This window comes from Nocardia sp. (assembly GCF_025465275.1).
In the GTDB taxonomy this organism is placed as follows: domain Bacteria; phylum Actinomycetota; class Actinomycetes; order Mycobacteriales; family Mycobacteriaceae; genus Nocardia.
The window spans coordinates 1-42,233 of sequence record NZ_JAODNK010000156.1; the positions used below are offsets into that span (position 1 = coordinate 1).

Genomic DNA, 42,233 nt, shown 5'->3' on the forward strand with positions numbered 1-42,233 from the left:
TCCATGGCGCGGGTGAGCTTGGTGCGGCGCTCGGCCATGGTGACCTCGAAGTCCTGCTGCGCGGCCTTGCGCTTGGCCTCGGACTCCTTGGTGAGGCGATCGGCTTCGGCGTTGGCGGCCTCGACGATCTTATTGGCCTCGGAGCGGGCGTTCGCGAGGGTCTGCTCGAACTCGATCTCGAGCGCCTCGCGCTTCTCCTTGGTCTCGGAGAGGAGCGACTCGTACTTACCGCGCATCTCGGTCGCCTGCTGCTCGGCGATCGAAATCATCTCGGCGGCCTCGGCCTGGGCCTGCGCGCGCACCTCGGACGCCTCGTCGGAAGCCAGGCGCAGCATGCGAGAGATGCGGTCCGACATGCCTTCCGCGGTGGTCGGCGGCACCGAGAGGCGGTCGACCTCCTTGCGGAGCTCGTCGATCTCGTCGCGGGCGTCCTCCAGCTGGGCCGCCAGGTTGCGGGCCTGGGCTGCGGCGGCATCGCGATCGGTGGCGGTGACCCTTAGCTCGGCGTCGAAACGGTCGAAGTAGTTACGCACCTCATCACGGTCATAGCCCTTCCGCACGACGGTAAAGGGCAATGCGACGAAGCGATTACGATCGGGCTCAGTGGACGACATGGCACACAAACTACAGCCTGGCGACCACTGATGGTGACCCGACCGCGAATGTTGTTACAGCGTCTTTAGGGTCGCTGATCTCGGTACTAGTGGGTAGTTTTCGCGGCCGGTTCGACGAGTTCGACCAGCACACCGCCAGCATCCTTCGGGTGGATGAAGTTGATGCGGGAATCGGCTGTGCCAGGGCGCGGAGCCTCGTACAGCAAACGCAAGCCCCGTGAACGCAGATACGTGGAGACAGCCTCGATATCGGTGACTCGGTAGGCGAGCTGCTGCAGGCCAGGACCGTTTCGGTCGATGAATTTGGCGATGGTGGAGTCCTCGTTGAGCGGTGCCAGCAACTGCAGGGCAACGGACCCCGCCGGTGCGGCCGCATAGGACAGCATCGCCTCGTGCACGCCCTGCGCGGCATTGATCTCGCGATGTGTCTCCACCATGCCGAGATTGTCCCGATACCAGGCGACAGCCGTATCGAGATCGGGCACCGCGATGCCGACATGATCGACGGCGGTGATGTATTCGGCGGGGACGAATTCGGTGTTCTCGGTGCTACTCACACCTCGAACGGTAGCGCGCACCTGGGGAAGGCCGCCCGGGTCGGTCAGGTTACCTTTGAGTAGGGCTCCGATGGTTGGCGGAGCCACCACATCCGACGTAAGCGAGGCACATCGTGACCACCACCGTCATCGTCTCCGGCGCACGCACCCCGATGGGGAAGCTGCTCGGTTCGCTGAAGGATTTCAGCGGCTCCGATCTCGGCGGTATCGCCATCAAGGCGGCCCTGGAGAAGGGTGGGGTCGCTCCTGAACAGGTCGATTACGTGATCATGGGCCAGGTGCTGACCGCGGGTGCCGGCCAGATCCCGGCTCGGCAGGCCGCCGCGGCCGCCGGGATTCCGATGGATGTCCCCGCGCTCACCGTCAACAAGGTGTGCTTGTCCGGTATCAATGCAATTGCCCTGGCGGATCAGCTGATTCGCGCCGGTGAGCACGAGATCGTGGTGGCCGGCGGCCAGGAATCGATGACTCGCGCGCCGCACATGCTGGAGAAGAGCCGCGAGGGCTTCAAGTACGGCGACGTCACCCTGCGCGACCATATGGCGTACGACGGCCTGCACGACGTTTTCACCGACCAGGCCATGGGTCTGCTCACCGAGCAGCAGAACGATACCGAAACCGTCACTCGGGCAGAGCAGGACGCCTTTGCGGCCGCCTCGCATCAGCGTGCCGCCGCCGCGTGGAAGAACGGCCTCTTCGATGACGAGGTGGTGCCCGTCGCCATCCCACAGCGCAAGGGTGACCCGATCCAGTTCGCCACCGATGAGGGCATCCGCGCCGACACCACCGCGGAGTCGCTGAGCAAGCTGCGCCCCGCCTTCCGCAAGGACGGCACCATCACCGCCGGTTCCGCCTCGCCCATCTCCGACGGTGCGGCCGCCGTGGTCGTCATGAGCAAGGAGAAGGCGCAGCAGCTCGGCCTGAGCTGGATCGCCGAGATCGGTGCGGCCGGCGTGGTCGCCGGTCCGGACTCCACCCTGCAGGACCAGCCCGCCAATGCCATCGCGAAGGCCTGTGCGCGCGAAGGCATTTCGCCTGCAGACCTCGACCTCGTCGAAATCAACGAGGCCTTCGCCGCGGTCGGCGTCGCCTCCACCCGCAAGCTCGGCATCGACCCGGAGAAGGTCAATGTCAACGGCGGCGCCATCGCCATCGGCCACCCGCTCGGCATGTCCGGCGCCCGCATCGTCCTGCACCTGGCCCTGGAGCTGAAGCGCCGCGGCGGCGGCGTCGGCGCGGCTGCCCTCTGCGGTGGCGGCGGCCAGGGCGACGCCCTCATCATCCGCGTGCCCTGAGCATCGACGGCCGTATTCGGTCGTGGAAGGGGTGTGGGGGCTTCCCCCATACCCCCTTGACTTGGGGGTCTGCGGGGGAACCCCCGCAATTCCTCCCTTCACGCCCGGAGGGCGTGTGTGACCCATCTCCACTACGGGCGGTCGTAGTCATCCGGCACAATGGGTGCCGTGGATATCTTCGATCTGAGCACCCTCGCGAAGCGGGTTCGATTCCTCGGCATTCTGGAGGCCTTTACCTGGGTCCTGCTGCTGACCGGTTCGGTCCTGAAGCGACTGCCGGAGCCGATCACCTGGCCCGTGATGGTTTTCGGCATGCTGCACGGCATCGTGTTCATCCTGTACGCCATTCACTGCCTGCTCGCCTCGCGTGAGTTCGAGTGGCCGGGCAAGACCACCGGTCTGGCGCTGCTGTCCGCGGTGGTTCCGTTCTCCAGCTACTTCTTCGAGCGGTGGGCCATCCGCACCGGTCAACTCGGCGAATTGAGTGAGGCTGCGGCTCCCGCCGCCGCCCGTTCGTGACAGACTGGATGCCGTGACTCGACCCGCACGACGCCCCTCTGCCGCCGCTGCCGCAATGTCCGGCGCGGTGGACCTGTCCAGCCTGAAGCAGCCGCCGGTGACCGACGCGCCCGCAGGCGGCCATGCTGTCTCCGAGGCCGATTTCGAGGCCAAGGTGCTGCGCCGCTCCGCTGAGGTTCCGGTGGTGGTGGCGCTGTATTCGCAGCGCAGCCCAGGCAGTATCGAATTGGTGAGCCTGCTCGAGCAGATGGTCGGCGAGTCCGACGACTGGGAGCTGGCCACCATCGAGGCCGAGTCGAATATGCGTATCGCACAGGCCTTCGGCGTGCAGGGCATTCCGACGGTGATCGCGGTCGCCGCAGGTCAGCCGCTCGCCGACTTCACCGGTAATCAGCCGGAGGAGCAGGTTCGCCAGTGGCTGTCGGCGGTCATCGAGGCGGTGCGCGGCAAGCTGCCCGGTGTCGGTGAGGGCGAAGCCGAGCCCGAGGTGCCCGAGGATCCGCGTTTCGTGGCGGCCGAAGAGGCTTTGGAGCGCGGCGATTTCGATACCGCCGAGGCCGCGTACAAGGCGATTCTCAATGCCGAACCGGCCAATGGTGAGGCCAAGGCCGCGCTGCGTCAGGTCCAGTTCATCTCTCGCGTCCAGAATCTCGATCCCGCGGGCATCGCCAAGGCGGATGCCGATCCGACTGATCTGGACGCCGCTCTCGCGGCCGCCGATCTCGAAATGTTCAATCAGGAGCCGGAAGCCGCGTTCGACCGCCTCATCGGTCAGATCAAGCGCACCGCCGGCGATGACCGCACCCGTATCCGCACGCACCTGCTGGAGCTCTTCGAACTCTTCGATCCGGCCGAGCCGATCGTGATGGCGTTCCGCCGCAAGCTGGCTGCCGCCCTGTACTGAGTCCGCCCACAGATCCACCGACAACTGCGCCCCTTCCGCAATGCGGAAGGGGCGCAGTCGTTTTCGAATAGCTCGAGTTCCCCGCAGTCGGGGTACGGGGAACCGGTGCCACTACTTCGCGGGGGTGCCCGCGCTGCCGGTGGTCAGCAGCTTCACCAGGTCGGTGATGGCCGAGGACGAGCCGGTGCCGGACGGATCCGGCTCACCGACCGCGACAACCGGCTGCGCGGAGACGTGCGAATCAGCGGTGGCCAGACCTGCCCCACCGCCGATGATTCCGGCTACTGCGGCGCTGATGAATATGGCGGTACCGAGCTTCTTCATGCAGTTTCATTCCTATTCACAGAGATTGGTTTGCGATGCGGCCGCCACTCGAGTCGACTACAGCACAACAGCTTTCGGCAGACGCAACTGTTCGGGGCCGTGAGACTGGGGGCCCGAATATCCGTAACGAAAGCACCTGGCGGAACCGATATAAAATTAGTAAGCTCGTGCGTATGATCTCATCAACATACACCGAACTTCTCGCAGCGGGACCCGAACTGGTTTCCCTCGACGCACGGGCGGTGCGCACCAGCATCGACGTGGTGTCCCGGCTGACCGCCGCGGACCTCGACGCTCCGACCCCCTGCGCCGGCTGGGCGCTGCGGGACCTCCTGGAGCACATGATTGTTCAGCACTATGGTTTCGCGGCGGCCTCGCGCGGTGAGGCTGAAATCGCGCTGTGGAAGCCGCAGCCGCTGGGCGTCGACCCGATTTCCGAGTACCGCGCCGCAGCCGAGCACGTTGTGGCCGCCTTCACTGCCGACGGGGTGCTGGAGCAGGGCTTCCCGCTCCCGGAGGTCCGGGACGGTGTGGTGCTGCCCGCGCCGCTCTCGATCAGCTTCCACTTCGTGGACTACGTCGTGCATTCCTGGGATGTGGCCCGGACGCTGGGCATACCGGTCGAGTTCGACGAGGATCTGCTGGCGGCGGCTCTCGTAGTGGCGCAAGGGGTTCCGGACGGCGATGTCCGGCTCGCGCCGAATTCGCCGTTCGCCCCGATCGTGCCGCTCGCGGACGGCTCAGGGCTCGATCAGGTGCTCGCGCTCCTGGGTCGCTCGCCGCACTGGCCGAACTGATTCGGCGGGCGTGTCCGCGGGGACGAGCCACAGCGCGCTGCTCGGCGGCAGCGTGACCAGCGCGGAGGCCGGGCGACCGTGCCACGGTTCGGCGGTCGCGGCGACCGCGCCCAGATTGCCGATTCCATTGCCGCCGTACGCGATTGCGTCGGTATTGAGCACCTCCAGCCACTGCCCGGCGGCGGGCAGCCCGACGCGGTAGTCGCGGTGTTCGGCGCCGGAGAAGTTGTAGACGCAGGCCAGCATCGCGCCGTCCGCGCCGTAGCGCAGGAACGACAGCACATTGTTGTCGCGGTCGTCGGCATCGAGCCAGGAGTAGCCGCCGGGCGAGGTGTCCTGGCTCCATAGCGCGGGCGTTGCGCGATACAGCGTGTTGAGATCGCGGACCAGGGCGTGAATGCCTTGGTGCAGTGGGTTTTCCAGCTCGTGCCAGTCCAATCCGCGATCGTGGTTCCATTCGCGGAACTGCCCGAATTCCTGTCCCATGAACAGCAGCTGCTTGCCCGGATGCGCCCACATGTAGGAGAGCAGCGCCCGCACCCCGCTGGCTTTGGTGAAGTCGTCGCCGGGCATGCGGGTCCACAGTGTGCCCTTGCCGTGCACGACCTCGTCGTGGCTGATGGGCAGCACATAGTTCTCGCTCCAGGCGTAGGTGAGTGAGAAGGTGATCTCATTATGGTGCCAGGTGCGATGCACCGGATCGTGCTGCAGATATCCGAGGGTGTCGTGCATCCACCCCATATTCCATTTCATGGTGAAACCGAGTCCGCCGACCTCGGTGGGGTGGGTGACGCCGGGCCATGTGGTGGACTCCTCGGCAATGGTGACCACGCCCGGATGATGTTTGTGCACAGTGGCATTCATTGCCTGCAGGAATGTCACGGCTTCCAGATTCTCGCGGCCGCCGTGGATATTCGGCTCCCAATCGGGGCGCGAGTAGTCGAGGTAGAGCATGGAGGCGACGGCATCGACCCGCAGCCCGTCGATATGGAATTCCTCGATCCAGTACCGGGCATTGGCGACCAGGAAATTGCGGACCTCGTGCCGGCCGAAGTCGAAAACGTAGGTGCCCCAGTCGAGTTGCTCACCGCGGCGCGGGTCGGGGTGCTCGTAGAGGGCGGTGCCGTCGAAACGCGCGAGCGCCCATTCGTCGCGCGGGAAGTGCGCGGGCACCCAGTCCAGCAGTACGCCGATGCCCTTGCGGTGCAGGTGATCGGTGAACCAGCGGAAGTCGTCGGGCGTGCCGAATCGCGAGGTGGGCGCGTAGTACGAGGTGACCTGATAACCCCAGGAGCCGCCGAAGGGGTGTTCGGCGATCGGCAGCAGCTCGATATGCGTGAACCCCTGGGCCGCAACATATTCGGCGAGTTGTTCGGCGAGTTCGCGATAGCCGAGTCCGGGCCGCCAGGAACCCAGGTGCACCTCGTAGATACTCATGGGCGCGCGCGTCGGATCACCGGTGTCGCGGGCGCGCAGCCACTGCTCGTCGCCCCAGCTGTAATGGCTCTCGGTCACGACAGACGCGGTGGCAGGCGGTAATTCGGCCGCGAAGGCGAGGGGATCGGCGTGATCGACGGTGCGCCCGTCCGACCCGTGCACCCGGTACTTGTACTTGGTTCCCGCCTCGATGCCGGGCAGGAACACCTCCCACACCCCGGACCCGCCGAGTCGCCGCATGGGCGCGGTATTGCCGCTCCACCCGTCGAAATCGCCGATGACGGCCACACCGCGGGCATTCGGAGCCCACACCGCGAACGAGGTGCCGGTCACCTCCCCGTCGAGGGTCGGGTAGCGCCGCGGGTGCGCGCCGAGGACATCCCACAGCCGCTCGTGCCGTCCCTCCCCGAGTAGATGCAGGTCGAGTTCCCCGAGCGTGGGCAGGAATCGGTAGCCGTCGGCGTCGATGACGGTGCGGCCGCCCGGATACGAGGTGACGATCCGGTAGTCCCAGAGCTCGGACAGCGGCGTGACGCCTTCGAAGACACCGTGCCCGACATGCTCGAGGGGCTGATCGAGCTCGCCGATGCGCGCGAGCACTGTCTCGGCATGCGGCCGCAGCACCCGGATGATGGTGCCGTCCGGATGCGGGTGCGCGCCGAGCACGGTGTGCGGATCGGGATGCGTGCCCGCGGCGAGCAGCAGCAGATCGCGCCGGTGCATCAGAAGGATCTTCGATAGGAGAGTTCGGCGCGGGCGGCGGCGGGCACCGGTGGCAGGACGAGAATGTGCGCGACCGCCCGCGCCGGGTCCAGCCGCACGTAATTGCTTTGGCCCCAGTGGTATTCCTCGCCGCTGATCTCGTCGAACACGACCGGCTGCTCATGCCATTCGCGGCCGATGGCGGGCAGATCCAGTGACACATGCCCGTGTTCGGGGCCGAACGGGTTGAGGTTCACCACGATCAGCATCGCGTCGCCGGTGGTGGGGTCGAATTTCGAAAAGGCCAGCAGCGCATCACTGTCGGTGTGATGGAAGTGGATGCAGCGCAGCTGCTGCAGCGCCGGATGCGCGCGCCGGATCTCATTGAGCCGGGTGATCAACGGCTCCAATGATTCTCCGCGTGCGGCGGCCGCGGTGAAGTGGCGCGGGCGCAGCTCGTACTTCTCGGAGTTCAGGTACTCCTCGCTGCCCGGCTGCACCGCCTGATGTTCGTAGAGCTCGAATCCGGAGTACACGCCCCAGGTCGGGCCGAGGGTGGCCGCCAGTACGGCGCGTATGGCGAACATGCCGGGCCCGCCGTGCTGCAGGCTCTCGTGCAGGATGTCCGGCGTATTCACGAACAGATTGGGCCGGGCCTCATCGGCCTTGGCCGCCAATTCCAGGCCGAATTCGGCGATTTCGTGCTTGTGCGTGCGCCAGGTGAAATACGTGTACGACTGCGTGAAGCCGCGGCGCGCCAGCCCGTACAGCCGTGCGGGCCGGGTGAACGCCTCGGACAGGAAGATGATGTCCGGATGCTTCCGGCGCACCTGTGCGATCAGCCACTCCCAGAAGTCGGCGGGCTTGGTGTGCGGGTTGTCGACGCGGAAGATGGTGACACCCAATCCGATCCAATGCCGCACTACCCGCAGCACCTCGGCGTACAGCCCGTCCGGATCATTGTCGAAGTTGACCGGATAGATGTCCTGGTACTTCTTGGGCGGGTTCTCGGCGAAGGCGATGGTGCCGTCCGGCAGGGTGGTGAACCATTCCGGATGTGTCGTTACCCAGGGATGGTCGGGCGCGCATTGCAGCGCCAGATCGATCGCTACTTCCAGGCCCAATTCCCGTGCGGCTTCGACGAATTCGGTGAAGTCCGCAGTGGTGCCGAGTGCCGGGTGAATGGCATCGTGCCCGCCCTCGTCGGAGCCGATGGCCCACGGTGAGCCCACATCCTCAGGCCCGGCGGTCAGAGAGTTATTGGGCCCCTTGCGATTCACGGTGCCGATCGGATGGATCGGCGGCAGATACACCACGTCGAATCCCATGGCGGCAATGCGCGGCAGGTCCTTGGTGGCGGTGGCGAAGGTGCCGTGCACGGGCTTACCGGCGGCGTCCCAGCCGCCGGTCGAACGCGGAAAGAATTCGTACCAGGCGCCGTACAGCGACCGCTGCCGATCCACCTGTACGGAGTACTGCGGCCCCTGCGTAACCAGTTCGCGCAGTGGGGTTTCGCGCAGGATCTCGCTCACCTCACCGCTGAAGGCGGGCGCGACCCGGGTGGGCAATTGCGCCTCGCTGCGCAGCGCGGCGGCGGCGGCGCGCAGTGTCTCCCACTGCTTCCGGGGCACCGCCTGTGCGGCCCGATCCAGCAGGCGCGCACCGATTTCCAGATCATTGGCCAGATCGATCGCGCTCTGCCCGACCGCGAGTTTCGCCTCCACCGCGGCCCGCCAGCTGGTGAGCGGATCACTCCAGCCCTCGATGCGATAGGTCCACAGTCCGGGCTTGCCCGGCGTGAAGGTGGCATTGAAGACATCGGGCTGATATTCGGGCGCCATGCGAATACGCTGGGTGCGCGTGGATCCCGGCGCCCGCACCACGAGGGTGGCGGCGACGGCGTCGTGCCCTTCTCGCCACACCACGGCCCGGACCGGGAACACCTCACCGACGACGGCCTTCGCCGGCCGGCCGCCGGGTATCGCGGGGGCGGTGTCATCGATGGCGATGCGGCCGGTCACCCGTTCGAACTTACCGGGTGCGGCCCCGCCTCGACGTCGCGACCTGCTACTGCTGGCCCGGCTTCAGCATGAGGAACAGGCCGTGCGCCTCCGCGCAGAGCCGTTCGCCGTCGTGCAGGGTGGCGCGGACGAAGACCTTGCGGCCCTCCACGCGCTCCACCCAGCCGTGCCACTGCAACTCGGTGTTCAGCGGTGTGATGGACCGGTAGTCGACATGCAGGAAGGCGGTACGGGTGACCGCGCGGGTGTTCACGGCCGCGGTCATACCCAGCAGATCGTCGAAGCCGAGCGCGACGTGCCCGCCGTGCGCCGCGCCATTGCCACCGAGATGGAAGGTGCGGAAGGTGATTCGCGCGTGCACGCCGTCGCGGCTGACCTCGTCCACCAGATACGGCGGCAGCGTAATGTTGCCGCGCGAGGGCAGGTCGGTGCGGTGCCAGCTGGGCGCCGACCACTCGTCACCCATGACCGCGTCGAGCCGCTGATTGAGGTCCTTCAGCTCCGCGATGGCCGCGAGGGCGATCTCATCGGTCGGATCGGCCAGCCGCACCCGGTCCATCAGCTCGCGCACCTGCTCGATGAGCTCACCGTAGTGCGGCCCGCCCTTGGTGTTGTCGCGGCCGAGTTCCGCGATCGGCCGGAACCCACCCTCGTGATGCTCCTGGGAGGGAAGTGCCTCGACCTGCTGCTCGCTCATACAAGCACGTTAACGGTTGCCGCCGGGATGCTCCTGCCGGGGCTGTGTTTATTTTGCCCTCCGCTTCGCTCCGGGCGGGGCGCGGCCCCTGGTCCCGGTTCTTCCCTCCCTCCGCGCTCCTCCGCTTCGCTCCTCCGCGCTCCACTCAGTCCAGAACCGGGACGGCCGCGCCCCTGGGGCGGATGCCCGGGCCCGGTGTCAGGCGGTGTGCGCCACGAGGCGTGGCATCTGCCTCAGGGACACCGGCCTTCCAGACACCCGCCCCAAGTTCGCGGCCCGTCTCGTTCTGGACTGAGTGGAGCGGGGGAGCGAAGCGGAGGAGCGGAGGGAGGGAAGAACGAGACAAAGGGGGCCGCGAACCCGCCGGAGCGAAGCGGAGGCAAAATAGACACAGTGAAGGCACTGCGTCGTTTCACCGTCCGCGCTCATCTGCCTGAGCGGTTGTCTGCTCTGACCGAGCTGGCGACAAATTTGCGCTGGTCCTGGGATGCGCCGACCCAGGATGTGTTCGCGGAGCTGGACCATGCGCTGTGGGTCGAGGTCGGGCGGGATCCGGTGCGCATGCTGGGGGAGGTGCCGGCCGAGCGGCTGGACGAGCTCGCCGGTGACGAGGCGTATACCCGGCGGGTCGATGCCGCCGCCGCTGATCTGCGTGACTATCTGGCCCGCCCGCGCTGGTTCCAGCGGCAGGAGCAGGGGCCGAAGGGGATCGCGTACTTCTCCATGGAGTTCGGGGTCACCGAGGTGCTGCCGAACTATTCGGGTGGGCTCGGGATTCTGGCGGGCGACCATCTCAAGGCCGCCTCCGATCTCGGGCTGCCGCTCATCGGTGTCGGATTGCTGTACCGCTCCGGCTATTTCCGGCAGTCGCTGACCGCCGACGGCTGGCAGGCCGAGCACTATCCAGCGCTCGATCCGCAGGGACTGCCGCTGCGGCTGCTCACCGACGGCGGGGTGCCGGTGCTGCTGCACGTGGCGATGCCCGAGGGCCGGGTGCTGCGGGCGCGCGTCTGGATCGCACAGGTGGGCCGGATCCCGCTGCTGCTCTTGGATTCCGATATCGCCGAGAACGATCCGGAGCTGCGCGCGGTCACCGACCGGCTGTACGGCGGCGATCAGGATCACCGCATCAAACAGGAGATTCTCGCCGGTATCGGCGGGGTGCGGGCGGTGCGCGCCTACACCCGTGCGCACGGCCTGCCCGATCCCGATGTGTTCCATATGAACGAGGGCCACGCGGGCTTCCTCGGCATCGAGCGAATTCGCGAATTCATGGTCACCGGAATGGATTTCGATGCCGCGCTGACCGCGGTGCGCGCCGGAACCGTCTTCACCACGCACACTCCCGTCCCGGCGGGCATCGACCGCTTCGCCAGCGCACTGGTGCGCCGGTACTTCGGCGGCGCACACGGCGAACGGGAATCCCCTGTGCTGCCGGGTGTTTCGGTGGATCGCATTCTCGCCATCGGCCGTGAGGCCGACCCGTCGGTGTTCAATATGGCGCACCTCGGATTGCGACTTGCTCAGCGCGCCAATGGCGTATCCAAACTGCACGGTGAGGTCAGCCGCGCCATGTTCGCGCCGCTGTGGCCCGGCTTCGACACCTCGGAGGTGCCGATCGGCTCGGTCACCAATGGTGTGCACGCCCCCACCTGGGCCGCGCGCGAATGGATCGACAAGGGCCGCGAGCTCATCGGCGACGAGCTGGTGGAGGAGGCGCGCGGCTGGGAGCGGCTCAGCGATGTGGATCTGCGTGAACTGTGGTCGACCCGGAACGACTTGCGCGGCATCCTCGTCGACGAGGTGCGCCGCCGGGTGCACGCCTCCTGGCTGGAGCGCGGCGCGGCCCCGGCCGAACTCGGCTGGATCGACCAGGTCTTCGACCCGAAGGTGCTGACGGTCGGCTTCGCCCGCCGCGTGCCCACCTACAAGCGGCTCACCCTCATGCTGCGCGATCCGGAGCGGCTGCGGGCGCTGCTGCTGGACCCGGAACGCCCGGTGCAGCTGGTGGTCGCGGGCAAATCCCATCCGGCCGACGACGGCGGCAAGGCGCTCATCCAGCAGGTGGTGCGCTTCGCCGACGATCCGGAGGTGCGCCATCGCATCGTCTTCCTGCCCAACTACGACATGTCCATGGCCCGTTACCTCTACTGGGGTTGTGATGTGTGGCTGAACAATCCGCTGCGGCCCCTGGAAGCCTGCGGTACGTCAGGTATGAAGTCGGCACTCAACGGCGGCCTCAATCTCTCCATCCGCGACGGCTGGTGGGACGAGATGTACGACGGTGAGAACGGCTGGGCCATCCCCACCGCCGACGGCGTGCGCGACGATCACCGACGCGACGATCTGGAAGCCTCCGCGCTGTACGAACTGCTGGAACGCGCTGTGCTGCCGCGCTTCTACGACCGTGACCACGATGATCTGCCCGTGCGCTGGATGGAGATGGTCCGGCACACCTTGCAGACGCTCGGTCCCCAGGTGCTGGCCTCCCGCATGGTCCGCGATTACGCCGTCGGCTACTACGCGCCCGCCGCCTCGGCGTATGCGGCGGTGTCGCAGGACGATTTCAAGGGCGCCCGGGAACTCGCCGAGTATCGCCGCCGTATCGAATCCGCTTGGCCGACAGTAAGAGTCGTGCAGGTGGACAGCTCGGGCCTGCCGGATATCCCGGTCATCGGCGCGAACCTCGCGCTGCGCGCCCGCATCGACCTGGGTGGTCTGTCTTCGTCGGACGTCACCGTTCAGGCGGTACTGGGACGGGTCTCACCCACCGACGATCTCACCGATATCCACAACATCCCCATGGTCTACGCCGGAACGGACTCCGGCACAGAACTTTTCACCGTCGAGGCCCCCGTTCCCCTCTCCGGTGCGGTCGGCTACACCATCCGCATCCTGCCCAGCCACCCGCTGCTGGCCTCCGAAGCGGAGTTCGGCCTGGTGGCGACGCCCAGCCCCTAGGTCGCCTGTCCCAGTGTGCGTTTCAGGATCTTGCCCGTGGCATTACGGGGCAGCGCATCCAGGAATGTCACATCGCGGGGCACGGAGAACCGGCTCACCCGGTGCCGGATGTAATTACGCACCATCTCGGAGTCGAGTCCGGAACCGGGCCGCTTGACCACGAAAGCCGCCAGGCGCTGGCCGAATTCGTGATCGGGCACCCCGACCACGGCGACCTCGCTCACCTGCGGCAGATGCGAGAGCGCCTCCTCGACCGAACGCGGGAAGACGTTCTCGCCGCCGGAGATGATCATCTCGTCGTCCCGGCCTGCCAGGAACAGCTTCCCGTCGGCGTCCAGGTAGCCGACGTCCCCGGTGTCCAGCATGCCGTTCGACTCCTCCGGCGGGGTGGCATCGGTATACCCGTCGAACAGCATGTGATTGCCGACGAAGACGCGCCCGGTCGCGCCGACCGGCAGAATGCGCCGATCCTGGCCCAGCACAGCGATTCTCGTGCCCAGCGGCGGACGGCCCGCGGTGGTGGGGGACATGCGCAGATCCGCCGGATCGGCAATGCTGGCCCACGACACCTCGGTGGACCCGTACACGTTGTAGAGGATGTCGCCGAAGGTATCCAGGAACTGCAGTACGGTCGCCCCGGCCAGCGGCGCACCGCAGCTGGCGACGATCTTCAGGCTGGACAGGTCGTACCGTGCCCGCACGTGCACGGGCAGGTCGAGAATGCGGTTCACCATCACGGGCACCACGATCAGCGCGGTCACCCTGTGCTCGGCGATCCGCCGCAGACAGTCCTCTGCGTCGAACCGATCGCCCAGCACGATGGTCGCGCGAATGGCGGTGGAGATCTGCAGCGCCGCCAGCCCCCAGGTGTGGAACAGCGGCGACGGAATCAGCAGGGTCTCGTTGACGCCGAACGGGATTCGCGACAGCAGCGCCGCCACCGTCCCGAAGCCCTTGGGATGCGGCCGCCGCGCACCCTTGGGCGTGCCGCTGGTCCCGGAGGTGAGCACGATCAACTGCCCGGGCCGCGACGGTTTCTTCGTCGCCAGCTCCTGCATGGCGATGAGATCCTCGATGGTGGTGCGCCCGGGTACGGGCGGGCGCTCGTCGGTGGTGAAGCGCGGCAGATCGGCCGGCAGATACCGGACCAGATCCTCGAATTCGCTGTCCACGAACAGCGCCGACAGCCCGTGCCGCTGCACGATCTCCTCGATCTGCCGTGCGGGCAGACCGGTATTGAGCAGCACCGCGTCCGCGCCCGCCTTACCGGCGGCCACCATGGCTTCGACCATGCCGGTGTGATTGCGGCACAGCAGTCCGATCGAAGCCCGGTTACCGAACCCGAGCATGGTCATGGCGCCCGCCAATGCGTTACTGCGCGAGTGCAATTGGTCGAAGGTGGTGCAGTAGCGGTCGTCGATGACGGCCGCCCGCTGCGGTGAGTGCGCCGCCGCCGTGGCATATCCGCCGGCCAGGCTGAACCCCCATTTGGCCAGGCTGCCCAGCTGTTTGAGCCCGACGTCGGGCCGGAAGGTACGCACCACGCCGGAGGTCACCATCTGCCGGGCGACGCTCGCCTGCAGCTTCATCGGCGAGTCTTCGCCATTGATGATCGTCGCGGTCGGCGCGCCCGCCACCAGTTCGGCGACCCGTTTGAGCCCGGCCTGCGTCCAGGCCACCGCCGCCGAGTTGGGCAGTTGCGCGACCAGCGGATGTATCAGTGCGGCTTTGAAAAACGTGACCGAGACCCGGGTGTTCGGGCCGACCTCGCGCAGTCGCACCGCGGCGAAGCTGCCGGAGTCGGGGCAGTGCAGTTCCAGATTCTCGTATTCGCGGCCGATGCGCACCTGCACCTGCAGCGTGCGGATATCGATTCCGGCGCCGCCCACCCGCATCGTCAGGGTGGGGTGTACGTCGGCGGCATCGCGTTGTTCGCACGCACCGATACCGCGGAAGAGCCGAGGGTAGGACTGTGGCTCTACGAGCACATCCCAGATCGCTTTGCGACTGATCGCGAACTCGGCGATCGCATCGATGACATCGGTAACCACACGTTTGCAATTCTCATCTGCCGGTACTTGCCGTCCGCCCCCGGATTACGTATTTGTAACGTCTCAGACAGTATGCCGCAAGGTTTTCGAAATACCGGTGGGTAATAAGTTTAATTGCCCAGCAATTGCGCTGGTAGCACTGGAAAAACAAGCATGAGGCAGGTGCGATTGCTCACGATTCGCCGGGCCGAGTGAAGTTCCGGCGAACGAGACAAGTACGGTGCCCACGGCACCCTTCTGACCTCCCGCCGACTGGAGACAACACACCCATGAGCACCGTCCTCACGCGCACCAAGGGGCGCGTCGACGAGTACTTCGGCATCAGCAATCACGGGTCGACCGTCAAGCGTGAGCTCATGGCCGGAACGATCACGTTCCTCGCCATGTCCTATGTGCTGGCCGTCAATCCGGCGATCCTCGGCGACCACGGTGTACTGGGCGACAAGGGCATGCCGACACAGGCGGTCTTCACCGCGACCGCCGTCGCCGCGGTGGTCGGCACGCTGGTGATGGGCATCTGGGCCAAGTACCCGGTGGCGCTCGCGCCCGGTATGGGGCTCAATGCCTTCTTCGCGTACACGGTCATCCTCAATATGGGCATCCCGTGGCAGGAAGCGCTGTCCGGCACCTTGCTCTCCGGCCTCATCTTCTTCGTCCTGGCCATCACCAAGGTGCGCGAGAAGATCATCGACGCCATCCCCATGCAGATGAAACTGGCGGTCGGCGCCGGCATCGGCATGTTCGTGGCGTTCCTCGGCCTGAAGAACGCGGGCATCGTGGTCGCCAGCGACGCGACCCTGGTGCATCTGGGCAACTTCCACAGGGGCACCACGCTGCTGGCGCTGTTCGGCCTGCTGGTGACGGTCGTCTTCCTGGTGCTCGGCTGGCACGGCGCGGTGCTGTACGGCATCCTCTCCACCGCCATCCTCGGCATTGTCACCGGGCTGGTGCACCTGCCGGACTCGGTCGCCGAGTTGCCGCACGGCCTCGACAAGACCTTCGGCCAGGCCGTGATTCACCTCCCCGACGCCTTCACCGGGCAGATGATCATCGTGGTGCTCACCATGCTGTTCGTCGACTTCTTCGATGCCTCCGGCACCTTGATCGGCGTCGCCCATCAGGCCGGGCTGCTCACCGAGGAGGGCAAGCTGGAGCGCGCCGGACAGGCACTGGCGGCCGATTCGATCGGCACTGCCGCGGGCGCGATCATCGGCACCTCCACCACCACCGCGTATGTCGAATCCACGGCGGGTGTTTCGGCGGGCGGGCGCACCGGTCTGACCGCGGTCTCCACGGCCGGCTGGTTCCTGCTGGCCGTGTTCTTCTTCCCGCTCTTCGCGGTGGTCGCGGATGTGCCCGCGGTGACCGCACCGGCGCTCATCGTGGTCGGCGTGCTCATGTCCCGCGCGCTCGGCGATATCGACTGGAGCCGTTTGGAATACGCGGTCCCGGCCTTCATCACCGTGATCATGATGCCGCTGACCTACTCCATCGCGAACGGCATTGCCATGGGTCTGCTGTTCTACCCGATCGTCATGGTCGCCAAGCGTCGCGGACGCGAGGTGCACCCCGTGATGTGGGTGCTGATGGTCGTATTCGTCTCGTACTTCTGGTTCCTCGCGAAGTAACCCAGGTCACAGCTTTTCTCGCCGGGCGGCGGAATGGGTTGCCGCCCGGCCCGGTTGAGCCTTACTGTGCAGCTATGCGGACTACGGTCCGCTTAATGGATTTGCACGGACCGGCCGACGAGGAATGGGAAAGCAATGACGACTGTCGACGAAAATGCCGCCGGTACTCGCACTTCCGGTGTGGCCACACTGAAGAGCTTGGACGCCGGTGCCTCCGATATCGGCCTGCTGGTGGCGCGGGTGGGCTTCGGCGCCCTGCTCGTGGTGCACGGCACCCAGAAGCTGTTCGGCTGGTTCAACGGTTACGGCCTGGACGCCACCGCCGGCGCGTTCGTGGGCATGGGCTACGACCCGGGCAAGTTCTTCGCCACGCTGGCAGGTCTGAGTGAGGTGACCGGCGGCGTGCTGCTCGCGCTGGGTCTGCTGACGCCGCTGGCGGCCGCAATTGTGCTGGGCACCATGCTGAATGCGGTCAATGCGACCTGGCACGGCGGGTTCGCCGCCTACGAGTCGGCGCTGCTGTACGCGGTCGCGGCGCTGGCGCTGGCCTTCACCGGCCCGGGCCGGTTCGCGCTGGATGCCGAGCGGCCTTGGGCGCGTAAGGGATTCGGCTGGGCTGCGGGTGCGGTGCTGCTGGCCGTGGTCGCCGCGCTCATCACGCTGATCGCGAAGTAAGCATTGCAATAAGAAGTTTATGGTCCCCGCGCCGCGTGCAGGGCTTGGCGCGGGGACACCGATACTTCCGATGTGGGAATTGGGGGTACACCGGGGTATCGCAGGCCAATTTACTTCTATTCGGAAGTACAGACCACTCGTGTGATCGTTTTCACACGGGTGTTTTGTTTAGCTCAGGGGTTTTGGTAAGTCGCTCCAAAGCCTTTGTCACCACTTGCGGATCGGACGTTTCCCAATACGGCGGCAACGACGCACGAAGATATCCGCCGTAGCGCGCAGTCGCGAGGCGCGAATCCAGAATAGCGATTACACCGCGATCGTCCACACTGCGCAGCAGTCGGCCCGTGCCCTGCGCGAGTAGGAGCGCCGCATGATTGGCCGCGATCGACAGAAAACCGTTGCCGCCCCGTGATTCCACCGCGCGCTGCCGGGCCACCAGTAGCGGATCATCCGGGCGCGGGAACGGAATCCGGTCCAGGATCACCAGACTCAGTGACGGGCCCGGCACATCCACGCCCTGCCACAGCGAAAGTGTGCCGAAGAGTGAGGTTTCCGGGTCCTCGGCGAATTTCTTGACCAGCGCGCCGGTGGCGTCGTCGCCCTGGCACAGCACCGGGGTATCCAGGCGCTCGCGCAGAATCTCGGTGGCGGCCTTGGCCGCTCGCATGGAGGAGAACAAACCGAGGGTGCGGCCGCCGGCCGCGGTGATGAGGCGCTCGATCTCGTCCAGGTACGCGGTCGGCAGCCCGTCCCGGCCCGGCGCGGGAAGATGCTTGGCCACGTAGAGGATTCCAGATTTGGCATGGTCGAAAGGGGAACCCACGTCGACCGAATTCCAGTGCAGCGCAGCGGCATCGGAGGGGGCCTCGACGCCGCTGGCCAGTGCCGGATCCACCTTGGCGGCGGATTTGGGCGGCAGGCCCCAGGTGACGGCCAGATTGTCGAAGGAGCCGCCGATCTGCAGCGTGGCCGAGGTGAGAACCACTGTGGCAGTACCGAACAGGCGACTGCGCAGCAGACCGCCCACCGAGAGCGGAGCCATGTGCAGGGTGCGGCGCGGGACGCCGCGCACCTCATCGCTGGCCAGCCAGATGACATCGCGATGTGCGGACGGATCCGGCTCCTCGTAGGTGGTGAGCACTCGCACCGCGGCGTCGTGGATCTCCTCGATCGCGGCGAGGGCCTGATTGCGGGCCGCCGCGGATTCGGGATCGGCCTGCGGATTGGTGGAACCCGTTGGCGCGAGCGCGGTGCGGGCATTCCAGGCGGCATCGCGAATGAGCGCCAGCACCGAGGCGGCGCCGTCGGGCATGCGATCCCAGCGGCCGGGATTCAGCTCGTCCAGGAGGGTGTGCCAGGCCTCGGCCGCACCCTCGAGACGATCCACCTCTTGCTCGTCGATGAGTTTGGTGCAGCGTTTGGCGGCCGCGCTGATGGATCCCGTGGACAGCTCCGCGGTGGCCACCCCGGTCACCCGGTCGACCAGTTCGTGCGCCTCGTCGATCACCACCACATCGTGTTCGGGCAGCACCTGGATACCGCTGATGGCGTCGATGGCCAGCAGCGCATGATTGGTGACGACCACATCGGCCGTGCCCGACTCCGCGCGCGCCTTCTCGGCGAAGCAGTCCTGGCCGAACTGGCACCGCGACTTGCCCAGGCACTCACGCGAACTCACGCTCACCTGCCGCCAGGCCCGGTCGCTCACGCCCGGCGTGAGCTCGTCCCGATCGCCGGTCTCGGTATTGGACACCCACTCGTGCAGCCGCTGCACCTCGCGCCCCAGCCGCGAGATGGCGAACGCGTCGAACAGCTCCGCCTCGCCCGGCTCGTCCGGAATCGCACTATTGATCTTGTTCAAGCACAGATAGTTATTGCGCCCCTTGAGAATCGCGAACTGCGCCACCCGCCCCAGCTGCTCCGCCAGCGCCGCACTCAACCGCGGCAGATCCCGATCCACCAACTGCCGCTGCAACGCAATGGTCGCGGTCGACACCACGACCGTCCGCCCAGTCCGCACCGCATGCCGCAAACTCGGCACCAGATAAGCCAGCGACTTCCCCGTCCCGGTCCCCGCCTGCACCGCCAGATGCTCCCCGGTATCGATGGCATGCGCCACCGCCGCGGACATGGTCTGCTGCCCCTTGCGCTCCTTACCCCCGAGCGCCTGGACAGCGGTGGCCAATAGCTTCGGGACGGGAGGGAGTTCGGGCACGACGGCCAGGTTACTGCGCCGGGCCGACAAGCTGTATTTTTGCCTCCGCTTCGCTGCGGCGGGTTCGGTGTTTAATTTGCCTCCGCTTCGCTACGGCGGTTCGCGGCCCTGTTACCCCGTTCTTCCCTCCCTCCGCTCCTCCGCTTCGCTCCCCCGCTCCACTCAGTCCAGAACGGGGCGGGCCGCGAACTTGGGCGCGGGTGTGTCAGTTTTCGAGTGTGCCGGCGAGTTCGACGCCGGCGGTGCGGAGTTTGTCGAGGGCGGTTTGCAGCGTGGCGGGGGAGACTGCGGCCGTGAGGCCGAGGAGGACTCGGGTGGTGAAGCCCTCGGCCCGGGCATCCAGGGCGGTGGCGCGGACGCAGTGGTCGGTGGCTATGCCGCAGACGTCGACGGCGTCGATGGAACGGTCGCGCAGCCAGTCCGAGAGGGTGGTGGAACCGTCGGAGGCGGTGCCCTCGAAGCCGGAGTAGGCGGCTGTGTACGCGCCCTTGGAGAAGATCTCTTCGACGGGAGCGGTGTCGAGCGCCGGGTGGAAGTCCGCGCCGGGTGTGCCGACCCGGCAGTGCGGTGGCCAGGAGTCGACGTAGTCGGGCTGGTCGGAGAAGTGCGCGCCCGGATCGATGTGGAAGTCGCGGGTGGCCACCACCGCGGCGTAGTCGGAAACGCCGAGGTATTCGGTAATCCGCTCGGCCACCGCCGCTCCGCCCGCGACGGCCAGGGACCCGCCTTCGCAGAAGTCGTTCTGTACGTCCACGACGATCAGTGCTCGGCTCATAGCGACCTCCCGGGGGCCTGGGCGAACCGCGACGGTTCCTTACCTCGTGCATTGTGCCGCGCAGCGGGACCGCGCGGCTATTCGAGGAGGGCGCCTAGCTGACGAAGGTCGTCGGAATCGCCGGTTCCCCGTCCGACAGCTTCAAGCCCTCCCACGGCAGGCTGATCAGGCCCCGCGCCACCAGTTCGCGGCTGTCCTGCAGCGTCGGCAGCTCCGCGAGCACCTCACCCTTGCGCACCAGCGGCGTCTGCAGATCGCGGACCTCGTAGCCATTGGGTTCGGGCCGCTGCCCGGAAGCGGGGTAGACAATTTCCTCGACCAGCGTCCCGGTGCGCCGCACCAGCCGCACCGCCTTCTTGGTGCCGCCGCGAGATTCCTTGTGCGAGCTGCGTTTCGCGACCGGAACGCCGTCGACCTCGACCAGTTTGTAGACCATTCCCGCGGTGGGCGCACCGGATCCGGTGACGAGCGCGGTCCCGACGCCGTACACATCCACCGGTTCGGCGCGCAGCGAGGCGATCGCGTATTCGTCCAGATCCCCGGACACCACGATCTTGGTGCGCACCGCGCCGAGGGTGTCCAACTGCTCGCGCACCTGGCGGGCCATCACCCCGAGGTCGCCGGAATCGATACGCACGCCGCCCAATTCGGGCCCCGCCACCTCGATGGCGGTGGCTACCCCGCGCGCGATGTCGAAGGTGTCCACCAGCAGCGTGGTGCCGATGCCGAGCGTCGCGATCTGGCTGCGGAAGGCGTCGGCCTCGTGCTCACCGTCGGATCCGCTGTGCAGCAAGGTGAATGCGTGCGCACTGGTGCCCGAACCCGGTACGCCGAAGCTGCGCACCGCCTCCAGATTGGAGGTGGCGTCGAGCCCGGCCAGGTACGCCGCCCTCGAGGCGGCCGGTGCGGCCAGCTCATGCGTTCGGCGGGAACCCATTTCGATCATGCGGCGCCCCCCGGCGGCGCTCACCATGCGGGCGGCGGCCGCGGCGATGGCGCTGTCGTGGTTGTAGATCGACAGGGCCAGCGTCTCCAGCAGCACACATTCGGCGAACGTGCCGCGCACGGTGAGGATGGGGGAGCCCGGGAAGTAGAGCTCGCCCTCGCGGTAGCCATCGATATCGCCGCTGAAGCGATAGTCGCGCAGCCAATCCACCGTCGCCTGGTCCAAGAATTTCGCCACGATCGCGAGTTCCGGCTCACCGAAACGGAATTCGGCCAGCGCCGCGAGCAAGCGCCCGGTGCCCGCGACCACGCCGTAGCGGCGGCCGTGCGGCAAGCGCCGCGCGAACACCTCGAACGTGCAGCGCCGGTGCGCGGATCCGTCGGCCAGTGCCGCGGCGAGCATGGTCAGCTCGTACTGGTCGGTCAGCAACGCGGTGCTGGTACTCCCGTCAGCGATCTTCACGACCACCACTGTAAAGCGCCGCAGCTTCACTCCAGTGCTGCGCAGCGCCGACTCCGTCAAGGTTCGCGGCCGTCTCGGTCTGGACTGCGGCTCCGTAGACCTGCGCCTTGGAGCGGGGGAGCGAAGCGGAGGAGCGGAGGGAGGGAAGACCGAGACTTCGGGGTCGCGAACCCCGCCCGGAGCGAAGCGGAGGGCGCGATTGGCACAGGTGTTGTTTCTCTGCACTCGAGTCGTACCCTGGACGTTATGGGTCTGTGCACAGAAGACGCTGTCCGGATTGCCGCCGGTCCGGCAGGCGCGAACAGGGCAGTGTCGTCGGCACCGGTGACCGCGTCGCCGCCGCACGTGATTGCCGGAGCCTCGCAGGCCATGCCCGAGGCGGTCGAATACACCGAAATCCTGGAGGCCGAGGATCGGCCGTGGGTCACCGTGGTCTGGGACGATCCGGTCAACCTCATGCACTACGTGGCCTACATCTTCCAGAAGCTCTTCGGTTACAGCAAAGGCAAGGCAAACGAGCTCATGCTCCAGGTGCACAACGAGGGCAAGGCCGCGGTCTCCTCGGGCTCGCGCGACAAGATGGAGCACGACGTGCAACGCCTGCATGCCGCCGGACTATGGGCGACCATGCAGCGGGATCAGTGATCCGGGCGGCTACGGTAGCCACGTGCGGAAGTGGAGCAGGAAGAACTCCCTGAGCGGGTTGAAACTCCGTTCGGAAATGGACGCCCACGAGGCGGAGGTACTGCGCTCGCTGGTGGGCGCGGTGAGCGGTCTGCTGACCGACCGAGCCAGTTCGGCGCCCGAGGACGAGTTGGCCGCGCTGACCGGGTTACAGCTGGGCAACACCACCCCGCCGGACGATCCGCGCCTGGCCCGGCTGCTGCCCGACTTCCATCGCAGTGAACCGGGTTCGCCCGATGCCGAGCGCGCCGGTCTCAATTCCGCGCTGCGCAGCCTGCACGAACCGGACATCATCGAGACCAAGGTCGCTGCCGGACTGGTGATCCTGGAAACCCTCCCGCCGCAGGGCGGCAAGATCATCCTCACCCCCGAGCAGGCCGACTGCTGGCTCAATGCGCTCAATGACGTCCGCCTGGCGCTGGGCACCGCGCTCGATATCGACGCCGACACGCCCGAACATCTGGACCAGGATGATCCGCGCGCCCCCAGCCTCGACGTCTACCACTGGCTGACCTGGATGCAGGATTCGCTGCTGCAAGCGCTCATGCCCTAGCCGCCCGGCTCGGGACACCGTCGGCTCGGAGGTGAAGTCCGTGAACAGTGCTGCGGGACCACAGAATTCGATTACCGATGTGACGGGTGTACTGGTGGGACACCAGCACTCGATCGACCCGAACGCGACCCTCGGATCCGGCGCGGCCACCGGCTGCACGGTGCTGCGCGTCCCGGGCGGCGCCACCGCCTCGGTGGATGTGCGCGGCGGCGGGCCGGGCACCCGCGAAACCGATCTGCTCGACCCCGGCAATACCGTGCGCCAGGTGAATGCCGTGCTGCTCACCGGCGGCAGCGCCTACGGCCTGGCCGCGGCCGACGGTGTGATGCGCTGGCTGGAGGAGCATGGCGAGGGGATCCCGATGGACCCCGCCGATCCGTCCCGCGTGGTGCCCATCGTGCCGGGCGCGGTGATCTTCGATCTTCCGGTGGGGGACTGGCATATTCGGCCGGGCGCCGACTTCGGATTCCTGGCGGCGGACTCGGCCCAGACGGAATTCGCGCGCGGTTCGGTCGGTGCGGGCGTAGGTGCGCGCGCCGGATCCATCAAGGGCGGGGTGGGCACCGCGAGTGTGCGCTTCACCGACGGTCCGGCCGCCGGAATCACGGTGGGCGCGTTGATCGTCGCCAATCCGGTCGGCTCGGTTTTCGACCCGCGCACCGGATTGCCCTGGGGCGCAGGCACGGACGGACCCGAGCATTTCGGCCTGCGGCCCGTCACCGCCGACCGCCTGACCGCCGCGAACGCGCTCCCGGTGAAGGGCACCGTCCTCAACACCACCATCGGCGCGGTCGCCACCGATGCGGCGCTGGACCCCTCGGCCTGCCGCCGGCTGGCCACCACCGCGCACGACGGCATCGCCCGTGCCATCCGGCCCGCGCATTCGCCGCTCGACGGGGACACGCTCTTCGCGCTGGCCACCGGTACCGCCGTGCCCGGCCCCGGCTTCCCGCTGCCGCCGGCCTTCCCCGCCGACCTGCTCATCCTCGATCAGTTGTGTACCGCTGCCGCCGTCTGTGTGGAGCGCGCCATAGTCGACGCCATTCTCTCCGCGACCTCGGTCGCTGGAATTCCTTCTTACACAGACCTCTTCGGCAATGCGTGACACCGACCGGTCGGTGTGGCCGGGGGCGTCCGCGCCCGCCGGGGAATAGCCGAATATTCTGACCTGTTGACGACAGCGATTCGTCTGCCCCGGGGCAGACGTGCGTCGGACGGTGAACGGAAGGATTCGACAGTGCTGGTGATCAGGGCCGAGCTCGTGAAGGCAATGGTCGCGCATGCGCGCGCCGATCACCCCGACGAGGCGTGCGGCGTCATCGCCGGTCCCGAGGGCGCGGACCGTCCCGAGCGCTTCGTTCCCATGGTCAATGCCGAGCGCTCGCCCACCTTCTACCGCTTCGATTCCGGTGAACAGCTGCGCGTCTGGCGCGCGATGGACGATGCCGACGAGGAAGCTGTGGTCATCTACCACTCGCACACCGCGACCGAGGCGTATCCGAGCCGCACCGATATCTCCTACGCGTCCGAGCCGAACGCCCACTACGTGTTGATCTCCACCCGCGATCCCGAGCAGCACGAGTTGCGCAGCTACCGCATCCTCGACGGTGTCGTCACCGAGGAACCGGTCGAGATCACCACCGCCTGAACACTTTCCGCCGGATACAGCAAGGAGCCCACAATGCCGGTCACCGTCTCCATCCCGACCATCATGCGCACCCTCACCGGAGGTGAGAAGCGCGTCCAGGCCGAAGGCACGACCCTCGCCGCGCTCATCGACAACCTCGACACCAACCACACCGGCCTCAAGGACCGGCTGCTCAAGGACGGCAAGCTCAACCGCTACGTCAATATCTACGTCGACGACGAGGACGTGCGTTTCACGGGCGGTCTGGAGGCCGAGGTCCCCGAGAACGGCACCGTCACCATCCTCCCGGCGGTCGCCGGCGGCGCACGCTAACCGTGGCGCGCTACGAGTCGCTGATCGCGACGCTCGGCAATACCCCACTGGTGGGTCTGCGCACTCTGTCCCCGCAATGGGACGGCGACAACCACGTGCGGCTCTGGGCCAAACTCGAGGACCGCAACCCCACCGGGTCGATCAAGGACCGCCCCGCCCTGCGCATGATCGAGCAGGCCGAGGCCGACGGACTGCTGACACCCGGCTGCACCATCCTGGAACCGACCAGCGGCAATACCGGTATCTCCCTGGCCATGGCCGCCAAACTCAAGGGCTACAAGCTGGTCTGCGTCATGCCGGAGAACACCTCGATCGAACGCCGCCAGCTGCTGACCATGTTCGGCGCGCGCATCATCGACTCGCCCGCCGCCGGTGGCTCCAATCAGGCTGTCGCCCTGGCCAAACAGATCGCCGCGGAAAACCCTGAATGGGTAATGCTGTACCAGTACGGCAATCCGGCGAACGCGCTCGCCCATTACGAGACCACCGGCCCGGAGATCCTCGCCGACCTCCCCGAGATCACGCACTTCGTAGCGGGCCTAGGCACCACCGGCACCTTGATGGGCACCGGCCGCTTCCTCCGGGAAAAGGTCCCCGGCATCGACATAGTCGCCGCCGAACCCCGCTACGGCGAACTCGTCTACGGCCTCCGCAATATCGACGAAGGCTTCATCCCCGAGCTCTACGACGAATCCGTCCTCACCTCCCGCTTCTCGGTAGGCCCCTACGACGCCGTCCGCCGCACCCGCGAATTGGTCCTGGAAGAAGGCATTTTCGCCGGCATCTCCACCGGCGCCATCCTGCACGCGGCCCTAGGCGTAGCAAAAAAGGTCCAAAAAGCAGGCAAATCCGCCGACATCGCCTTCATAGTGGCCGACGGCGGCTGGAAATACCTCTCCACCGGCGCCTACGACGGCACCCTCGAAGAAGCCGAAGACCGCCTCGACGGCCAACTCTGGGCCTAGTGCTCACTTCGGCTCGCAGTCCACAGAAGGGGCGGAAAAGAAGCCGTGCTGGGCACGCCGCCTGCCGTACCCGGCTTGGGCTCCCGACTCAGGCGGATTCTCACGTTCCTGACGGGGGCCCGGCCCTGGTCACCTTCCAAGACGAAACCCCAAGGACAAGACCGCGCGCGCACCCGGTTCAGCCATCGAGTGGGCTCTGCCGGTCGGTAGGCGGGAGCGAGGGGCTTGCGTCGCCGGTACGCTCGGGGCAGAGCAGGGCCTAGGAGGTGCTGGCGATGACCAGTGGTGTCGGAGCGTCGTTCGATCCGGAGCGGATCGGGCGGATGCAGAAGCAGTTGACCGATCCAGGCTCCGAGCCGCGTTCGCCCGGTGCATTGAAACTGCTGTGGCAGCGAGCCATTGCGATCACCCTCGGATTCACCGCACTGCTGTACGGAATCGAAGGCGTCGACGCCGCGACCGGGCAGGAATTCGATCAGGCCGGGGTCAAGCCACGCACGGCGGACGGCCTCGAGGGCATCGTCTTCGGCCCTGTGCTGCATGCCAATTGGGAACATCTGATCGGAAACACCGTCCCGGTACTGGTGCTGGGTCTGCTGACCCTGCTCACCGGAATCGGCCGCGGCCTGGCCGCCACCGCCATCGTCTGGGTGATCGGCGAGGGCGGCACCTGGTTGATCGGCCCGTCGAACACGGTGCACATCGGCGCCTCGGTCCTGGTGTTCGGCTGGCTCACATATTTGATCTCGCGCGGCATCTTCGCGCGCAATGTGGTGCAGATCGCCATTGGCCTGGTGGTGGGGTTGCTGTATGGCTCGATCCTGTGGGGTGTGCTGCCCGGAGACCCCGGAATCTCTTGGCAAGGACATCTTTTCGGGGCGGTGGGTGGACTGGTTGCCGGATGGGTACTCTCATCGGATGAACGTCGTCATCGTCGCGGGGCTAACGCCGGCCGTATCGCGTCGTCGGGGTGACGGTGGACCCGGCCGGCGATTTGGGGGATCCCTCCTTGAGTGAGACAGCAGCGTGGCAGCATGGGGGAATGCGCCTCACCGTGATCGGGTGCTCGGGCAGCGTGTCCGGCCCGGATTCCCCGGCATCGGGATACCTGCTCACCGGCCCGGATATGACTCCCACTGTTATCGATTTCGGCCCGGGCGTATTGGGTGCGCTGCAGCGCTACCTCGATCCCGGTGAAGTCGATATCTTCCTGACTCATCTGCATGCCGACCATTGCCTGGATTTGCCGGGCCTGCTGGTGTGGCGGCGCTACCATCCGAATCCGCCGACCGGGAAGGCCATTGTCTACGGCCCTTCCGACACGTCGCTGCGCATCGGTAATGCGTCCGCGGAGATCGGCGGCGATACCGACGACTGGTCCGATGTGATCGATATGCGGCTGTGGACGGTGGGCGAACCGATTCCTTTCGGTAAGGGCCATACGGTCGAGGCCCGTCGCATGTTTCATCCGCCGGAGTCCTACGGGCTGCGTATCGAAACCGCTCCCGACCGCACCTTCGTATACACCGGCGACACCGCGTTCTGCCCGGAGGTCATCGAGTTGGCGCGCGGCGCCGATGTGCTGCTCGCCGAGGCCTCCTGGACCCACGACCCGGCGAATCGTCCGCCCGGTATTCACCTTTCGGGGCATGAGGCGGGCCTGGTCGCCGCCGAGGCCGGTGTCGGTGAACTGCTGCTCACCCACATTCCACCGTGGACCTCCCGCGAGGACGTCATCGCCGAGGCGAAGGCGGTCTTCAGCGGCCCGGTACACGCGGTTTCTCCCGGCGAAGTCTTCGAAATCTGACCGTCTAGGCTGTGGCTCGTGTCTACACGAGCCGATGGCAGGGCGGATGACGAACTCCGCGAGGTAAAGATCACCCGGGGCTTCACCGCGCATCCGGCAGGTTCGGTGCTGGTGGAATTCGGTGGAACGCGGGTCATGTGCACCGCGAGCGTCACCGACGGGGTGCCGCCGTGGCGTCGCGATTCCGGATTGGGCTGGCTGACGGCCGAATACGCCATGCTGCCCGCCGCCACCCATACCCGTTCCGGCCGCGAGTCGGTGAAGGGCCGGGTCGGCGGTCGCACCCAGGAGATCTCCCGTCTCATCGGCCGCTCGCTGCGCGCCTGCATCGACCTGGCCGCCATCGGTGAGAACACCATCGCCCTCGACTGCGATGTGCTGCAGGCCGACGGCGGCACCCGCACCGCCGCCATCACCGGTGCGTACGTGGCGCTTTCGGATGCCGTCACCTATCTGGCCGCGGCCGGCAAGCTGACCGACCCGCAGCCCATCTCCTGCGGCATCGCCGCGGTGAGTGTCGGCGTGGTAGACGGCCGGGTGCGCCTGGACCTTCCGTACGAGGAGGATTCGCGCGCCGAGGTCGACATGAATGTGGTGGCCACCGACACCGGCACCCTGGTTGAGATCCAGGGCACCGGCGAGGGCGCCACCTTCCCGCGCTCCACCCTCGACAAGCTGCTCGACTCCGCGCTCGCCGGTTGTGAGCAGCTGTTCGTGGTGCAGAAGGAAGCTCTTGCGCTGCCGTACCCGGGCGTGCTCCCGGAGCCGTCCGAGGCGAAGAAGAAGTCCTGATGTCGCGCCGCGTCCTGGTCGCCAGCCGTAATGCCAAGAAGCTGAACGAGTTACGCCGCATTCTCGACGAGGCCGGTATCGCCGGCATCGAAATCGTCGGCCTGAACGATGTGCCGCCGTACGACGAGGCTCCGGAAACCGGTGCGACCTTCGAGGAGAACGCGCTCGCCAAGGCTCGCGACGGCTTTGCCGCCACCGGAATGCCCTGTGTCGCAGACGATTCCGGTATCGCGGTGGATGCCCTCAACGGTATGCCCGGTGTGTTGTCGGCCCGCTGGTCCGGTACGCACGGCAATGACGAGGCCAACAACACACTGCTGCTGGCCCAGCTCGGAGATGTCCCCGACGAGCGGCGCGGCGGGGGCTTCGTCTCCGCCTGCGCCCTGGTCGCCGACGGCGTCGAAGAGGTCGTGCGTGGTGAATGGCCCGGCGTCATTGCCCGAAAGCCGGTGGGCGACGGCGGTTTCGGTTACGACCCGCTGTTCGTTCCCGAGGGTGGCACGGTCTCCGCGGCCCAGCTCACCCCGGCCGAGAAGGATGCGGCGTCACACCGCGGCCGCGCACTGCGCCAATTGCTTCCGGCGCTGAAGGCGTTGGCAGCCAACTGATTACAGCAAGGATGAGTCGATAAAAGAACGCGCTCCCGTCCGAGGACGGGAGCGCGTTTTCGTTTCGGTCAGGAGCTCAGAGCCCGAAGGCGGCCTTCACTTCTTTGGTCCGCATGTGCTCGAACACGAAGGACAGGAACGGAATCGTGCCGGCCAGGCAGGTCAGCGCCGTGGTGACCGGCTTCCAGCGCGCCTTGATGCCCAGGTCGATGGTGAAGACCAGGTACAGCATGTAGAAGATGCCGTGGATCTGCCCGACATAGAACAGCCAGTGCGGCGCGGTGTGGCTGTCGGCCAGGATCAGGTACTTGTAGATCACTTCGCCGGTGAGGACCAGCAACCAGATACCGGTGATCCAGGCGAGGGTGCGGTAGCGCAGGAGCGCGCCGCGGATCTTCTCGGGCGCGGCTGCGCCGAGCGGGCGGGGCGCGAGGGTGGTTTCACCGGTCGCGACGGGGGCCTCGGAGTTGTCGCGCGCGGTCACCCGGCGCTCCTTTCGGGATGGTTGCGCAGCCCGGCGTCCGTGATCTGCTGATCGAGGTCGCTGGCGTGCAGTTCGGCCAGGTATTTGTTGTATTCGGCGACCTGGGGATCGTCATTCGTCGCCGACTTCGGTCGCTCCGGCAGCAATCCGGCCGGAATCTCGCGCGCCACAACCGGTTTCGGCTTTCTGGCGCGCGGCGCGACGACGGTTTCGGCAGTGCCCGCAGCGGAATCGCCGGCGGCCGGTGCGGAATCATCCGCCGACCGCGCCACGCTGTCCTCCCGGGCTTCCTGCTCCAGTCGCACGAACCGGAAGTACGCCCACACCACGAACCCCGCGAAAAGCGGCCACTGCAGCGCATAGCCCAGGTTCTGCCCGGTGCCACTGCCCGATTCGAAGCGCCCCCACTGCCACCACCCGAGTCCCAGGCAGGCCGCGAACGCCACGATCACGAAGATGATCAGAGCCGGGCGGCGGTGGGGAGCGGACACGACCACCAAGGTACCCGCCTACTACGTCTTGCGTAGTAGGCGGGTTGTTCCGCCTCCTGACGCACGGCTGCCGGTAGATCATTGCCCTCGAACCCGACGACTTATCTCGTGCGGGCCGGGTAACTCGTCGGGTACCCCCGAAATAGTTTCGGCTCCCAACCGCACTACGCGTCCTCGACGGTCTACGGCTCCCACGCTGTGCGCTAAAGGTTCGGGGAGGCGGGGGAGCTCAGAACTTGTAGGTGACTCCGGTCAGGCGCTCGGACTCTTCCCACAGTCGCCGCCACAGCTCCTGATCCTGCGAGAGCTTGCTGGACGGGGCCGCCTCGACCGGGCCCTTGGTGCCGCCCAGGCGGGCGGGGCCCCAGTAGACGGTGGGGTCGGCGTCCGGGACGGTCGCCGCGAACAGTGAGGAGTACGCGGCGTGCGCGGGAGACTGGCCGATGAGCCGGACGAAGGGCTTGGAGATCTTGTCCAGTGGGGTTTCGGTGCGGGCGAACAGGTCGGTGGCCGAGACGCCCGGGTGCACGGTGTAGGACCGCTTGGCCGAGTCGGCCGCGGTCAGTCGCCGCTGCAGTTCCCGGCCGAACATCAGGTTCGAGAGCTTGGACTGTGCGTAGGCGAGATTGCGCTGGTAGCGCCGGTGCTCGTAATTGAGGTCGTCGACCCACAGCTTCGGGGTCTGCCGGTGCGCGATGGACGCGATGGAGACGACCCGGTCGTGAATCTTGTCCAGCAGCAGCCCGGTCAGCGCGTAGTGGCCGAGATGATTGACGCCCCACTGGGTTTCGAATCCGTCCACGGTGCGCGAGAACGGCACGTTCATCAGGCCCGCATTATTGATGAGCACATCGAATTCGCCTGTGCTGTCCGCGAATTCGCGAATGGAGGCGAGGCTGGCGAGATCCAGCGAGGCGACCTGCACATCACCGTCGATGCGGTCGGCGACCTCTTGCGCCTTGGCGGCATTGCGGCAGGCCATGATGACGGTGGCGCCCTTGCTCGCGAGCACCTTGGTGGTCTGCTCGCCGATCCCGCCATTGGCGCCGGTGATGACGAAGGTGCGCCCGGACTGATCCGAGATTTCGCTGGGCTTCCATGCCATGGCTTTTGACCTCACGGGTTCGGCGTTCGGCGTGCGTCGGTGCACGCGTCGATGAAATTCCCCTGACCTTACTCCAGAGTAAGTTCAGACGGTAGACCGACTCGACCCGCCACGCCCGGACTCGCCCCGGCTCAGCCCAGCATCCCCTCGAGCGCCAGCGTGCGCGCCGGTTGCCGCAGCTTCTGCATGGCCTTGGCCTCGATCTGCCGGATCCGCTCCCGGGACACACCGAAGATTCGGCCGACCTCTTCCAGTGTGCGCGGTTCGCAGCCGTCCAGGCCGTAGCGCAGCGCGATCACCTGCGCCTCCCGCTCGGGCAGGCCGGACAGCGCCACCCCCAGCTGCCCGCGCAGCGCACCGTCGGTGACCGTCACCGACGGGTCCGGGCCGTTGTCGGCAATGAGCGCGCCGAGTTCGGCATTATCGCTGTCGCCGATCGGGGTGTGCAGCGAAATCGGTTCGCGCGCATGGCTGAGCACCTCCCGGACCTGCAGGACGGACATATCCAGCTCTTCCGCCAGCTCCTCGGTGCTGATATCCCGGCCCATGCGCTGCGACAGCGTCCGCTCGGTGCGAATGACCCGGTTCATCACATCGGCCACATGCGCCGGCAGCCGGATGGTGCGGCCCTGATCGGTCAGTGCCCGCCCGATGGATTGCCGGATCCACCAGGTGGCATAGGTCGAAAGTTTCAGGCCGCGGCGATGATCGAACTTGTCCACCGCGCGCATCAGGCCCAGCGTGCCCTCCTGCACCAAATCCAGCAGTGACATGCCGGTGGGGGTGGGGTAGCGCTTGGCGATGGAGACGACCAGGCGCAGATTGGCGCGCACCATATGGTCCTTGGCCCGCAGTCCGTCCGCCACCGTGCGCTGCAGCGCACGCCGCTCCGCGGCGGTGAATTCGATTGCCGCGCCGTCCGACTCGTCGAGACGCTCCCGGGCGAGCACTCCGGCCGCAATGCGCTCGCCGAGCTCGAACTCGTGCGCACCCGTAAGTAGCGGAGTCCCGCCGATTTGGCGCAGATAGTCCTTGATGGCGTCTTCGCTGACGGTGAGCGTCATGGAGGTGCTCCCTTCCGGCGGGTGGTGCTGGTGCCATGGCGATGCGGGTCATGCGGGGAGTCCCCTTCATTTGTACTCGCCGGTCTCGACTGTGGGGACAAATATAGGGAGGACCTAAAAATATGTCGACAATGAATTTAGGACGGAATCGGCTATGCTCAGCGGTATGAGCGCGCAGACCGCCGAAGCCGGTAGCCGTCCGCTGGGCCTTCGGGAGCGGAAGAAGTTGCAGACCCGGCAGAACATCTCCAATACCGCCACCCTGCTGTTTCTCGAGCACGGCTTCGATACGGTGACCATCGCCGATATCGCCGCCGCGGCCGACGTCGCCAAAATGACCGTGACCAATTACTTCCCGCGCAAGGAAGACCTGGTCCTGGACGTGCACGATGAGTTCGTGGCGAGTCTCGCGCGCACGGTCCGGGACCGGGAACCGGGCGAATCGGCGCTGGCCGCGCTGCGCCGGGACTATCTCGCCGCCGCGGCCGCGCAGGCCGCGCTCATCGGGTTCTCGGGGCCGGATTTCGCGCGGCTCATTACCGGCAGCCCGGCCCTGGTCGCGCGATTGCGCGAATTCCACGAGGAGCGCGAGCGGCTGCTCGGTCGGACGCTGGCCGAGGAAACCGGCGCTGCGGCAGACGATTTCACTCCGAATATCGCCGCGGCCCTGCTCGGCGGCGTACATCGCGCCCTTTTCGAGGAGACCGTCCGCCGCACCGTGGACGGCGAATTCAACGATGTCATCGCAGATGCCCTGACCGGCTACATCAGCAGCGCCTTCGACACCCTCGAGCCGTCGCTCGGCGGCTATGCGGTCCGAGCAAACTGATCGCCCTGTTTGCCGTGTCGTTGCTGCGTACTCGCTGGTGAGCGCCACATACTGAGCCGATGACCGGTGCCAGCGCGGCCGTTGCCCCCTCCGTGCCCCAGCCTTTGAGCCGGGCTCGAATCAATATCATCTTCGCGACCGTGGTGCTCGGGATGCTCATGGCGGCACTCGATTCCACCATTGTCGCCACGGCGCTGCCGACCATCGTCGCCGATCTCGGCGGCGCGGGGCATATGGCGTGGGTGGTCACCGCCTACCTGGTGGCCGAGGCGATCGCCACGGCCCTGGCCGGAAAATTCGGTGACCTCTTCGGCCGCAAACTGGTCTTCCAGCTCAGCGGCTTCATCTTCATTCTCGGCTCGATCGTCGCCGGCCTGGCGCACGGCATGGACCTGCTGATCGCGGCCCGCGCGGTGCAGGGCCTGGGCGCGGGCGGGCTCATGGTCACTTCGATGGCGTTGATCGCCGATGTGATTCCGCTGCGCGAACGCGGCCAGTACCAGGGTGCGCTGGGCGCGGTCTTCGGCGTGACCACGGTGATCGGCCCGACGCTGGGCGGCCTGTTCACCGACCACCTCAGCTGGCGCTGGTGCTTCTACGTGAACGTGCCCATCGCGATCATCATGATTCTTGTTGCCGCACGGACGATTCCGGTCGTGCGCAATGCGATGAAGCCGATTGTCGACTACCTGGGCATCGCCCTCATCTCGATCGGCGTCACCTGCCTGATTCTGGGATTGGAGTGGGGCGGACAGGAATACGCCTGGGGCTCGGCCACGATCCTCGGCCTGTTCGCGGCCTCGGCGCTCGCGCTCGCGGCGTTTGTCGCGGTGGAGCTGCGAGCCGAGGAGCCCATGCTGCCGATGCGCCTGTTCCGCAGCAATGTCTTCACCGTCTGCTCGATCCTCAGCTTTATCGTCGGCTTCGCCATGCTCGGTGCGATGACGTACCTGCCCGCCTTCCTGCAGTACGTGAAGGGGGTGTCGGCGACCGCCTCCGGACTGCAGACGCTGCCGCTGGTGGTCGGGTTGTTCACCACCTCGATCATCTCCGGCACCATCGTCGGCCGGACCGGGCGCTACAAGCTCTTCCCCATCGCGGGCACGGCGATCATGGCGCTCGGCCTGTTCCTCATGTCCACCATGGACGCGGATACCAGCTTCTGGTTGCAGTCGCTGTACATGCTGGTGCTGGGTCTGGGCATCGGTCTGGCCATGCAGGTGCTGACCATCGCGGTGCAGAACAGCGTGCCCTACTCGGATCTGGGCACCGCAACCTCCGGGGTGACCTTCTTCCGCACCATCGGCAGTGCGTTCGGCACCACCATCTTCGGGACGCTGTACGCGAACAAGATCGGCCCGAATCTCACCGCGGCACTGATGGAAGCGAAGGTGCCGCCGGAGGTCGCCCAGAATCCGCAGGCCTTGCGTGACCTGCCGCGGTCGCAGGCCCTGCCCATCATCAACGCGTACGCCACCTCCATCGACTACGTCTTCCGCTGGGTGGTGCCGGTCGCGGTGCTCGGCTTCGCGATCGCGTGGTTCCTGAAGGAGGTGCCGCTGCGCGACAGTTCACGCGGCGTCGCTTCCGATGTGGGAGAGGGGTTCTCGGTCCCGGATTCCGGGGACCGCGTGGTGCAGCTGGAGCGGGCCATCACCCCGGTGCTGCGCAAGCTGCGTGACAATGCGGTGCCGGATTCGGGAATCCTTGCGGCGGCGGGCAGTTCGCTGACCCGCGACGAAGCGTGGGCGCTCGGCCAGGTGCGCATGTACCAGCGGCTGCGTGGTTCGGCGACCGTCGGCGTCATCGCCCGAACCCATTGGGTGCCTGAGGAAATCATCGAACCGACCTACGCCAAGGCGCAGCAGGACGGGCTGCTGCATCGTGACGGTGAGGTCCTGACCCTCACCGATCGCGGCGTGCAGGAGATCGACCGGGTGCAGATCGCGTGGAAGCACTGGATCGAAACCCAGTTGGACGATTGGGATCTCACCGATCCGAAGGACCGCGCGCTGATGGACCAGGCCATCGACAATATCGCCACCAAACTGCTCGACGAGGCCGACCGCCCCGAGACCGCGACCCGCCGCTGAGGCACCGCACCCGAACCACACAGTGCCCCGCTGCGGACAATCGCAGCGGGGCACTGTGTTTCGGAGTCTCGGAGTCTCGGAGCCTCAGGCGTTGACGCGGACCGGCTGCACCGGCGCCTCCCAATCGATCCGGAAGCGCTGCTCCGGGCCCATCATCTTCTCCGGGTTCATGCGCTTGAAGGCCAGCGGCATGACCACTCCCATGACGGCGCGGGTGACCGGACCCGCGGCCTTGGTGTGGTTCATCCGCTTCACCCGATTGGCGACGGCCTCCACCCGCGGCCGCCGCAGCGCCTCGTAGGTGGCGAAAGCCGCTGTCGGATCCTCGATATCGCGCAGGCAGCGCGCCAGCTCGATGGCACTCTCGATGGCCATGGAACCACCCTGCCCGGAGGTGTTGCTCGGCGCGTGCACGGCATCACCGGTGAGCACCATGCGGCCGCGGTACCAGTGCGGTACCGGCGGCATGATCTGCAGCGCACCCACCACCACCAGATCCTCCGGCCGAGTATTGCGGGCCAGTTCGGCGCCGGGGGTGTCATCGGCGTAGACGTCGCGGAGGATGCGCAACCACTCCTCATTGGAGACGGTGCGGGCCTCGCTCAGCGAAAGGTACTGCTCGTGCGGCAGATTCGCGCCCCACGCGACGCGGCCGTCGGGCATGGTCCAGTACAGGTAGTAGGCACGCTTGCCGAAGGCGAAGGTCATATTCCCCGGCGGGACGTCCAGCGAGCCCTCGGTATACGCACCGAAGCCGAGCATGCGCAGGTACTGCGCCTCCGGCGCATCCGGGTCGATGAGCGTGCGTACGGTGGAGCGGATGCCGTCCGCGCCGATGAGCACATCGCCCGTGGCGCTGCTGCCGTCGGCGAAGTGCGCGGTAATGCCGTCGGCACGCTCCTCGACATCGATCAGGCGCTTGCCGTACTCGAACTGGACGCCATTCTCGACCGCCACATCGTGCAGGACTTTGTGCAGGTCAGGCCGGTCGACCAGTTGCAGCGGCTCCACCCCGGACAGGCCGGGCAGTGGCAGCTGCTTGTTGTTGACGGCCATCGATTGCGAGGTGATCGGTGCGGCAATGGCGCGCACCGCATCCGCGGCGCCGATGATCTCGAGGGCGGCCACCCCATTGGGAGCCAGTGCGAGGTTGGAGCCGACGCCGTAGGCGGGACCGGGGTAGGCCTCGAAGACGCGGGCTTCGATGCCCGCCTTGCGCAGTGCGGTCGCGGTGACGGGTCCGGAGATGCCGCCGCCGATGACGAGGGCGGTACGAATAGCCGGGCTTGTTTCAGACATGGGTTGTCTCCCTTGGTGCTTCGAATTCGCTGGTCGGATAACCCCGAATCGGAGCGCGTGCGGAGAACCCAGTTATCCTGTAGTTGCCAAACTCGGTACGAGTTCGCCTGCACGGGCGCGGATCGGGAAGGTGTGTACCCGGGTCTCGGCGGTGGTGTTGCAGCACCTTCGTCGGGGCCCGGTTCTATTTCCGGTCGGTGTTCAGTCCGGCGGCGGCTGCGCGCCGGGCGTTCCCCCCTTCACTTGTTCGACCGCTTCGGCGGGCGTGATGCCGTCGCGATGGAAGTTTCGCCAGAGTTCGACCTCGGGGAAGCTGCCGTCGACGAGCGAATCGCGCAGGGCTCGCGCCCAGGTGGTCTCGGCCTCCAGCATGGTCAGCTCATAGTCTTCTTCGACCAGGAAAAGGTGCGGCACTGCACCTTTCAGAGCAGCCAGGGCGGTACGGCCGGCGGTGATCCGCTCCTCCAGCTTGGTGATTCGTGCGGTGAGCAGTTCGATCACGTCATCGGGCGGGAGCACCGAGACCACGGACAGGCCGGCCATGAACGGCCGCTGCTCGGGTTCCGGATTGGCGATGAGTTCCCTTGTCCAGTCGGCCAATTCGGCGCGACCGGCGTCGGTGATCCGGTAGATGGTGCGTTCGGGGCGGGCGCCGTCGCGTTCACTGCCGGTGATCTCGAGAAAACCGTGCTTGGTGAGGTTGTCCACAACCGTGTACAGCGAGCCCCATTTGACGCCCATGTCATGGTCCTTGCCGAATTCCCGCAACTTGCCAGCGATCTCGTAGCGGTGCATCGGCTGGATGGCGAGCACCGACAGCACCGCCAGTGCCATCAGATTCCCTACCTTGCGCTTGCGAGCCATTCTGCCCACCTCCTCGTTACTCGTCTACGAATATACGTCCACGAGTATTCGTCTACAAGTACTTCGCGCAAAGAAAACGCACCCCTTGCCGTGCGTACGGCAAGGGGTGCGGATGAGCGGATGTCGTCAGCCGGTCGCGAAGCGCGAGTGCAGATAGTCGGAGGTGGCCTGATCGGCGGGCAGGAAGGCCTCGAGATGCAGCTCGGCCAGGGTGATGTCGGTGGCCGTGGCGAACGAGGTGACGGTGGTGATCAACCCCAGCTCACCGGCCTCGCTGCGCAATCGCAGGGGTACCGCGAAGCCCAGGTGATTCGGGCCCGGATCGACCGGCGGCAGATAGCTCTCCAGTTCGGTGAGGAGCGCACTGAGATCCGGGTCCGGACTACGGGCCGCACGATTGCGCAGGCTGTCGGTCACATGACGACCCCATTCGGGCAGATTCACCACCCGCCGTGCCAAGCCGTCCGGGTGCAGGGCCAGCCGCAGCACATTGAGCGGCGCTTGCAGCAGCTCCGGCGCCGCACCCTCGGCGAGCATCTCGAAGGCCGCATTCGCCGCCACCATGACGCCGAACGGCCGGGTGACAACCGCAGGATAGGGGAGATGGCCGTGCAGGATGGTGTCCAGCGCATGTCGCACCGCACCGAGTTCCGGTGCGTCCAAAGCAGATTCGGGGAAGGCGGGCGCGTACCCGGCGGCCAGCAGCAGACCGTTGCGCTCGCGCAGCGACAGTCCCAGCGACTCCGCCAGCCGGACCACCATGGTCCGCCCCGGATGTGAGCGCCCCTGTTCCAGGAAGCTCAGATAGCGCTGACTGGTCTCCGCGCTGATCGCGAGATCCAGCTGGCTGATCCGCCGCCGGGTTCGCCAGTGCCGCAACTGCTGCGCGAACGGGGTCGCCGTCGTCGCCACCGCCATGATCGTCATCCCTCTACTGTGTGCACCCGTGCGCTGCCGTGCGATTCCCTGCAGGGAATGACAAGCGCGGCCGCATGATCATTCCCTGCAGGGAATCGCGCCGCTCGCCGCCGCCGAACAAACTTTGTGCCATGAGCAATCGAGTCGACAACAACAGCCTGGCCACCCTGACCGAGCAGTACATCGCCGTCTGGAACGAGGCCGATCAGCAGGCCCGCACCAAGCGCATCGCCGAGCTGTGGACTGCCGAGGGCATCCACGTGCTGGTCGATCCGCCGCAGGTGATCCGGGAAACCGCTGCCGCCCTGAACTTCCCGACTCCCTACCTGGCAGTGCGCGGTCACCGCGAGCTCGATGCGCGGATCACCCGGGCCTACGAAATGTTCGTCGGCTCCGGCAAATTCGTCTTCCAGGGCCGAGGCGAAGCACAGCGGCTGGCGGAGGGGCTGGTCGGGATCGGCTGGGACATGGTCGCCGCCGACGGTTCGGTGGGCGGCTCGGGCTACGACGTGCTCGCGCTGGACGAGGACGGCCGGATCCACGCCGACCACCAGTACATCGGCCCCGCATAACACACAACTTCGATACAACTGCCTCGGCTGATTTCAGGAGACCAATATGAATGCCATTGCCTACCACCTCGACCCGCTGCGCGGACTCGACGGGCTCAGCACCCGCGCACAGCCGATCCCGGTGGCCGGACCGCATCAGGTAGTGGTGCGGGTGCGGGCCACCTCGCTCAATCGCCGCGACACCATGCTGATGGACGGTACGTACCCGGTGCCCTTCACGCCCGATACGGTGCCGCTGGTGGACGGCGTCGGCGAGGTCATCGCGCTGGGCGACGGTGTGACTCGCGCCGCCCTCGGGGATCGGGTCATGGGTACCTACTTCGTCGCCTGGAACGACGGCCCGCAGCGGACTGAGCTGACCGGCCAGCAGTACGGCGCGAACCACGACGGCTGGTTGGCCAACTATGTGGTGCTGGAAGAAGATTCGGTCATGCAGGTGCCCCCGCACCTGACTGATGCCGAGGCTGCCGCGCTCACCTGCGCTGGGCTGGTCGCCTGGGCGGCGCTCACCAAGCCGATCCCGGCCGCACCCGGGGAGACCGTGCTGACCGTCGGCACCGGTCCGGTCGGTCTCTTCGCGGTGCAGCACGCCAAAATGCTGGGCGCGCGGGTCATTTCGATCACCTCTTCGCCGGATAGGGCGGAGCGGCTACGCAAACTCGGCGCGGATGAGGCCATCGATCGTAAGGTGACGCCGGACTGGGAGCATGCGGTGAACGACCTCACGGGCGGCGCGGGCGTGCGGCATGTGGTCGATGCGGTGGGTCGGCTGACCCTGTCCAAATCCCTTGCCGCAGCGGCCAATGGCGCACAGGTCACGCTGATCGGCGCCTTCCCGGCGCCGGCGGGGGAGCAGCCCGGCGACCCGCTGGGCGGTAAGTTCCTGACCCTGCGCCGCATTGCGGTCGGCAGCCGCGCCGATTTCGAGGGCATGAACCGCGCCATTGCCGAGCACCGCATGCGGCCGGTCATCGATCGGGTCTTCCCGTTCGAGCAGGCGGTCGACGCCTACCGGTACTTCAATGAGGGCGACCCTTTCGGCAAGGTTGTGATCACGATCGCTTAGTGTCGGAAATATGCGGATCTTTCTGGCGGGCGCCAGCGGCGTCCTTGGCTCTAGGCTTGTCCCGCTGCTCATTGCGGCGGGACACGATGTGGCGGGTATGACCCGCTCCCCGGACAAGGCGCGGCTGCTGGCCGCCGCCGGCGCGGAACCGGTGGTGTGCGATGTCTTCGATGCGGCGGCCCTCACCGCCGCTGTCACCGACTACGCCCCGGAGCTGGTCATGCACCAGCTCACCGATCTGCCCGACGATGCGGCCCGCCTGCCCGAGGGGCGCGCCGCCAATGCCCGCATCCGCCAGGAGGGCACCGCGAATCTGCTGGCGGCGGCGGAGGCGGCCGGAGCCTCCCGGATTATTGCCCAGAGCGTGGCCTGGGAGATGACCGGAGAAGGTCAGGCCGCCAAGGAATTCCTGGAGAAGTCGGTGCTCGAGGCAGGGGGTGTGGTGCTGCGCTACGGGCAGTTCTACGGCCCGGGCACGTACTACCCGGATGCCCCGCCCGAGCCGCCCCGCATCCACCTCGAGGAGGCCGCCGCCCGCACCGCCCGCGCCCTCGACCTGGTTTCTGGACTGTATGAACTCACCGATGCCGAGGGCCCGGATTTCCTGCCGGTCGGCTAACCCGGTTCCGCCGCGACTATTGCGGCGCGGACGAATTCGCGAATGCGCACGCTGTCGTCGGCGGACCGCCAGCGCAGCGCCCACCGCACCGGTGGGGCGTCGCGCAGCGGAAGATAGGCCACATCGGGGCGCGGGTGATAGCGCTGCGCATGCGCGCCGATCGGCAGCACGCCCTGTCCTGCGCCGACAAGCGTGAGTAGTTCGGTGGCGGTGGCCGGTCCTTGCAGCACCGTGGTGTGCTCCAGGTCCGCGAGCGTGACCGAACGGCGTTGCGCCAAAGGGTGATTCGTTGGCACCGCCACTATCCGGGCTTCGGAGACCAGCACCGGTCCGCGGGTGATATCCGGTTCGGCCGTCGTGACCATATCGAGCGCGATATCGATCTCGCCCGCACGCAACCACGGAATCACCTGCGCGGGTTGGGCTTCACGAATTCGCACCGCACAGTCGGGCAACTGTAGCTGGAACAGTTCCTTTGCGCGGCTGAGCAATTGGCTGGTGGCGGCATCCACGAAAGCGACCTCCAGCGTCCCGCCGCGACCCCGCCCGGTATCGATGGTGTGCTGTACGGCCGCACCGATGCGATCCCAGGCCGGGCGCAGTTCCGCGTACAGCTCGCGCCCCGCCGGTGTTGCCGTCACCCGCCGGCTGCTGCGATCGAAGAGCGGAACACCCAGCCGTCGTTCGAGTTTCGCGACGGTTTGGCTGACCCGGGCGGTCGAGATGCGCAGCCGTTCCGCCGTCCGGCCGAAGTGCAGTTCCTCCACGAGGGTGAGGAAGACCTCGATTTCGTACCGCTCCAGCATGTGCCACCTCCGCCTGGATCGTTAAGTAGAGCTTGACGATCGTTGCACACATCCCCATTGCTGCGGCCGGTGCGCGGGCAGAGGGTGAAGTGGTCCGCACAACCTCAGGAGTCACCGTGTTCGTCACCGAGTCCCACGCCCTGTCCGCCCCGGCCACCGATACCGCCGCGGTAGTGCGGGAATTGCGCGACCGCGCCGAGATCAGCGATGCCATGTACCGCTTCGCGCTGGGCCAGGACCTGCGGGACAAGGAGCTGTTCGCCTCGTCCTTCACCGCCGATGCCGAACTCGACTTCCAGCCCACAGCCGCGAAGTGGGGTGGTACCGCCCCGCTCATGACCGGCCGCGATGTCATTGTCGACACCATCCTCGGCGGCTTCGCCGGACGCGTCGACACCACACATCAGGTGACCAACACCCGCATAGCGATCACGGGCGACACCGCGCGACTGACCGCCCTCGTGGAGGCGCAGCACCTGCTCACCGCCGATCACGGCACCTTCGCCCTGCTGAAGAACCGGTACGACGTCGAACTGGTGCGCGACGGCGGGCGGTGGCTCATGAGCCGGGTGCGCATCGAGAACGCCTGGTTCACCGGCGATCCAACAGCGATCTTTTAGCTATCTAAAGAAATAGATACTGAGCTGCAATATTACGGTGCCATGTAGCCGGTTAATGTTCATAGCAAATCTGTGTAGCGTCCTGGAAGATCAGCATTTCGGATTGGCAGGTCAACTGCTTCGGAATCGAAGGAGCCTTCGGTGGCGCCCGGCGCCGTGCGTGAGAAACCCCCAGCGACAGACGAGGACGGCACACCCGGCGTGGTGGAGACCGGCGTAATGTCCGCGCGCACATTGGTATTGATGCTGGTGCTGTCGCTCGGCCTGGTCTACCTCCTGGTCGGCGGCAGTCTGCGCGCCGGGTTCGGCGGCAGCGGCGACGGCGCCGACAGTCCGGTTACCCCCGGCTCCACCTCGAAGCAGCAGCCCGCGAGCGCCGGACCGCCGCCCCCGCCCGCCCCGGCACCCGCCGTCGCGCCACCGCCGCCACCCGCTCCGGAGCCGCCTGCGCCCG

At 66.9% G+C, this 42,233-nt stretch carries 40 protein-coding genes and 2 pseudogenes; 24 read left to right on the forward strand and 18 right to left on the reverse strand.

The window, feature by feature from the left end:
• A pseudogene (locus tag JWN03_RS33700) lies at positions 1 to 614 on the reverse strand (hypothetical protein); the annotation flags it as partial.
• A gap of 86 nt (positions 615 to 700) precedes the next feature.
• Positions 701 to 1,171, reverse strand: a complete 471-nt coding sequence (gene mce / locus JWN03_RS33705; protein ID WP_297623495.1) for a methylmalonyl-CoA epimerase — start codon at positions 1,169 to 1,171, stop codon at positions 701 to 703.
• Positions 1,172 to 1,284: 113 nt separating this feature from the next.
• On the opposite strand from mce, the gene JWN03_RS33710 reads away from it, so the two are divergent.
• The 3 genes from JWN03_RS33710 (at position 1,285) to JWN03_RS33720 (ending at position 3,889) form a co-directional block, all read left to right on the forward strand.
• The gene (locus JWN03_RS33710; RefSeq protein ID WP_297623498.1) at positions 1,285 to 2,466 is read left to right on the forward strand and encodes an acetyl-CoA C-acetyltransferase; all 1,182 of its coding nucleotides are present in this window, start codon (positions 1,285 to 1,287) and stop codon (positions 2,464 to 2,466) included.
• A gap of 159 nt (positions 2,467 to 2,625) precedes the next feature.
• Positions 2,626 to 2,985: a DUF3817 domain-containing protein gene (locus JWN03_RS33715; protein ID WP_297623500.1), complete on the forward strand. Its 360-nt coding sequence runs from the start codon at positions 2,626 to 2,628 to the stop codon at positions 2,983 to 2,985.
• A gap of 55 nt (positions 2,986 to 3,040) precedes the next feature.
• On the forward strand, positions 3,041 to 3,889 hold the full coding sequence (locus JWN03_RS33720; protein ID WP_297623596.1) for a tetratricopeptide repeat protein: 849 nt from the start codon (positions 3,041 to 3,043) through the stop codon (positions 3,887 to 3,889).
• A gap of 111 nt (positions 3,890 to 4,000) precedes the next feature.
• Here the strand turns inward: JWN03_RS33720 and JWN03_RS33725 are convergent, their stop codons facing one another.
• Positions 4,001 to 4,213: a hypothetical protein gene (locus JWN03_RS33725; protein ID WP_297623502.1), complete on the reverse strand. Its 213-nt coding sequence runs from the start codon at positions 4,211 to 4,213 to the stop codon at positions 4,001 to 4,003.
• A gap of 173 nt (positions 4,214 to 4,386) precedes the next feature.
• Between JWN03_RS33725 and JWN03_RS33730 the strand changes: the two genes are divergently transcribed.
• On the forward strand, positions 4,387 to 5,010 hold the full coding sequence (locus tag JWN03_RS33730; RefSeq protein ID WP_297623504.1) for a TIGR03086 family metal-binding protein: 624 nt from the start codon (positions 4,387 to 4,389) through the stop codon (positions 5,008 to 5,010).
• Here JWN03_RS33730 and glgB read toward each other — a convergent pair.
• Genes glgB through JWN03_RS33745 form a run of 3 tightly spaced genes read right to left on the reverse strand, consistent with a single transcriptional unit; the run spans position 4,954 to position 9,867 of the window.
• Complete coding sequence (glgB, locus tag JWN03_RS33735; protein ID WP_297623506.1) at positions 4,954 to 7,170, reverse strand: 1,4-alpha-glucan branching protein GlgB; 2,217 nt, start codon at positions 7,168 to 7,170, stop codon at positions 4,954 to 4,956. The two genes, JWN03_RS33730 and glgB, sit on opposite strands and share 57 nt — an antisense overlap.
• On the reverse strand, positions 7,170 to 9,170 hold the full coding sequence (locus JWN03_RS33740; RefSeq protein WP_297623509.1) for an alpha-1,4-glucan--maltose-1-phosphate maltosyltransferase: 2,001 nt from the start codon (positions 9,168 to 9,170) through the stop codon (positions 7,170 to 7,172). Before JWN03_RS33740 ends, glgB begins: the two co-directional genes overlap by 1 nt.
• Positions 9,171 to 9,216: 46 nt before the next feature.
• Positions 9,217 to 9,867: a PaaI family thioesterase gene (locus JWN03_RS33745; RefSeq protein WP_297623512.1), complete on the reverse strand. Its 651-nt coding sequence runs from the start codon at positions 9,865 to 9,867 to the stop codon at positions 9,217 to 9,219.
• A gap of 393 nt (positions 9,868 to 10,260) precedes the next feature.
• Between JWN03_RS33745 and glgP the strand changes: the two genes are divergently transcribed.
• Positions 10,261 to 12,828, forward strand: coding sequence for an alpha-glucan family phosphorylase (gene glgP, locus JWN03_RS33750; RefSeq protein WP_297623515.1), 2,568 nt, complete (start codon positions 10,261 to 10,263; stop codon positions 12,826 to 12,828).
• On the opposite strand, the gene JWN03_RS33755 is transcribed toward glgP, so the two are convergent.
• Positions 12,825 to 14,879, reverse strand: coding sequence for an AMP-binding protein (locus tag JWN03_RS33755; protein ID WP_297623518.1), 2,055 nt, complete (start codon positions 14,877 to 14,879; stop codon positions 12,825 to 12,827). The genes glgP and JWN03_RS33755 overlap by 4 nt on opposite strands.
• A 269-nt stretch (positions 14,880 to 15,148) precedes the next feature.
• Between JWN03_RS33755 and JWN03_RS33760 the strand changes: the two genes are divergently transcribed.
• Together JWN03_RS33760 and JWN03_RS33765 are read left to right on the forward strand one after the other, a co-directional pair.
• Positions 15,149 to 16,507, forward strand: a complete 1,359-nt coding sequence (locus JWN03_RS33760; protein WP_297623521.1) for an NCS2 family permease — start codon at positions 15,149 to 15,151, stop codon at positions 16,505 to 16,507.
• Positions 16,508 to 16,642: 135 nt separating this feature from the next.
• On the forward strand, positions 16,643 to 17,182 hold the full coding sequence (locus tag JWN03_RS33765) for a DoxX family protein (RefSeq protein WP_297623525.1): 540 nt from the start codon (positions 16,643 to 16,645) through the stop codon (positions 17,180 to 17,182).
• 151 nt (positions 17,183 to 17,333) lie between these two features.
• On the opposite strand, the gene JWN03_RS33770 is transcribed toward JWN03_RS33765, so the two are convergent.
• The 3 genes from JWN03_RS33770 to JWN03_RS33780 form a co-directional block, all read right to left on the reverse strand.
• Complete coding sequence (locus tag JWN03_RS33770) at positions 17,334 to 19,397, reverse strand: ATP-dependent DNA helicase (RefSeq protein WP_297623529.1); 2,064 nt, start codon at positions 19,395 to 19,397, stop codon at positions 17,334 to 17,336.
• Positions 19,398 to 19,602: 205 nt separating this feature from the next.
• Positions 19,603 to 20,172: a nicotinamidase gene (locus JWN03_RS33775; protein ID WP_297623531.1), complete on the reverse strand. Its 570-nt coding sequence runs from the start codon at positions 20,170 to 20,172 to the stop codon at positions 19,603 to 19,605.
• 94 nt (positions 20,173 to 20,266) lie between these two features.
• Positions 20,267 to 21,520, reverse strand: coding sequence for a nicotinate phosphoribosyltransferase (locus JWN03_RS33780; RefSeq protein ID WP_441343111.1), 1,254 nt, complete (start codon positions 21,518 to 21,520; stop codon positions 20,267 to 20,269).
• A 429-nt stretch (positions 21,521 to 21,949) separates the two neighbouring features.
• Here JWN03_RS33780 and clpS point away from each other — a divergent pair, with 429 nt between their 5' ends.
• The 10 genes from clpS to JWN03_RS33830 all read left to right on the forward strand — a co-directional run bounded on the left by clpS (position 21,950) and on the right by JWN03_RS33830 (position 28,949).
• Positions 21,950 to 22,225, forward strand: a complete 276-nt coding sequence (gene clpS, locus JWN03_RS33785) for an ATP-dependent Clp protease adapter ClpS (protein ID WP_297623599.1) — start codon at positions 21,950 to 21,952, stop codon at positions 22,223 to 22,225.
• 22 nt (positions 22,226 to 22,247) lie between these two features.
• Entirely contained in the window at positions 22,248 to 22,817 is a 570-nt protein-coding gene (gene aosR / locus JWN03_RS33790; RefSeq protein WP_297623535.1) for an oxidative stress transcriptional regulator AosR, read from the forward strand.
• 40 nt (positions 22,818 to 22,857) lie between these two features.
• On the forward strand, positions 22,858 to 23,922 hold the full coding sequence (locus JWN03_RS33795; protein ID WP_297623538.1) for a P1 family peptidase: 1,065 nt from the start codon (positions 22,858 to 22,860) through the stop codon (positions 23,920 to 23,922).
• A gap of 132 nt (positions 23,923 to 24,054) precedes the next feature.
• Entirely contained in the window at positions 24,055 to 24,465 is a 411-nt protein-coding gene (locus JWN03_RS33800; RefSeq protein WP_297623541.1) for a M67 family metallopeptidase, read from the forward strand.
• A gap of 33 nt (positions 24,466 to 24,498) precedes the next feature.
• Complete coding sequence (locus tag JWN03_RS33805; RefSeq protein ID WP_297623544.1) at positions 24,499 to 24,777, forward strand: MoaD/ThiS family protein; 279 nt, start codon at positions 24,499 to 24,501, stop codon at positions 24,775 to 24,777.
• A 2-nt stretch (positions 24,778 to 24,779) separates the two neighbouring features.
• Positions 24,780 to 25,742: a PLP-dependent cysteine synthase family protein gene (locus JWN03_RS33810; RefSeq protein ID WP_297623547.1), complete on the forward strand. Its 963-nt coding sequence runs from the start codon at positions 24,780 to 24,782 to the stop codon at positions 25,740 to 25,742.
• 275 nt (positions 25,743 to 26,017) lie between these two features.
• Positions 26,018 to 26,716 (forward strand): rhomboid family intramembrane serine protease, encoded by a 699-nt coding sequence (locus JWN03_RS33815; RefSeq protein WP_441343110.1) that lies wholly within the window; start codon positions 26,018 to 26,020, stop codon positions 26,714 to 26,716.
• A 68-nt stretch (positions 26,717 to 26,784) separates the two neighbouring features.
• On the forward strand, positions 26,785 to 27,549 hold the full coding sequence (locus JWN03_RS33820; protein WP_297623604.1) for a cyclic nucleotide-degrading phosphodiesterase: 765 nt from the start codon (positions 26,785 to 26,787) through the stop codon (positions 27,547 to 27,549).
• An 18-nt stretch (positions 27,550 to 27,567) separates the two neighbouring features.
• A complete protein-coding gene (rph, locus tag JWN03_RS33825; RefSeq protein ID WP_297623549.1) occupies positions 27,568 to 28,341 on the forward strand; it encodes a ribonuclease PH in 774 nt (257 codons plus the stop codon).
• Entirely contained in the window at positions 28,341 to 28,949 is a 609-nt protein-coding gene (locus tag JWN03_RS33830; protein ID WP_297623552.1) for a non-canonical purine NTP pyrophosphatase, read from the forward strand. The genes rph and JWN03_RS33830 overlap by 1 nt, the downstream gene beginning before the upstream one ends.
• Before the next feature lie 76 nt (positions 28,950 to 29,025).
• On the opposite strand, the gene JWN03_RS33835 is transcribed toward JWN03_RS33830, so the two are convergent.
• The 4 genes from JWN03_RS33835 to JWN03_RS33850 form a co-directional block, all read right to left on the reverse strand.
• Positions 29,026 to 29,433 (reverse strand): DUF3817 domain-containing protein, encoded by a 408-nt coding sequence (locus JWN03_RS33835; RefSeq protein WP_297623555.1) that lies wholly within the window; start codon positions 29,431 to 29,433, stop codon positions 29,026 to 29,028.
• Complete coding sequence (locus tag JWN03_RS33840; RefSeq protein ID WP_441343112.1) at positions 29,430 to 29,930, reverse strand: transcriptional regulator; 501 nt, start codon at positions 29,928 to 29,930, stop codon at positions 29,430 to 29,432. Before JWN03_RS33840 ends, JWN03_RS33835 begins: the two co-directional genes overlap by 4 nt.
• A 223-nt stretch (positions 29,931 to 30,153) precedes the next feature.
• The gene (locus JWN03_RS33845) at positions 30,154 to 31,029 is read right to left on the reverse strand and encodes an oxidoreductase (RefSeq protein WP_297623561.1); all 876 of its coding nucleotides are present in this window, start codon (positions 31,027 to 31,029) and stop codon (positions 30,154 to 30,156) included.
• 131 nt (positions 31,030 to 31,160) lie between these two features.
• Positions 31,161 to 32,093 (reverse strand): sigma-70 family RNA polymerase sigma factor, encoded by a 933-nt coding sequence (locus JWN03_RS33850; protein ID WP_297623564.1) that lies wholly within the window; start codon positions 32,091 to 32,093, stop codon positions 31,161 to 31,163.
• 166 nt (positions 32,094 to 32,259) lie between these two features.
• Here JWN03_RS33850 and JWN03_RS33855 point away from each other — a divergent pair, with 166 nt between their 5' ends.
• Both JWN03_RS33855 and JWN03_RS33860 read left to right on the forward strand, forming a co-directional pair.
• Complete coding sequence (locus JWN03_RS33855; RefSeq protein WP_297623567.1) at positions 32,260 to 32,922, forward strand: TetR/AcrR family transcriptional regulator; 663 nt, start codon at positions 32,260 to 32,262, stop codon at positions 32,920 to 32,922.
• A gap of 59 nt (positions 32,923 to 32,981) precedes the next feature.
• A complete protein-coding gene (locus JWN03_RS33860; RefSeq protein ID WP_297623570.1) occupies positions 32,982 to 35,015 on the forward strand; it encodes an MDR family MFS transporter in 2,034 nt (677 codons plus the stop codon).
• Between the two features lie 84 nt (positions 35,016 to 35,099).
• Here the strand turns inward: JWN03_RS33860 and JWN03_RS33865 are convergent, their stop codons facing one another.
• The 3 genes from JWN03_RS33865 to JWN03_RS33875 all read right to left on the reverse strand — a co-directional run bounded on the left by JWN03_RS33865 (position 35,100) and on the right by JWN03_RS33875 (position 38,105).
• Positions 35,100 to 36,314, reverse strand: a complete 1,215-nt coding sequence (locus tag JWN03_RS33865) for an FAD-dependent monooxygenase (RefSeq protein ID WP_297623573.1) — start codon at positions 36,312 to 36,314, stop codon at positions 35,100 to 35,102.
• Positions 36,315 to 36,515: 201 nt separating this feature from the next.
• Positions 36,516 to 37,178, reverse strand: a complete 663-nt coding sequence (locus JWN03_RS33870; RefSeq protein WP_297623574.1) for a PadR family transcriptional regulator — start codon at positions 37,176 to 37,178, stop codon at positions 36,516 to 36,518.
• A gap of 126 nt (positions 37,179 to 37,304) precedes the next feature.
• The gene (locus tag JWN03_RS33875; protein WP_297623577.1) at positions 37,305 to 38,105 is read right to left on the reverse strand and encodes a helix-turn-helix domain-containing protein; all 801 of its coding nucleotides are present in this window, start codon (positions 38,103 to 38,105) and stop codon (positions 37,305 to 37,307) included.
• Positions 38,106 to 38,227: 122 nt separating this feature from the next.
• Between JWN03_RS33875 and JWN03_RS33880 the strand changes: the two genes are divergently transcribed.
• From JWN03_RS33880 to JWN03_RS33890, 3 genes are read left to right on the forward strand one after another with little or no spacing between them, the layout of a single operon-like run.
• Positions 38,228 to 38,668 carry a hypothetical protein gene (locus tag JWN03_RS33880; protein WP_297623580.1) on the forward strand — a complete coding sequence of 147 codons (441 nt, stop codon included), beginning with the start codon at positions 38,228 to 38,230 and terminating at the stop codon, positions 38,666 to 38,668.
• 46 nt (positions 38,669 to 38,714) lie between these two features.
• Positions 38,715 to 39,734, forward strand: a complete 1,020-nt coding sequence (locus JWN03_RS33885; protein WP_297623583.1) for a zinc-dependent alcohol dehydrogenase family protein — start codon at positions 38,715 to 38,717, stop codon at positions 39,732 to 39,734.
• A gap of 10 nt (positions 39,735 to 39,744) precedes the next feature.
• Positions 39,745 to 40,353, forward strand: coding sequence for an NAD(P)H-binding protein (locus JWN03_RS33890; protein WP_297623585.1), 609 nt, complete (start codon positions 39,745 to 39,747; stop codon positions 40,351 to 40,353).
• Here JWN03_RS33890 and JWN03_RS33895 read toward each other — a convergent pair.
• Positions 40,350 to 41,159, reverse strand: coding sequence for a LysR family transcriptional regulator (locus JWN03_RS33895; protein ID WP_297623588.1), 810 nt, complete (start codon positions 41,157 to 41,159; stop codon positions 40,350 to 40,352). The two genes, JWN03_RS33890 and JWN03_RS33895, sit on opposite strands and share 4 nt — an antisense overlap.
• A gap of 32 nt (positions 41,160 to 41,191) precedes the next feature.
• Here JWN03_RS33895 and JWN03_RS33900 point away from each other — a divergent pair, with 32 nt between their 5' ends.
• Positions 41,192 to 41,779, forward strand: a complete 588-nt coding sequence (locus tag JWN03_RS33900) for a nuclear transport factor 2 family protein (RefSeq protein WP_297623591.1) — start codon at positions 41,192 to 41,194, stop codon at positions 41,777 to 41,779.
• A gap of 141 nt (positions 41,780 to 41,920) precedes the next feature.
• A pseudogene (locus tag JWN03_RS33905) lies at positions 41,921 to 42,233 on the forward strand (hypothetical protein); the annotation flags it as partial.

Bases quoted from the DNA above. Each gene is read 5' to 3' on its own strand.
- JWN03_RS33720 (WP_297623596.1), top strand. From the start codon at position 3,041: ATGTCCGGCGCGGTGGACCTGTCCAGCCTGAAGCAGCCGCCGGTGACC.
- JWN03_RS33805 (WP_297623544.1), top strand. From the start codon at position 24,499: ATGCCGGTCACCGTCTCCATCCCGACCATCATGCGCACCCTCACCGGA.
- JWN03_RS33765 (WP_297623525.1), top strand. From the start codon at position 16,643: ATGACGACTGTCGACGAAAATGCCGCCGGTACTCGCACTTCCGGTGTG.
- JWN03_RS33775 (WP_297623531.1), bottom strand. From the start codon at position 20,172: ATGAGCCGAGCACTGATCGTCGTGGACGTACAGAACGACTTCTGCGAA.
- JWN03_RS33715 (WP_297623500.1), top strand. From the start codon at position 2,626: ATGGGTGCCGTGGATATCTTCGATCTGAGCACCCTCGCGAAGCGGGTT.
- JWN03_RS33860 (WP_297623570.1), top strand. From the start codon at position 32,982: ATGACCGGTGCCAGCGCGGCCGTTGCCCCCTCCGTGCCCCAGCCTTTG.
- JWN03_RS33820 (WP_297623604.1), top strand. From the start codon at position 26,785: ATGCGCCTCACCGTGATCGGGTGCTCGGGCAGCGTGTCCGGCCCGGAT.
- JWN03_RS33725 (WP_297623502.1), bottom strand. From the start codon at position 4,213: ATGAAGAAGCTCGGTACCGCCATATTCATCAGCGCCGCAGTAGCCGGA.
- JWN03_RS33730 (WP_297623504.1), top strand. From the start codon at position 4,387: ATGATCTCATCAACATACACCGAACTTCTCGCAGCGGGACCCGAACTG.
- JWN03_RS33885 (WP_297623583.1), top strand. From the start codon at position 38,715: ATGAATGCCATTGCCTACCACCTCGACCCGCTGCGCGGACTCGACGGG.
- JWN03_RS33845 (WP_297623561.1), bottom strand. From the start codon at position 31,029: ATGGCATGGAAGCCCAGCGAAATCTCGGATCAGTCCGGGCGCACCTTC.
- JWN03_RS33780 (WP_441343111.1), bottom strand. From the start codon at position 21,520: ATGCTCGCCGCGGCACTGGCCGACGGATCCGCGCACCGGCGCTGCACG.
- JWN03_RS33865 (WP_297623573.1), bottom strand. From the start codon at position 36,314: ATGTCTGAAACAAGCCCGGCTATTCGTACCGCCCTCGTCATCGGCGGC.
- JWN03_RS33760 (WP_297623521.1), top strand. From the start codon at position 15,149: ATGAGCACCGTCCTCACGCGCACCAAGGGGCGCGTCGACGAGTACTTC.
- JWN03_RS33815 (WP_441343110.1), top strand. From the start codon at position 26,018: ATGACCAGTGGTGTCGGAGCGTCGTTCGATCCGGAGCGGATCGGGCGG.
- JWN03_RS33745 (WP_297623512.1), bottom strand. From the start codon at position 9,867: ATGAGCGAGCAGCAGGTCGAGGCACTTCCCTCCCAGGAGCATCACGAG.
- clpS (WP_297623599.1), top strand. From the start codon at position 21,950: ATGCCCGAGGCGGTCGAATACACCGAAATCCTGGAGGCCGAGGATCGG.
- JWN03_RS33875 (WP_297623577.1), bottom strand. From the start codon at position 38,105: ATGACGATCATGGCGGTGGCGACGACGGCGACCCCGTTCGCGCAGCAG.
- JWN03_RS33855 (WP_297623567.1), top strand. From the start codon at position 32,260: ATGAGCGCGCAGACCGCCGAAGCCGGTAGCCGTCCGCTGGGCCTTCGG.
- glgB (WP_297623506.1), bottom strand. From the start codon at position 7,170: ATGCACCGGCGCGATCTGCTGCTGCTCGCCGCGGGCACGCATCCCGAT.
- JWN03_RS33830 (WP_297623552.1), top strand. From the start codon at position 28,341: ATGTCGCGCCGCGTCCTGGTCGCCAGCCGTAATGCCAAGAAGCTGAAC.
- JWN03_RS33895 (WP_297623588.1), bottom strand. From the start codon at position 41,159: ATGCTGGAGCGGTACGAAATCGAGGTCTTCCTCACCCTCGTGGAGGAA.
- JWN03_RS33880 (WP_297623580.1), top strand. From the start codon at position 38,228: ATGAGCAATCGAGTCGACAACAACAGCCTGGCCACCCTGACCGAGCAG.
- JWN03_RS33890 (WP_297623585.1), top strand. From the start codon at position 39,745: ATGCGGATCTTTCTGGCGGGCGCCAGCGGCGTCCTTGGCTCTAGGCTT.
- JWN03_RS33870 (WP_297623574.1), bottom strand. From the start codon at position 37,178: ATGGCTCGCAAGCGCAAGGTAGGGAATCTGATGGCACTGGCGGTGCTG.
- JWN03_RS33850 (WP_297623564.1), bottom strand. From the start codon at position 32,093: ATGACGCTCACCGTCAGCGAAGACGCCATCAAGGACTATCTGCGCCAA.